Source organism: Mycobacterium sp. 1245111.1, assembly GCF_001673405.1.
In the GTDB taxonomy this organism is placed as follows: domain Bacteria; phylum Actinomycetota; class Actinomycetes; order Mycobacteriales; family Mycobacteriaceae; genus Mycobacterium.
Window position 1 is genome coordinate 1 of record NZ_LZLV01000110.1, and the last position, 56,915, is coordinate 56,915.

The window sequence follows — 56,915 nt, forward strand, 5'->3', positions numbered from 1 at the left end:
CTGCCGGCGGGCCGGAGAACAGCACCAGCACCGCGGCGTCGCGGCCCTTGTTGCCCGCCAGCGCCTTGGACGCGGTCACCATCGCCAGCACGTCGGCGGGCAGCCGCCGCTTGTACGCGTCGGGAATCTCGGCGACGTTGTCGACCAGCGGTCGCAGCCAGGGCGGGCCGAATTCGGGTGTCAGCAGATCCGTGCCCAGGCTCCTGCGCGTGCCGCCTCCGGTCACTGGCGCCCCCTTCGCGCATCCAGCCGCCCGACCGCGTCCATGATCTCGTCCGCAGTCGCGAAAGCGCGGGGCAGCGTCTTCGTCACGCTACCGTCCGGGTCCAGCACGACCGTCGCGGGCATCACGTTGGGCACCCGCAACGCCGCGGCGATCCGACGGCTGCCGTCCTGCAGCGTCGGCAGCCGGACGCCGAGATCGGCCAGCCGCAGCAGGGCGGCGGTCTCGTTCTCGTCCTGGTGAACGGTCACCACCATCACCTCAGTGCCGACCCGTCGCTGGTACTCCGCCATTGCCGGAAGTTCGGCCGCACACGGCGCGCACCAATAGGCCCAGAGGTTGAGCACGACGCGGCGGCCGGCCAGCGCCGGACCGACGTCGACGACCGAGCCGTCGCCCGCGCAGTCCACCGTCACCGCCCGCAGCGCCGCCGGTCCGGGTTGCCCGCTCGGCCGCGGACACGGCACGAGGTCGGCCCGCTGACGCGGCCCGGCCAGTGCGGCCGGGGTGTCGGCATCGCGGTGGTCGCGGGCCGGGGCGGTCCCGGGGGCGGACGAGGGATGCGAGGCATCGCGTAACGCCATCACCAGGGCGATCGCCAACGCGGCGACCACCACCAGGACCGCGACGGTCCAGCGGGCGTTTCGCGTGCTCAGCACGGGAGTTCTGGCAGCCCGGCCATCGCCAGGAGGTGCTGGGTCTCCGGGCCGGTCACCAGCGCGGCGGCGATCTCCGGCTCGGTGGGGCCGGTGCCGTACGACGGGCAGTCCTTGGCCAGCACGCACACCCCGCAGGCCGGTTTTCGGGCGTGGCACACCCGGCGGCCGTGAAAGATCACCCGGTGGCTGAGCAGCGTCCACTCCTTGCGCTCGATCAGCTCGCCGACCGCGTGCTCGACCTTGACCGGGTCTTCCTCCGTGGTCCAGCCCCACCGGCGAACCAACCGGCCGAAATGGGTGTCGACGGTAATCCCGGGCACGTCGAACGCATTGCCCAGGATCACGTTGGCGGTCTTGCGGCCCACCCCGGGCAGCCTTACCAGCTCTTGCATCGTGTTGGGCAGTTCGCCGTCGAAGCGCTCCATCAACGCTTGCCCGAGGCCAATCAACGACGTCGCCTTGTTGTGGAAAAAACCGGTCGGGCGAATAAGCGTTTCGAGTTCGTCGCGGTCGGCCTGCGCATAGTCCACCGCCGTGCGGTAACGGAGGAACAGCGCCGGGGTGGTCAGGTTTACCCGCTTGTCGGTGCTCTGCGCCGACAGGATGGTCGCCACCGCCAATTCGAGCGGTGTGGTGAAATCCAGCTCGCAGTGTGCGCCCGGAAACGCTTCTGCCAGTTTGCGATTCATCCGCCGGGCTCGACGCACCAAGCCGGTTCGGGTCTCGGAGGCGAAACGGCGGGCCACGGCGGCCGACGGGCCCGCTGACCCCTTGGCGGCGGCCCGAGAAACCTTGCCCATTGTCACCTCGACGACAGTACTGATTCGTGATCCCGCTGAGACCTTAGCCGTGTTTACTTGCTGCTTGTGTCCTGGTTGCTAGTTGCATTCACCCCGGGGTTGCTAATGCTGGCAACTTTCGGGCTTGAACGGCTTGAAGCGGGCTTGGAAAAAGACACAGTTACCGCAACTGATGTCGCTGAATTTCTCGAGCAGGCCGAGCCTATAGATGTGCGCACATTGGCCCGGGACGGAATGCCCGAGGCGCTGGACTGTTTGCACCGCCGGATGGCCCGCGCGACTGGTGAGGCGCCGTATCTACCCAGCCGCGACGACCCGACGACCGATCGGCTGCTGGTGGCTGCCACCGGCGCGACCACCAATCAAGCCGGTATATCCCGGCAACGGCAGCAGCATTCGCGGGCGAATCGGCAATTTGCGCCGCGTGAGCATGCCAATCGTGTGTAGCGTTGGCACGTCGAGTCCAAGGCTTACTTTTAGACTCGCCATGCACATCTGTGCTTACCGGAGTTCTTCTGAATAGCTAAAGGGGCAACGTGGACGAGATCCTGGCGAGGGCCGGAATCTTCCAGGGGGTGGAACCGAGCGCCGTCGCCGCGCTGACCAAGCAGCTGCAACCCGTCGACTTCCCGCGCGGACACACAGTTTTCGCGGAGGGCGAGCCGGGTGATCGGCTGTACATCATCATTTCGGGCAAGGTGAAGATCGGCCGTCGCTCGCCGGACGGCCGGGAAAACCTGCTGACCATCATGGGTCCGTCCGACATGTTCGGTGAGCTGTCGATCTTCGACCCCGGTCCGCGGACCTCGAGTGCCACCACGATCACCGAGGTTCGTGCGGTGTCGATGGATCGTGACGCGCTGCGCGCCTGGATCGCCGATCGGCCCGAGATTGCCGAGCAGCTGCTGCGGGTGCTGGCCCGCCGGCTGCGGCGCACCAACAACAACCTCGCCGACCTCATCTTCACCGACGTGCCAGGCCGGGTCGCCAAGCAGCTGCTGCAGCTCGCCCAGCGGTTCGGCACCCAGGAGGGTGGTGCGATGCGGGTGACCCACGACCTGACTCAGGAAGAGATCGCCCAACTGGTCGGCGCGTCCCGCGAAACCGTGAACAAGGCGCTGGCCGACTTCGCCCACCGCGGCTGGATTCGCCTGGAGGGCAAGAGCGTACTGATCTCGGATTCCGAGCGGCTGGCTCGGCGCGCGAGGTAAGAGCGCGCGCAGCGCGGTCGCGACCGAGCGAGCAGCCAACCCCGCGCGCGCTAGCGACGCAGGTAGTCCAGCTGGGCCTGAACCGACCATTCGGCGACATCCCAGAGCTCTTCGTCGACGTCGACATAGACGTGCTCGACGACCTGGCGGGTCGTCGCGTCATCGCCGAGTTCGCGCAAGGCCGCGCGGATCTGGTCGAGCCGTTGTCGGCGGTGGGCGAGGTACCCGTCGGCGACCGCTTCGATGTTGGGCAGGTCGGGTCCGTGGCCGGGCAGCACGGTTCGCCGACCGAGCGCGCGCAGCCGTTGCAGCGAATCCAGGTAGTCGGCCAGGCTGCCGTCTTCGTTGTCGATAACGGTCGTCCCCCGGCCCAGCACGGTGTCGGCGGTCAGCACCGCGTCGTCGAGAACGAACGACAGCGAGTCGGCGGTATGGCCTGGTGTCGCCCAGACCGTGATCCGCAGTCCCGCGGCGTCGATCACCTCGCCGTCGGTGAGCTCGCGGGACAGGCCGCGGAGAAATCCGCTGCCGGCCGAGCGTACGGCCGCGCCGGTCCGGTCGACCAGCTTGTCGATGGCGTCGGCGTGGTCGCCGTGGCGGTGGCTGATCAACACCAGCGCGATGCGGCCGACGCCCGCGACGGCGGCGATGTGTTCGTCGTCGTCGGGTCCGGGATCGACGATGACGACCTCGTCGCTGCCGGGCGCCCGCAGCACCCAGGTATTGGTGCCGTCCAGCGTCATCTTGCTCGGGTTGTTGGCCAGCAGCACCGACGCGGTGTCGGTGACCGGCCGCAGCCGGCCATACGCGGGATGCTGCAGGTCTTCGGTCATGCGCTACCCGACCTCGACCACCAGCTCAACTTCGACAGGGGCATCCAGCGGCAGTTCGGCCACGCCGACCGCCGAGCGGGCATGCACGCCGGCGTCGCCGAACACGTCGGCCAGCAGATCCGAGGCGCCGTTGACCACACCGGGCTGGGCGTTGAATCCGGCTGCGGATGCGACGAATCCGACCACCTTGACCACCTTGGTCACCGCGTCGATGCCCACCAGCGCGTCGATGGCCGCCAAGGCGTTCAGCGCACAAATCCGGGCGAGTTCACTGCCCTGTTCGGGCGTCACGTCGGCGCCGACCTTGCCCGATTGCAGCAGCGTGCCGTCGCGGACCGGCAGCTGGCCGGAGGTGTAGACCAGAGTGCCGCTTCGCGCCGCCGGGACGTAGGACCCCAGCGGCTTCACCACGACCGGCAACTGGATGCCGAGCTCTTTGAGCCGGGCCGACGCGCTCACTTCGGGCGTTTCAGATACGCGACGTGCTGTTCGCCGGTTGGGCCGGGAAGAACGGAGACCAGCTCCCAACCGTCGGCGCCCCACTGGTCGAGGATCTGCTTGGTGGCGTGGGTCAACAGTGGGACGGTTGCGTATTCCCAGGTTGTGGGTTGGCTCATATCCCGAGCTTATCGGCAGGCCAATCGGCCGCTCTGGTTAGCATGCAGGGGTGGGGACCACATCGAGCGCCGCCAGCACCGTCGGCTGGCCATCGCGATTGTCGAAGGCCCGTCTGCATTTCGTGACCGGCAAGGGTGGCACCGGCAAATCGACGGTTGCCGCCGCGCTGGCGCTGACGTTGGCGGCCGGCGGACGTAAAGTGTTGCTCGTCGAAGTCGAAGGGCGCCAAGGCATTGCGCAGCTTTTCGATGTGCCGCCGCTGCCCTACCAAGAGCTCAAGATCGCCAGCGCCGAACAAGGCGGTCAGGTGAACGCGTTGGCGATCGACATCGAGGCCGCGTTCTTGGAGTACCTCGACATGTTCTACAACCTGGGCCTCGCCGGTAAGGCGATGAGGCGGATCGGCGCGATCGAGTTCGCAACGACGATCGCGCCGGGCCTACGCGACGTCCTGCTCACCGGCAAGATCAAGGAAGCGGTAATCCGCACGGACAAGGGAGCCAAAGCACCGGTCTACGACGCGATCGTCGTCGACTCGCCACCCACCGGTCGGATCGTCCGCTTCCTCGATGTCACCCGCGCGGTGTCCGATCTCGCCAAGGGCGGCCCGGTGTACTCCCAAGCCGAGGGCGTGGTGAAGATCCTGCATTCCGACCAGACCGCGATTCACCTGGTCACCCTGCTGGAGGCATTGCCGATGCAGGAGACCAGGGAAGCGATCGACGAGCTCCAGGAGCTGGGTCTGCCGATCGGCTCGGTGATCGTCAACCGCAACATCCCGACCTACTTGCCGCCCGACGACCTCGCCAAGGCCGCCGACGGCGACGTCGACGCCGACGCGGTCCGGGCCGGTCTCGCCGCAGCCGGCATCAAGCTCGGCGACGAGGACTTCGCCGGCCTGTTGACCGAGACCATCCAGCACGCCACCCGGATCACCGCGCGAGCGTCGACCGCCGAGCAGCTCGACGAGCTCAACGTGCCGCGTCTGGAACTGCCCACCATCGCCGATGGCGTCGACCTCGGCAGCCTCTACGAGTTGTCGGAATCGCTTGCGCAGCAGGGAGTTCGATGAGCACCACGCCTCCGGCTCTCGACATTGCCGGCATTCTGTCCGACACCACCAACCGGGTCGTGGTGTGCTGCGGCGCGGGTGGCGTCGGGAAGACCACGACCGCCGCAGCTATGGCGCTGCGTGCAGCCGAATATGGCCGCACCGTAGTGGTTTTGACCATCGACCCCGCCAAGCGACTGGCTCAGGCGTTGGGAATCAGCGATCTCGGCAATACACCGCAACGTGTGCCGCTCGATGTCGAGGTGCCTGGCGAGCTGTACGCGATGATGCTGGACATGCGCCGCACGTTCGACGAGATGGTGATCCAGTATTCGGGATCCGATCGCGCACAAGCGATCCTAGACAACCAGTTCTACCAAACGGTCGCCACCTCACTGGCCGGAACGCAGGAGTACATGGCGATGGAAAAGCTCGGCCAGTTGCTGGCCGAGGACCGCTGGGACCTGGTGGTGGTGGACACCCCGCCGTCGCGCAACGCGCTGGACTTCCTGGATGCACCCAAGCGACTGGGCAGCTTCATGGACAGCCGGCTGTGGAAGCTGTTGCTGGGGCCCGGCCGCGGGATCGGGCGGCTGGTCACCGGCGCCGTCGGGTTGGCGATGAAGGCGCTGTCGACCGTCCTGGGTTCGCAGATGCTCTCGGACGCCGCGAGTTTCGTGCAATCGCTGGACGCGACCTTCGGTGGCTTCCGTGAAAAGGCCGACCGGACATACTCGTTGCTCAAGCGCCGTGGCACCCAGTTCGTCGTGGTCTCGGCCGCGGCGCCGGACGCGTTACGCGAGGCATCCTTCTTCGTGGACCGGCTATCGGAGGAGAAGATGCCGCTCGCCGGGCTGATCCTGAACCGGACGCACCCGATGCTGTGCTCGCTCCCCGTCGAACGCGCGATCGATGGCGCCGAGACGCTCGAGAGCGACGGCGCGAACACATTGACCAAGGCTGTCTTACAGATTCACGCCGATCGGGCCGCGACATCGAAACGAGAGATCCGGTTGCTGTCGCGATTTACCGGTGCGAACCCCCACGTCGCAATCGTGGGAGTCCCGTCGTTGCCGTTCGACGTCTCAGATCTTGAGGCGTTGCGCGCGATCGCCGATCAGATGACGGCGACCGCTTCGGTCGGTTGACAATGCCTAGCCGACGCTGCGGTGCTTGCGCTGGGTGCTGAAGAATTCAGCCCAGGACACCACCTCGGGGTGCTGCTTGAGTAGCGCACGCCGCTGACGCTCGGTCATCCCACCCCAGACCCCGAACTCCACGCGGTTGTCCAACGCATCGGCACCGCACTCGAGCATCACCGGACAGTGCCGGCAGATGACCGCGGCTTTGCGTTGTGCAGCCCCCCGCACAAAAAGCTCGTCAGGATCAGCGGCCCGGCACAGCGCCTTCGAAACCCAAGTGATTCTCGATTCCGCTTCCGCCCCGTACAGAACGGCGGTAGTCGGTGCTGCTGCGTTTGTCTTACGCGGCGCGGTCCTTATAGCTGACACCAGCGATTCCCCTTCGCTCTTGCCACCGGTAACCCGAATGCGACCTACGCCACACTGTCGTGCTCGCTGTTACCTGTATCTCATTGTGTGGATAAGCTACGTGGTCAGGTACCAATTACGCAACATTCTGGACTCGCCTTTTTTGGGACGACCGTGCAGTCCGATCATGAAAGAGCGCCGAAAACCGGCGAATCAGGCGACTAACAGCGGCCTGAGCTGCAACTGAGAGAAACCTGAGGCGTTCCGGTCGGAGAAAAAATTCTCGACAACCGCGCGCGCCGAGGTCTGCTGCAGCGCCGCTAGTGTAGTAGCCATGTCGGAGCGGCCCGCGACTGCGGTCACCATCGCCAAGCTGGCCGGATGCTGCCTACTCGCCAGTGTCATCGTTGCTGCATTGCTGTTTCCGTTAGCCGGTGGCATCGGCCTGGTCTCCAATCGCGCCTCCGAGGTCGTCGGCAACGCATCGGCGCAACTCGTCGAGGGCGACGTCCCGGCCGTGACGACGATGGTCGACGCCAAGGGCAACACCATCGCTTGGCTGTACTCTCAGCGCCGGTTCGAGGTGCCCAGCGACAAGATCGCCAACACCATGAAGCTCGCGATCGTCTCGATCGAGGACAAGCGGTTCGCCGAGCACAACGGGGTGGACTGGAAGGGAACGCTCACCGGTCTGGCCGGCTACGCCTCGGGCGACGCCGACACCCGCGGCGGCTCGACACTCGAGCAGCAGTATGTGAAGAACTACCAACTGCTGGTGATCGCACAGACCGACGCGGAGAAGCGGGCTGCCATCGAGACCACCCCGGCGCGCAAGCTGCGCGAGATCCGAATGGCGCTCACCCTGGACAAGACGTTCACCAAGCCGGAGATCCTGACCCGCTACCTCAACCTGGTGTCGTTCGGCAACAACGCATTCGGCGTGCAGGACGCGGCGCAGACATACTTCGGCATCAACGCCTCGGAGCTGAACTGGCAGCAGGCCGCCCTGCTGGCCGGAATGGTCCAGTCGACCAGCGCGCTCAACCCCTATACCAACCCGGACGGGGCGCTGGCTCGGCGAAATCTGGTGCTGGACACCATGATCCAGAACATCCCCAACGAGGCGGATGCGATCCGCGCTGCCAAGGCCGAGCCGCTCGGAATCCTGCCGCAGCCCAAGGAGTTGCCCCGGGGCTGCATTGCGGCCGGCGACCGCGCCTTTTTCTGCGACTACGTGCAGGCCTACTTGTCGCGCGCGGGCATCAACCCCGAGCAGCTGGCGCGCGGCGGCTACCTGATTCGCACCACCCTCGATCCCGACGTGCAGGAGCCCGTCAAGCACGCGATCGACGAATTCGCCAGCCCGACGCTCGAAGGCATCGCCAGCGTGATGAGCGTCATCCGCCCGGGCAAGAACGCGCACAAGGTCGTCGCGATGGCCAGCAACCGCACCTATGGTTTGAACACCGCGGCCGGCGAGACCATGCGCGCGCAACCGTTCTCGCTCGTCGGCGACGGCGCCGGGTCGATCTTCAAGATCTTCACCACGGCCGCGGCGATGCAGATGGGCATGGGCATCAACACCCAACTCGAAGTGCCGGGCAGATTCCAGACCAAGGGCATGGGCTACGGCGGCGCGAAGGGCTGCCCCAAGGAAACCTGGTGCGTGGTCAACGCCGGCAACTATCGGGGGTCGATGAGCGTCACCGACGCGCTGGCCACCTCGCCTAACACCGCGTTCGCCCGGCTGATCCAGCTGGTGGGCGTGCAGCGCGCCGTCGACATGGCGGTCAAGCTCGGGTTGCGGTCATATGCCGAGGCCGGCAGCGCGCGCGCCTACGACCAGGACAGCAACGAGAGCCTGGCCGACTTCATCAAACGGCAGAACCTCGGCTCGTTCACCCTGGGACCGTTTGCATTGAACGCGCTGGAGCTGTCGAATGTCGCGGCGACGCTGGCCTCCGGCGGCATGTGGTGCCCGCCCAACCCGATCGACAAGCTGATCGACCGCAACGGTAACCAGGTCTCCGTCACCACCGAGGCGTGCGAGCAGGTGGTGCCCGAAGGCCTGGCCAACACGCTGGCCAACGCGATGAGCAAGGACGCCCTGGGCGGTGGCACCGCCGCCGGGTCTGCCGGGGCGGCGGGCTGGAACCTGCCGGTCTCCGGGAAGACCGGGACCACGGAGGCGCACCGGTCGTCGGGATTCGTCGGCTTCACCAACCAGTATGCGGCGGCCAACTACATCTACGACGACTCCACGTCACCGTCGGACCTGTGCTCGTCGCCGCTGCGGCGCTGTGGTGACGGCAACCTGTACGGCGGTAACGAGCCGGCCCGCACGTGGTTCACCGCGATGAAGCCGATCGCCACCCTGTTCGGCGACGTGAAGATGCCACCCACCGACAGGGAATACGTCGACGGCGGCCCGGGCTCGCGGGTGCCGAGCGTCGCCGGCCTCGACATCGACGCCGCCCGTCAGCGGTTGAAAGAATCCGGATTCCAGGTCGCCGAGCAACCCGTATCGATCAACAGCAGCGCGAAGTACGGCGAGGTCGTCGGGACGACACCCAACGGCCAGACGATTCCGGGCGCGGTGGTCACCATCCAGACCAGCAACGGCATCCCGCCGGCTCCGCCCCCACCGCCCGAGGGCGGACCGCCGGCCCCGGTTGGCTCGCAGGTGATCGAGATTCCCGGCCTTCCGCCGATCACGATTCCGATCCTGGCGCCGCCGCCTCCCTAGCGGGGCTGCTGGTGTGTGACGCACCGCCACCGGGCGACCGGCAGTATTCTGGCCTGCATGCCATCGGCTATCACTGCTCTGAAAAACACCGGCACGGTCGCGCTGGGGTCGGCCGTCGCCGCGATCGGCTACGCGTCGCTGATCGAGCGCAACGCGTTCGTGCTGCGCGAGCTGACCCTCCCGGTGCTGGACCCGGGCTCGTCGCCGTTGCGGGTGCTACACATCAGCGACCTGCACATGCGCCCCGGCCAGCGCCGCAAGCAGGCGTGGCTGCGTGAGCTCGCCGGCCTGGAGCCCGACCTGGTGGTCAACACCGGCGACAACCTGGCGCACCCCCGGGCCGTGCCCGCCGTCGTCCAGAGCCTGGGCGACCTGCTTTCGGTGCCCGGCGTCTTCGTGTTCGGCAGCAACGACTACTTCGGCCCGCGGCCCAAGAACCCGCTGAACTACCTGACCAACCCGGGCCACCGGGTGCAGGGCCCGCCGCTGCCCTGGCAAGACCTACGGGCGGCGTTCACCGAGCGCGGCTGGCTCGATCTGACCCACAACCGCCGCGAGTTCGAGGTGGCCGGTCTGCATGTCGCCGCCGCCGGTGTCGACGACCCGCACATTGCCCGTGACCGCTACGACGCGATTGCGGGCCCGGCCAGCCCGGCCGCGAACCTACGTCTGGGGCTCACCCACTCACCCGAGCCGCGCGTGCTCGACCGATTCGCCGCCGACGGCTACCAGTTGGTGATGGCCGGTCACACCCACGGCGGCCAGTTGTGCCTGCCGTTCTACGGGGCGCTGGTGACCAATTCCGGGCTGGATCGGTCTCGGGCCAAAGGGCCGTCGCAGTGGGGAGCCGACATGCGGCTGCACGTGTCCGCGGGGATCGGCACGTCGCCGTATGCGCCGGTGCGCTTCTGCTGCCGGCCGGAAGCCAGCTTGCTGACATTGATTGCGGCGCCCACTGGCGGCCGTGACTCGCAATACGACCTGAGTAGGTCGCAGCCCACGTACTCGATGGGCTAAGGGATTTACCGCGCGCTGCTCAGAACTCCGCGAGCCGTGGCTGCGTCAACATGCTCGGCCCCCTGCGGGTCGTTCCACGCTTGATCGACCTCGCTGGCGGGAGCGGTCACCAGCAGCCACAGCACCCCGAGGGCCAGGAGTCCGCCGAACACCACGGCGCCTAACACCGTCATGATTTACCTGCTTCCGTTGCACGTCGTGCGCGATCAGTCTATTTAGCGGTGCCCACTGTCGGGTTATTCCACGCCGGGGTGTGGCGCAGATCGCTCACCACGGGCGACGGCGCAGTGTGCTTTAGGAGCTGCCGAGTCGGTGCGATACGCTGTCGAAGCTTCAATCGGGGTGTGGCGCAGCTTGGTAGCGCGCTTCGTTCGGGACGAAGAGGTCGTGGGTTCGAATCCCGCCACCCCGACTCATGTTTGGACAGCAAGGCAGCGGTGAGATTCACGTCAGGACTCGCCCGCTGCCTTGTGACATATTCTCAGCTTCCGATTCGAGCGAAAACGCTGTATCGCGGGCAGCGCGCGCCCATTATCTTCATCAGCACGTAGTTCATCGGGGATTGGGAGCGGGCCATGGGGGTTGCACGGGGACTGGCGGCCGGCGGCACCTTCGCCGCCGTTGCCGTCGGATTGGCATTTCACGCCGCGGGCGAACCGCCCATCGGGAGCTACACCGCGATGGCGATCGACAGCACGACAGGACTGGAAATACCCGGAAAAACATCGAACTTGACCTTCAAAGCGTGCGGTCCGGGCTGCGCTCATATGCTCACGCCCACCGGGGCATTCGATTTGCATTTACGGGATGGCGCGTGGACCGGCACAGCTCCGACGCGAGACGGCAAGTCGTGTACAGACACCGTGGATGCCAAACTCGTCTGGACGCAGTCCTGTTCGGGACAAGAGGTCCGCTCGCAGTTGAAAAAGAGCGGCTGAACACCGTCTGCTAGGGGACCACGTCGTGGCCCCGATCCTTCAGCGCCTCAACGACTTTCGATCCGAGCCTGCCGCCGGGCCAGGTCAGATGCCGGGCCACCATACATCGGGCGGCAACAGGTTGGACAGATGCTCGACGGTTGCCAGCTCCTTTGCCGTGTCAGCCAGCCCACTCCATATCAGGGTCGCGTCGGTGGACCCGGGTGCTTCAAACCAGAGAGCTGAGCCGACCCCTGGGTCATCCACGGAAAGGTAGGTGCCCGAGGCCGTCGTGAGGAGGTTGTCCACTTCCCCGTTGCCCAACACCGCGTGGATGTCATGGAGCGCGGCGGTGACATCGGCCGGCGGCCGCTGCTCGGTGGCCTCGTTGAAGCTCGGGAACAACGCGTAATCGGTTACGGTCGCACCGGCCAGGCCACCAGGGTCGGTCCCCCCACTGGTGGCCGAACCGAAGATGTAGACCGACTGATCACTCCACGGTGTTGCATAGTCGGTCTCGAACACGTTATAGGTACCGACGGTCGTACCGTCTATTACGACGTTGGTCGGCTGGTACTGCTGCCACTCGGTGAAAAGCGGCTGGAACCCCACATACCCGTCTGGGCCGAGTGTCGTATAGGGCACGTGTGGGCCAGCGGATGTCAAGGTAAGGCCGTCGTCACTAAACCCATCATCGGCGTATGCGAGTGCGGCCGGACTGACCGCGGCGCCGGCGGCAATGGCCAACAGCAGGCAACGAAGATTCAACATTGGAGCCCCCCTGTGGTTGCTGCATTTACCTGCAACAGATCCGAATCCGCAGAGCGTACATCGCGAGTGATCTTGAAGTATCCCGAATACAAAAAATTTGCCAGAGCACAATGTCCCCTTAATTAACGCCAGCCTGTACTGCGTGTGGTCCTACTTTGGCAGCCCAGCGAAGATAGCCACACATAAGCCGAATTACTGGGCGTAAATGGCCTTTTGACCACGTCAAATGGCCTTTCCAATGGCCGTGTGCAACAGTCGCACGTCCATTGCATGTGCCGCGGGAACACAGCATGATCACCGGGTGAGAATCATCGTGACGGGCGGCAACAGTGGCGTCGGCGCGGCAACCGCGGCCACCCTCGCGGCGAACGGACACAGCATCGTCATCGCCTGTCGCACCATCCCGAAAGCGGAGCGGGCCGCCGCCGCGATGCGCGGCGATGTGACGGTCGCACACCTCGACTTGGCCGAGCTGGCCAGCGTGCGGAAATTTGCCGACTCCGTAGACGGCGTCGATGTGCTGATCAACAACGCCGGGGTCCTCGGCCTGCCGCTGACGCGAACCGCGGATGGTTTCGAAGCCCATATGGGCACGAACTACCTCGGCCACTTCGCGTTGACCTGCCTGCTCGCCGACCGGATCTCCGACCGGATCATCTCCGTGGTCAGTTCCTCCTACGCCCTGTGCCGGCTGCACATCGACGACTTGAACTGGAACAACCGCAAGTACTCCACGTGGTCGGCCTACGGCGAATCCAAGCTGGCCGTGATGCTGTTCAATCACGAACTGGCGAGCCGCGGCGCCCGCACCTACATGACCGATCCCGGCGCGACGAATACCGACATCAGTCGTGACGCCACCGGCATCATCCCTTGGATACGCGACCACACCTTTCGCGGCTTCCCCGCGCACAGTGCCCAGGTCGGGGCGCGATCGACGATTCAGGCCGTCACCACCGACCTGCCCGGCGGAACCTATCTCGCGCCACGGTTCAGCCAGTGGGGCAAACCGAAAGTCACCAAGCCGCGCAGCAAGGCGCGTGACACCGCGATGGCCCGCCGACTCTGGGAGGTGTCCGTCGAATTGACCGGCTGCGACTGGCCCGTTTGACGGGTGCGGGCCCGCGGGTAAACACCCCCGTGACTCATGCGATCGCCGAACCGCCGTTGCCCACCGCCCAGGGGCCGCTGTCGACGGCTGTCCGGCGTTGCCTCAGCGGGCCTGCGCCGCACGACCAGCCTGCGCGCATCAGCGCGTCGGTCCCCGACTCGGACCCGTATGGCCTGGATCTCCAACTGGCGCTGTACATGTGCTACGAACTGCACTACCGCGGCTTCGCCGATGTCGACCCAGCGTGGGAGTGGGATCCCGGATTACTCTATCTGCGAGCACAATTGGAGCGCACATTTCTCGCCGGTGTGCGTCGTGATGTCGGACCGATCGATTCGGATCGCACGGCGCAAGCCGAGATGGACGACCTGTCGATCGAACCGTCCGACGGGACCGGACCGTCATACTGGCTGCGCGACAACGGAACCTGGCAACAGATGCGCGAGTACTTTGTGCACCGGTCGCTGTATCACCTCAAAGAGGGTGACCCGCACGCGTTTGCGATACCTCGTCTCATCGGACAGGCCAAGGCGTCGTTCGTCGCGGTCGAATTCGACGAGTACGGGGCGGGACGCGGCGCGAAGCTACACCAGCAACTGTTCGCCGACCTGTTGACCGCGGCCGAGCTTGACGCAACCTATCTGGCCTACTTAGACGCCGTTCCCGCCGAAGCACTCGCGGTGGTTAACCTGATGTCGCTGTTCGGTTTACACCGCCAGTACCGCGGCGCCGCCGTCGGTCATTTCGCCTCGACCGAGATCACCTCGTCGCCGGGCTCCCGCCGATTGGTCGAGGCGCTGCGGCGAATGGATGCGCCCGAGGAATGCGTCGCGTTCTACAGTGAGCACGTCGAAGCCGACGCGGTACACGAGCAGGTCGTGCGCCACGACGTGGTCGGTGCCCTGGTCGCCCGCGAGCCTCACTTGGATCGCGACGTGGTGTTCGGCATCCGCGCCCACGCCGCTGTCGAGGACCGGCTTGCCGATGTGATCATGACGTCGTGGAAGGCCGACGAGTCGTCGCTACGACGGCCGCGTGACTGAATTCGCCTGCGCCGACTGCCGACAACGCCGATGGCTGGTGTCGCACATCGGATAGCTCTTACTTCGTCGACACGTGCAGACCGCCACCATGAACCGGTCGGATTCGACGACGTCACCGCCCGGCGTCTCGAGGCGCACTGGACCCGGTATCAGCACCGGGCCGTTGGGTATCACCTGCACCCGGACGTGGCCGGTCACGGCTTGTCCGCCCGGATCACGACGAGCTCCTCGGTGCGGCATCCCCGCTTGATCTGGCCGGTGACTTCGAGCCAGCCAACCCGCGCAGACAGCACCGGACCGAACGGAATTCGCTGTGCAGCAATAACTTTGGCCTGTAGCCCGGTGGACCGCAGTGATTCCAGCGACTTGTCGACTCCTGCCAGCGCCGACTGCACCAGCAGCAGCGACCCACCGGCGTCCAGCAGCCCGGCGGCCGATTCGCACAGCGGGTCGAGCACCAACCGCCCGTCGACACCCGCATCCCAGGCCCGCGACGGGCCAGCGGTCAGCGGGATGACGTTGCTCTCGCCGGCCGGCGGGGTCGGCACATACGGGGGGTTCGACACGATCAGGTCGAACGGCGCGTAATCCAGTGCGCTGGACCATGATCCCTCACGCACATCGACGTCGACCCCGGCACCGACGGCATTTCCCCGGGAGACGCTCACCGCGCGCGGGCAGATGTCGAAAGCGACCACGCTGGCCGCACCACATTCAGATGCCGCGATAGCGACCACGCCGCTGCCTGTACAGACGTCCAATACCTTCCGCCCCCTGGCCAATCCGGTCTTGCGGAGGCTCTCGATGAGCAGCTGGGAATCCTGTTGCGGTGGGTATACACCGTCGACATCGAGCGATTTGGACGGCGCGTTGTAAGCAGTAGTCACGTTGGCCTTTCGAGACGGTGGTCGCCGTGCTGCTTACGGCTCGTGGTGACTGATGCCCAGAATTCACCGGCACGAAACCCGATTGACCAGCGAAGTATTCAGCTCCGCGCGGGGGCTTGCTCGAGCTGGGCGACAAGGCTCGCGCAAAATGCCGGAAGATCGGCGGGCGATCTACTGGTGATCACATTGCCGTCCACGACCACTTCCTCGTCGACGACCTTGCCGCCGGCATTGCGCAGGTCGGTGCGAATGCTCGGGTATGAAGTCACGGTGCGCCCCGCGACCACGCCCGCCTCCACCAGAGTCCACGGTCCGTGGCAGATGGCTGCAACGGGTTTGCCGGAATTCACGAAGTCACGCACGAATGCCACGGCCTCGCTGTCCGACCGCAGTTTGTCCGGATTGACCGTTCCGCCGGGCAACACCAGAGCATCGAATTCGTCAACGGATGCCTGCGCCACCGCCCGATCGACGCTGAACGTTCCGGCCGGCTCCAGGTCGTGGTTACGCGCTTGGATCTCATCGGTTTTCAGCGACAGCAATTCGACCTGCGCGCCGTGGGAGCTCAGCTCCTCTCGCGGCGTATCGAGCTCGACCTTCTCCACGCCGTCGGCGGCCAAGATCGCGACTCGCTTGCCTTGCAACGAGTTTGACATGGTTACCCTCCCTCGGACCGTAGCGCCGCCAGCAGCGGCTCGGCGGCCTCCTTCAAGAACTCCTCCTGCGCGTCGCCGCCGATCTGCAGCAGCGCGATGTCGGTGAACCCTGCCTCCCAGTACGGTCGGACGGCGTCGACGATCGCATCGAGGTCCGGACCGCAGGGAATGCTGTCGGCGACATCCTCCGGCCGGACGAACTGCGTCGCGCCGGCGAATCCGGCGGGAGTGGGCAAGTCGGCGTTGACCTTCCAGCCACCGCCGAACCAGCGGAACTGTTCATGTGCGCGTTTGACCGCCGCGTCCCGATCGGTGTCCCAGCAGATCGGGATCTGCCCGACGACTCGACCGCCGCCGGCCAGCCCGTTGGCCTGCCGCACGGAATGCCACTCGTGGACCAGGTCGCTATTGGGTTCCACCGCGATCAAGTGGTCGGCGAGCAGACCGAATTTTTCGACCGCCTTCTTTCCGCCCATGGCCACCCCGATGCCGACGGGGATATCGGGCAGGTCCCACAGCCGCGCCGAGTCGACCTGGTAGTAGTCGCCGCGCCAGTCCACCAGATCGCCACTGAACAGGCTGCGAATGATTTCGATGGCTTCGCGCAGCATGTCTTGGCGTTGGGTTACCGCTGGCCAACCCTTGCCGACCACATGCTCGTTGAGGTTTTCGCCGCTGCCCAGGCCCAGGGTGAATCGGCCGTCGGCGAGGATCTGCACCGTCGCCGCTTGCTGGGCGACGACTGCCGGGTGGTAGCGCATGGTCGGACACGTGACATAGGTGTAGAGGTCGACGCGGTCGGTGACCTGGGCTACCGCGCCGAGCACCGCCCACGCATTGGGCGCATGACCCTGCGATGTGAGCCATGGCGAGAAGTGGTCACTGGTGACCTCAAAGTCGAAACCTCTGTGTTCGGCCGAAATTGCGTACTGGACAAGGTCTTTCGGACCATTCTGTTCTGTCATCAAGGTATACCCGAACCGTGTCATACGGTTCGGGTACCCGCACGCCGCCGAGGCAAACGGCCCGGCGGCCGCTAGAGACGGTCTTTGACCGCCTTCGACAGCCGCGCCCCGTCGGCCTTGCCGGCCGCCAGCGCGGTGGCCGCCTTCATCACCTGGCCCATCTGCTTCATGCCGGGACGCTCGCCCAACTCCTCGGCCACCTGGGCAATCGCCGTGTCGGCGACATCGGCCAGCTCCGCATCATTGAGTGGAGTGGGTAGGTATTCGTCGATGACCCGCGCCTCGGCATGCTCGTTGGCCGCCAGCTCGCCGCGGCCGTTCTGGGTGTAGATCTCGGCCGCCTCGCCGCGCTTGCGGGACTCCTTGGCCAGCACTTTGAGCACCTCGTCGTCGGAGAGCTCGCGGGCTTCCTTGCCGGAAACCTCCTCCGTCTGGATGGCGGCCAGCAGCATCCGAAGCGTCGCGGTGCGCAGCTTGTCCTTGGTTTTCATCGCATCGGTGAGGTCGGCCCGCAATTGGGACTTGAGTTCGGCCATGACGCAGACGCTACGCGCCGGGCCGCGTCGCGTTGAGAAATAGCCGTGTGCTCGACAGTATGGAGCCATGACCGGCGGCGACGATGCAGAGTGCAGCGATGCTGAGGAGCGCCGCATACTGACCGGCGGCGACGATGGCGGCTCCACTTGGTGAATCCACCGCCGCCCGAGTATCCGGACTACCCCTACGGCGGATACCAGCCGGCCAACTACGGTCCTCCCGGGTATCCGCAGCACGGTTACCCCCCGCTGGGCTACCCGTCACCCGCCTACCCGCCACCGGCCTACGGGTGGCAGCCCCCTTACCCCCCGCCGCCGGCTTACCCTCCGCCACCTGGCTTCGGCGGTCCGCCGCGACCCGTCCGCGGACCGTGGGCGCCGGGAATCATCCCGCTACGTCCGCTGAGCCTCAGCGACATGTTCAACGGTGCGGCGCTCTACATCCGGGCTAACCCCCGCACCACACTGGGGCTGACGGCGATCATCGTGGTGCTCACCCAACTCATCTCGCTGGCCGCGTCGGTAGGACCATTGGCCGCCGCCGACCGGTTGCGCACCGCGCCGGCTGACGAGCTCACCGGTGGTGACGTCGCGACCTGGGTGGCTGCGGCCGGGCTCAGCGGGTTGGTCGGTTGGCTGGGCGGCATCCTGCTGACCGGCATGCTGACGGTCGTGGTGGGACGTGCGGTGTTCGGCGGCACCATCGGCATCGGCGAAGCCTGGTACCGGATTCGTGGGCGACTGCCCGCCCTGATCGGATTGGTCGCGCTCGAGGCCCTCGGGCTCATCCTGCTCGCCGGCGGGGTCGGCGTGATCATCGGCGCCACCGTCGCGGCGGGTAACGCGCCGGCCGCGGTTCTCCTGGGTTTTCCGCTGGTCCTGACGTCGGTGGCGGCGGTGGTGTATCTCTACGTGGCACTGTCGTTCGCGCCGGTGCTGATCGTGCTGGAGCGGCTTCCCGTGACGACCGCGATGAGGCGGTCGTTTGCATTGGTGCACAACAGCTTCTGGCGAGTACTCGGTATCCGGATGCTGACCTGGCTGGTGGTGAGCTTCATCGCGGGAGCCGTCGCGGTGCCGTTCGAGATCCTCGGCCAAGTGGTCGGCGGTTCCTCGGTGCTGGCCGCCGCGACAGTGGGAGCGGTCGGAGCGGTGATCGGCCGAATCATCACCACACCGTTCGACGCCGGAGTAGTGGTCCTGCTCTACACCGACCGCCGAATACGCAGTGAGGCATTCGATCTCGTGCTGCAGAGCGGCGCTCCCGCGCATCCCGCTTCGACCGACCACCTGTGGCTGACGCGGCCGGTCTAGGAACGCACCCGAGGATGCCCGCTATCGACATCGACCGCGATACCGCCCATGATGCGGCCCAGCGTGAACTGAACAAGCCGATCTACCCCAAAAGTTCGATCTCGCAACGGATCAACGAATGGATTCACGAGCTGCTGTTCCGCATCATCGAGAAGGGCTCGTCGATGCCGGGCGGATGGCTCACGATCACTGTGCTCGTCATCCTGGCGGTCGCCGCGGTAGCGATCGCGGTGCGCATCGCGCGCCACACGATCCGAACCCGCCGCGACGGTGACTACCAACTGTTCGACACCGGCCAGCTCACCGCTGCCCAACATCGGGCGATCGCGAAACGCTTTGCCGCCGAGGAGAATTGGACCGCGGCAATTCGGCATCGGCTGCGTGCGGTGGCCCGTGGGCTCGAGGAGAGCGGAATCCTGGATCCGGCACCGGGCCGTACCGCCAACGAGTTGGCCACCGCCGCCGCCGAACGCCTGCCCGCGCTGGCCGCCGAGTTATCGCAATCGGCAACCGCATTCAACGACGTCACCTACGGTGAACGACCCGGAACTCCGGCCGCCTACCAGCTGATTGTCGACCTCGACGATCACCTCCAATACCGCTCCACCACTGGCCACTTCGGCCCCGCCATGCCGCAGGCCGCCGACACATGGGCCCAGGTCCGGTGACGCCGCAGACGCTCGGACTTGCGCGGCGACGGCGGTGGTGGCTGCTACCCGCGCTGGTGGCGATCTGCGCGGTCGCCGCGCTGAGCGCCTACCTGACCGCGCCGCGTCCCGGTGGACGCATGGACCCCGAGGCGACCGGCCCCGACGGCGCGCACGCGCTGGTCACCCTGCTGCGTGACCACGGAGTCACGGTCGTCGTCGCCGACAACGTCGACGAGGCGGTGAACGCCGCGCGCGCAGGATCGCTGTTGTTGTTCGGCCAAACCCAGCGCGTCACCAGCGAGGCGCTACTCAAACGGATCGCCGCCACTCCCGGAGATCTGCTGCTGGTCGAGCCGACCGCGCACGCCCGCGCGGCGCTGTCCCCGGGTATCCGCACCGCGGGCAATAGCTCACCCAGCGATAATCCGGATTGCCCTCTGCGAGAAGCGAATCAGGCCGGTTCAGTGGATTTCGGCCTGTCAAACTCGTTCCGCGCTGTCGGCGACCAGACGGTAACCAGCTGCTACGGCGGCGCGTTGGTCCGCTACCGAGAAGGTGGGCGCACGGTCACGGCGGTCGGCAGCACCGAGTTCATGACCAACGGAGGGCTGTTGCGGGCCGGTAACGCCGCGTTGGCGATGAACCTGGCCGGTCAGCACTCCCGTCTGATCTGGTTTGCCCCTCAGCGCATCGAGGGCGGCTCGTCAGCCAAGGGAAAGATCTTCGACCTGATTCCGGACGGTGTGTACTGGATGGTCCTCCAGTTGTGGCTGGCCATCGGTCTCGCCGCGCTCTGGAAGGGCCGCCGGATCGGGCCCCTGGTCGCCGAGGACCTTCCGGTGGTCGTCCGCGCATCGGAGACGGTCGAAGGCCGCGGCCGGCTGTATCGGTCACGCCGGGCCCGCGCCCGAGCCGCCGCGGCGCTGCGCACCGCGGCGTTGCAGCGCCTGGTGCCCCGACTCGGTCTCGGCGTCGACGCCCCACCCGCGGCGGTAGTCCAGGCACTCGCATCACGCAGCGGATCCGACCCGGAGACGTTGGGGCACATCCTGTTTGGGCCTCCGCCCGCTACTGATGGCGACTTGGTACAGCTCAGTCGTGCACTCGATGACATCGAAAGGCAGGTCGCACATTCATGACCCAACCGCCCCATAGCTCCGCCCCGCCGTCGGCCGACCAGACCGCGCGACACGCACTGCTCGCGCTGCGCGGCGAGATCGGAAAGGCCGTCGTAGGGCAGGAGGCGGTGATCACCGGGCTGGTGATCGCACTGCTGTGCCGCGGGCACGTGTTGCTCGAAGGTGTTCCGGGCGTGGCGAAGACGCTGCTGGTCCGGTCTCTGGCTGCCGCGCTACACCTGGATTTCAAGCGCGTCCAGTTCACCCCCGACCTGATGCCCGGCGACATCACCGGGTCGCTGGTCTACGACAACCGGACCGCCGCATTCACTTTCCGCAGCGGGCCGGTGTTCACCAACCTGCTGCTGGCCGACGAGATCAACCGGACTCCCCCGAAGACGCAGGCCGCGCTGCTGGAGGCGATGGAGGAACGTCAGGTCAGCGTCGACGGTGAGGCCCGTCCACTGCCTGAGCCGTTTATCGTTGCGGCGACACAGAATCCGATCGAATACGAAGGCACCTACCAGCTGCCGGAGGCTCAGCTCGACAGGTTTCTGCTGAAGCTGGAGGTTCCGCTACCGCCACGCGACGCCGAGATCGCCATTCTCGGCCGACATTCACGCGGCTTCGATCCACGCGACCTGTCCGCCGTACGGCCGGTGGCCGGTCCCGCCGAGCTGGCCGCCGGGCGTAACGCCGTGCAACGCGTGCTGGTGGGCGACGAGGTGCTGGGCTACATCGTGGACATCGTCGGCGCGACGCGACATTCACCCGCGTTCCAACTCGGTGTATCACCGCGCGGCGCAACCGCATTGCTCGCAACGGCGAGGTCGTGGGCATGGCTGTCCGGACGCAACTACGTCACGCCGGACGACGTGAAGGCGATGGCCCGCCCGACGCTGAGGCATCGGGTGATGCTGCGTCCGGAAGCGGAGCTGGAGGGCGTCACCACCGATGGGGTGCTCGACGGCATCTTGGCGTCGGTTCCGGTACCCCGCTAGTGGTTCTGACCGGGCGCGCCGGGCTGATCGCGCTGCTGTGCGCAGTACCGATCGCGGTATCACCTTGGCCCGCGGCAACGTTCGCGACGCTGCTGGGGCTGCTCGCCGTCCTGATCATGACCGACGTTGCGTTGGCGGCCAACCCGTTTCAGTTGCAATACACCCGGCTGCCCAACGGCTCGGTGCGACTGGGCGAACGGATCACCCTTGGCCTGTTGATCCACAACGCCGGTCGTCGTCGCTTTCGTGGCCGCGTCCGTGATGCCTGGCCACCCAGTACACACGCGGAACCGGCAAGCCAGGCCATCGATCTGGTGGCCGGCTACACCCATCGGTTGGATATCGTGTTGCGGCCGATCCGTCGCGGCGACCAGCGGTCGGCGGCGATCACGGCGCGCTCGATCGGGCCGTTGGGGCTCGCCGGCCGGCAGACGTCGCGACCGGTGCCCGGCGAGGTGCGGGTGTTGCCGCCGTTCCTGTCCCGCAAGCACCTGCCGTCGCGGCTGGCCAGACTCCGCGAACTCGACGGTCTACTACCCACCTTGACGCGCGGTCAGGGCACCGAATTCGATTCGCTGCGTGAGTATGTGGTGGGCGACGACGTCCGCTCGATCGACTGGCGGGCAACCGCGCGCCGGGCCGACGTGGTGGTCCGCACCTGGCGCCCGGAACGGGACCGGCGGGTGGTCATCGTGCTCGACACCGGTCGCACCGCGGCCGGACGCGTCGGCGTCGACCCGACCGCCGGCGATCCCAGCGGCTGGCCACGGCTGGACTGGTCCATGGATGCCGCGTTGCTGCTCGCGGCGCTCGCGTCGCGGGCGGGTGACACCGTCGACTTCCTCGCTCACGACCGGGTCACCCGAGCCGGTGTCTTCGGCGCGACCCGAACCGAGTTGCTGGGCCGCGTGGTTGACGCGATGGCGCCGCTGAAGCCAGCCCTGCTCGAATCCGATTCCACGGCAATGGTTTCCGCAGTGGTACGCCGGACCAGGCGCCGCGCTCTGGTGGTGCTGATGACCGACCTCAACGCGAGCGCGCTCGACGAGGGGTTGCTACCGGTACTCCCCCTGCTGTCGACCAAGCATCAGGTGATCGTCGCGGCCGTTGCCGACCCGCGAGTCGACCAGCTGGCCGCCGGCCGCTCCGATGCGGCCGAGGTGTACGACGCGGCGGCCGCCGAACGCTCCCGCAGCGAGCGATCGGCGATCGCGACGCGCCTGCGCCACAGCGGAGTCGAGGTCGTCGACGCCGCGCCCGCCGATCTGGCGCCGGCGCTGGCCGATCGCTACCTGTCGATGAAAGCCGCCGGGCGGCTGTAGCGGCGCCGTCGAGGCCTTAACCCGTCGGCACCACGTCCGGCGCATCGGCGATGTCGCCGGTGTCCCCTGCGCGCGCCGCACGGCTGCCGAAATACCCGACGTAAGCCAAGAACGCCGCTTCGGCGAGCACCCCGATGCCGATGCGCAGCGGAGTCGGTAATGGCGACGGTGTGACGAACGCCTCGATCACGCCCGAAACCAACAGCACCACAACCAAACCCACAGCGACCGAGACCACCGCACGACCCTGCTCGGCGAGCACTTGCCCGCGCGGCCGATCGCCGGGCGCGATCACACACCAACCGAGCCGCATACCGACCGCGCCCGCGAGGAACACCGCCGTCAACTCCAGCAAGCTGTGTGGCAGCAGCAAACCGAACAACACGTCGGCTTTGCCGGCCTGCAGCATCAGCCCCGCCACCACACCGAGGTTGGCGGCGTTGGCGAACAGCACGAACGGGATCGGCACACCGAGCACGACGGAGAACGCGATGCACTTGGCCGCCACCCAGGAGTTGTTCACCCAGACGTGCAGGCCGAACGCCGCGGCCGCATGCTCGCTGTAATAGGAGGCGAAGTCGTGGTTCACCAATTCGTCTATCTCGCTTGGTGTTCCGATCGTCGACTGCACATCCGGGCTGCCGATCACCCACAGCGCGATCGCCGCGGTGACGGCAAAGAACACCACCGCCGACCCCAGCCACCATCGCCAGGCGCGGTAGGCCACCACCGGGAATGACACCGTCCAGAATCGGGCGAACTCACTCGACAGCGGAGCGTGCGCGCCGGTTACCGCGGCCCGGGCCCGCGCCACCAGACTCGAAAGCCTCCCGACGAGAGCCGAATCGGACGAACCCGAACGCAGCATCGACAGGTGTGTCGAGGTCCGCTGATAGAGCTCCACGAGTTCGTCGATCTCGGCGCCATCGAGCCTGTTGCGATTCCTGGCCAGTCGCTCGAGGCGATCCCAGCTGTCGCGGTGTGCGAGCACAAACGCGTCGACGTCCACCGGACCGAGACTAGCCGCCGCATATCGCCCCGGCGATCGCGAGCTCGGCGCAGCCGAGCGAAGCGGGTCGCCGCATATCGCCCCGGCGATCGCGAGCTCGGCGCAGCCGAGCGAAGCGGGTCGCCGCATATGGGAGGTAGCGTGCGAAGTATGTCGGAGGTGGTGACCGGGGACGCCGTGGTGCTCGACGTGCGGGTGGCGCAGCTGCCGGTACGCGCGGTCAGCGCGCTGATCGACATCGCCGTCATCGTCATCGGATACCTGATCTCACTGATGCTGTGGGCGGGCACGCTCGGCCGCTTCGACGACGCGGCGGCCGCGGCGATCATGGCCATCTTCACGGTGCTGGTATTAGTCGGCTATCCGCTGGTCCTCGAGACGGCGACGCGAGGACGCACGCTCGGCAAGATGGTGATGGGGCTGCGGGTCGTCTCGGACGACGGTGGTCCGGAACGCTTTCGGCAGGCCCTGTTCCGGGCGTTGGCGTCCATCGTCGAACTCTGGATGTTGCTGGGCAGCCCCGCGGTGATCTGCAGCATGCTTTCGCCGCGGGCCAAGCGGATCGGCGATATCTTCGCCGGCACCATCGTGATCAGCGAACGCGGGCCGAGACTGGGGCCGCCGCCGGCGATGCCGCCGCAGCTGGCGTGGTGGGCCTCGTCGCTACAGCTGTCCGGCCTCAGCGCAGAGCAGGCCGATGTCGCGCGCCAATTCCTGTCGCGGGCAATGCAACTCGACCCGCAGCTGCGCGATCAGATGGCATACCGGATCGCCGCCGACGTGCTGAGCCGGGTGGCTCCGCCACCCCCGCCCGGAACACCGCCACAACTGGCCCTGGCCGCCGTGCTCGCCGAACGACACCGCAGGGAACTGGCCCGGTTGCGGCCCTACCCCTACCGCTAGCGGTTACTGCGCGACCGTGACCGCGACGATCGCCATGTCGGCGATCAGCAGCGCGAGCGCCACGACCGGAACCACGAAGCCCCATCGTCGCCGGGCGGTGAAAAAGGACAGCACGACCGTGATCACGGCGACCGCCGGTGCGCCGTAGTACAGCGTGTCGAAGCTGATTCCATGCGGACCCAGGTTGGGGCACGCCTTGTCGCTGCACGCCGCCGTGCTCATGACCGCGCCCAACGCCACTGCCATGGCGGCGCCGGCCCCTATCACGGTGAGCACCGCGAGCGCCCAGTTCAACCACAGGCGCAGGCGGGAGTTGCTTGCGGGTTTGGCGGGCTGCGTTTCGCCGTCAAGGCCCGGGTGATCGTTCACATCAACCTTCTGGCTCATCTTTGGGTGCTACCCGGGGGCTGGGCGCGGCAAACCGTGCCGGACGATCACCCCTTGCCTAACGATAGTTTGCGATATATCGTCGTCGTATCGGCAGCGCACCCGGCGCTGCCTTTCCAGAAACGAGATCAACCAATGAACACCCCATTCTTTGAAGCACGCGGGCCCCAAGTAGGCGGGCCCTTCCCCGGTGGACCAGCGAACTTCGGTTTCGCGCCCCAGGGCCGCCGCGCCCTGCACGAGCAGCGCAAGCAGGCCCGTCGAGAGTTCCGCGAGTCGGTGCGCGCCCAGGCCGCCCACGACGGTCCGTTCGGCCGTGGTTTCGGGCGTGGATTCGGTCCCGGTGGCTTCGGCCCAGGCTTCGGATTCGGTCCCGGTGGCTTCGGTCCCGGTTTCGGGCCCGGTGGTCGCGGCGGCCGCCGCGGCGGGCGCGGTCGTCGCGGTGACGTCCGTGCGGCCATCCTGGTGCTGCTCGCCGAGCGACCGATGCACGGCTACGAGATCATCCAGGAGGTTGCCGAGCGCAGCCAGGACTTGTGGAAGCCCAGCCCGGGCTCTGTCTACCCGACCCTGCAGTTGCTGGTCGACGAGGGCCTGATCGTCAGCACCGAATCCGAGGGCAGCAAAAAGCTGTTCGCGTTGACCGACGCCGGCAAGGAAGCCGCCGAGAAGGTCGCCACCCCGCCGTGGGAGGAGATCGCCGACGGCGTGGACCCGGCCCACCTCAACCTGCGGGCCGCGATCGGCCAATTGTTCGGCGCCGTAGCGCAATCCGCGCACGCCGCCAACGAAGAGCAGCAGCAGCGCATCCTCGACATCGTCAACAACGCTCGTCGCGAGATCTACACGATCCTCGGCGAAGACGACTGACCGTCGGCCATACCCGGTGGGGGCCAGCGCACGCTGGTCCCCACCGCCGCGTCAAGAAACCTCGACCCAATCGAGCGTGCGCTGCACGGCTTTTCGCCATCCGGCATAGCCGGCCGAGCGCTCCTGCTCGCCCCACGCCGGCGTCCACCGCTTACCCTCGCGCCAGTTGGCCCGCAGCTCATCGGGACCCGCCCAGAAACCGACCGCCAACCCCGCCGCGTAAGCGGCACCCAGCGCCGTCGTCTCCGCGACCACCGGACGCACCACGTCGACATCGAGCACGTCCGCCTGGATCTGCATACACAAATCGTTCGCGGTGATCCCGCCGTCGACCTTCAAGACCTCAAGGCGCACACCGGAATCGGCCTGCATCGCGTCGACCACATCACGGCTCTGATAGCAGATCGACTCCAGTGTGGCGCGGGCCAAGTGGGCGTTGGTGTTGTAGCGCGACAGCCCCACGATCGCGCCACGCGCATCCGAACGCCAATACGGTGCGAACAAGCCCGAGAACGCCGGCACGAAGTAGACCCCGCCGTTGTCGTCGACCTGGCGGGCCAGCGCTTCGCTCTGCGCGGCCCCGCTGATGATGCCCAGCTGGTCACGTAGCCATTGCACGGCCGAGCCGGTGACGGCAATCGAACCCTCAAGAGCGTAAACGGGTTTGGCGTCGCCGAACTGGTAGCACACCGTGGTCAAGAGGCCGTTGCTGGATCGGACGATGTTCTCGCCGGTGTTGAGCAGCAGGAAATTGCCGGTACCGTAGGTGTTCTTGGCCTCACCGGGCTGCAGGCAGACCTGCCCGACCATCGCCGCGTGCTGGTCGCCGAGAATTCCGGTGATCGGCACCTCGCCGCCGAGCGGGCCGTTCGCCGACGTGATGCCGTAGGGCTCGAGCGGTGAGGATGCCGCGATGGACGGCAGCATGCCGCGCGGAATGTCGAAAAGCGACAGCAATTCGTCGTCCCAGTCCAACGTCTCGAGATTCATCAGCATGGTCCGGCTGGCGTTGGTGACGTCGGTGACGTGCACCCCGCCCCGCGGGCCGCCGGTCAGATTCCACAGCAGCCAGGTGTCGGTGGTGCCGAATATCGCGTCGCCGGCCTCGGCCGCCGCCCGCACACCCTCGACGTTCTCCAGGATCCATTGCAGCTTGCCGCCGGAGAAATAGGTGGCCGGCGGCAGGCCCGCCTTGTGCCGGATGACATCGCCGTGTCCGTCGCGATCCAACGCCGACGCGATACGGTCGGTGCGGGTGTCCTGCCAGACGATCGCGTTGTAGTACGGCCGGCCGGTGCGCCGGTTCCACACCAGGGTCGTCTCGCGCTGGTTCGTGATGCCAAGCGCCACAACGTCGTTCGATGACAGGTTGGTCGAGTTGAGCGCCGACATCAGCACCGAGGTGGTGCGCTCCCAGATCTCGATCGGGTTGTGTTCGACCCAGCCGGCGCGCGGCAGGATCTGCTCGTGCTCGAGCTGATGACGGCCCACTTCGGCGCCGTCGCGGCCGAAGATGATGCACCGAGTGCTGGTGGTGCCCTGGTCGATCGAAGCGACGAATTCGGCCAACTGCTTCCCTCCCGCGCGTGACGTCCATCATGGCCTACGCGGGCGGTGGCCGGTCAGATACCGCCGATGAAGCTCAGGCCAATGTCGGGGTTGAGGAAGTTGGCGTAGTCGATGGAGAAGATCGGGGTAATCACCCCGGCGAGATCGGTGAAGCCGCCCTGGAAGATCAACGGAATTGTCAACAGGAAGTCCGCGGAGTCCGATCCCGGGGCACCGGTGGCGAAGTCGAGGTCGAACGGCAGTCCGTTGGAGGTCCCGCTGAGGAAGTTGTCGATGGCAAAATTGGCAGGGTTGATGCTCAGCATGTCCTGGTAGCCCGCCAGGTCGATGGGACCGAACGTGACGACACCCAACGCGGGGTCGGGCGTACCGCCGAGGTCGATTAGGCCGATATCCGGGTTCACGAAATCGGCTGGATTGAACACCGACGGAAGCGGCGTGATCGTCCCGGCGACGTCGGTGAAGCCGCCCTGGAACAGGAACGGAATCGTAATTAGCGCCTCGCTGTTGCCGGCACCGGACGGATCGAAATAGACGTCGAGGTCGTACGGATAACCGTCGTAGGACCCGACCAGATAGTTGTCGAATCCGCCCGTCGCGGTGTCGTAGGTCAGCGCTTCGGTGTACCCGCCGATTGCGATCGGGCCGATGGACGACAAATCGTCGGCGCTCGCAACGGATGCTGTAAGCAGGGCCAGTGCCGGCGACGCGATCAGCGCACTTACGACGAACGCGGCCCTGCGGTTATTGCGACCCATCAGTTTCCCCCGACCCTTGCTGTGAATCACATGAGACAGCGCTGAGATTGTCGCAAGTATCCTACGCATGCGTCAATAGAGTGCGCGGCAAAATCGCGCAGCTGGCTCACACCGGCAATTCGCTGTCGCATCAGTTCATTTGGCCGATCTGTTGCGCGGCCCGAGGTAAAGCGGTTGCATCGGCGTCGTGGGCGAAGACGTCAAACGAACCACCTACGCGCGGGTCGACCGGCAGGAGTACCGGCGCAAGGTGCAAGTGTGTCTCGACGTTTTCGAGAGGATGCTCACGCAGTCCAGCTTCGAGTCCGACCATCCGCTCACCGGGATGGAGATCGAATGCAATCTGGTCGATGATGCCTACCAGCCCGCGATGACGAACTCCGACGTCCTGGCTGCCATCGCCGACCCCGCGTATCAGACCGAATTAGGCGCCTACAACATCGAATTCAACGTTCCACCGCGTCCGCTGAGCGGGGACGCCGGCGCGCAACTGGAAGACGAAGTGCGGACCAGCCTTAACGCGGCCGAGACCAAGGCCAGCGCCGGCGGCGCCCATATCGTGATGATCGGAATCCTGCCGACGCTGATGCCCGAACACCTCACCGGCGGATGGATGAGCGAGTCGACGCGCTACGCGGCGCTCAACGATTCGATCTTCAACGCGCGCGGCGAAGACATCCGGATCGACATCGACGGGCCCGAACCTCTGGCGCTGATGTCGCCGGACATCGCGCCCGAATCCGCTTGCACCAGCATGCAATTACACCTTCAGGTGGCGCCGGATCAGTTCGCCACCGCCTGGAACGCGGCACAGGTGCTGGCCGGCCCGCAGCTGGCACTCGGCGCCAACTCTCCGTTCTTCTTCGGCCACCAGCTGTGGTCGGAAACCCGCATCGAACTGTTCGCGCAGTCCACCGACACCCGGCCCGACGAGCTGAAAACCCAAGGGGTGCGGCCACGGGTGTGGTTCGGCGAACGCTGGATCACCTCGATCCTGGATCTTTTCGAGGAGAACGTCCGCTACTTCCCGTCGCTGCTACCGGAGGTGTCCGACGAGGATCCGGTCGCCGAGATCGCGGCCGGCCGGACCCCGCATCTGGCGGAGCTGCGACTGCACAACGGCACGGTCTACCGGTGGAATCGTCCGGTGTATGACGTGGTGAGGGGCAGGCCGCATCTGCGGGTGGAGAACCGGGTGCTGCCCGCCGGCCCGACCGTCATCGACATGCTGGCCAACGCGGCGTTCTACTACGGTGTCCTGCGGACACTGTCCGACGATCACCGCCCGATCTGGATGCAGTTGGATTTCGCTGCGGCGCAACGCAATTTCGTCGATGCGGCTCGTCACGGCATGCAGGCACGCCTGTATTGGCCGGGATTGAACACGGTCAGCACCGAGGAGTTGGTACTCGGCCAACTGTTGCCGATGGCCTACGACGGGCTGGACCGCTGGGGTGTTGCCGGCGACGTCCGCGATCGGCTGCTCGGTGTGATCGAAGGCCGGGCCCGCGCCGGCCAAAACGGCGCCGGCTGGCAGGTGTCCACCGTGCGGGCGTTGGAGAAACGCGGGCTGGACAGGCCCGCCGCGTTGGCGGAGATGTTGCGGTTGTACTGCGAGCACATGCACACCAACGAGCCGGTCCATACCTGGGCGGTGCCGGAAACGACTGCGTGAAACTGGGGGCACCTCCCGCTTGCGGGGAAAACCACCGTCGTTGTTCGAGACGAAACCGCAACCCCTACTTCTGTTTCATGGCGAGCTGGAGGCGCGGAGTAGGTTGGTAGACATGGCAAATGAAGTAATGGACTGGGACAGCGCATACCGCCAAGAGGCCGGCTTCGACGGGCCCCCGCCCTGGAACATCGGTGAGCCGCAGCCGGAGTTGGCCGCGCTGGCCGCCGCCGGGAAGTTCCGCAGCGATGTGCTCGACGCCGGATGCGGCTACGCGGAGTTGTCGCTGGCGCTGGCCGCCGACGGCTACACCGTGCACGGCGTCGACCTCACGCCCACCGCCATCGCCGCCGCCACCACGGCGGCGCAGGAGCGGGGGCTGAGCAGCGCCACCTTCGAGCAGGCCGACATCACCACGTTCAGCGGACACGATGGCCGGTTCAACACCGTCGTCGACAGCACGCTGTTCCACTCGCTGCCGGTCGAGGGCCGCGACGACTACTTGCGAGCGGTCCATCGGGCGGCGGCCGACGGCGCCGGCTACTTCGTGCTGGTGTTCGCCAAGGGCGCCTTCCCCGCCGAGTGGGAGCAGAAGCCCAACGAGGTCGATGAGAACGAGTTGCGCGATGCGGTCAGCAAGCACTGGCACATCGACGAGATCCGGCCCGCGTTCATCCACGCGAATATCCCACCGGCTCCGGCGGATTCGGACATTCCGATGCCCGAGCACGACCGCGACGAGAAGAACAGGATGAAGCTGCCCGCCTATCTGCTCTCCGCGCACAAGGGCTGAGCGCTAGACCGCTCTCGTCGCGTCCGCCAGCGCCGCGGCGAACGTGCTCAAATCGGCGACGGTCGCATCGACGTGAGGCGAGATTCGCAGCACTGGAGCGGTCAACTCCAATGGCGCGCGCGCGAGCACCACGGCCGTCGTCACGATCCGGTGTTCGGCGATCAGCCAGTCGCGGATCTTCTGCGGATCGGCGCTGTGGAGGGGTGCCAATGTCGTGATGGCACTGGGCTCGTCGTCGGCCTCGACCACCCGCCACCCGGGCAAGTCGGCGAGCACGGTCCTGCTGAGCCTGCCCACCCCGGCCAGTCGGGCCCGCACGGCGGCCGGGTCGGCCGCTACGTGCTCGCCGACCGCGACCGAAAACCCCACTCGGGCAGCTACATTGGCCTCGCCCAGTTCGAGCCGGTCGGCAATCGACAGCGACCCCGCCCACTCCTTCGGTGGCAATCGCGGTTGCAGCCGCTGCAGCAGCGCCGGGCGCAGGGCCAGCACGCCGACACCGCGCGGTCCGGCCAGCCATTTGCGCGACGATGCGTACACCGCGTCGGCGCCGGCAGCGCAGTCGATCTGCCCGAGCGCCTGGGCGGCGTCGACAATTAGCGGCACACCCAATTGTCGGCACAGTGTGGCCATCTCGGGCAGCGGCTGCACCACGCCGCGATGGCTGGCCACCGCGGTCAGGTGGACCAGGTCCGGCGGATCGGCGGCCAGGTCGGTCGCCGCTTCGTGCATCGCGACCCGTCCCTCGCCATCGGTCGGCAGCGTCGTGCGGTCGAAACCGTGCACCGCCATCAACGCCAGGTTGGGCCCGTATTCCCCGGGTAGGCAGGCCAGCGTCCGGCCGCCGGCCGGCCAATTACTCAGCAGCAGATCCAGCGCGTGCAGCGATCCGGTGGTGAACACGACCCGTGCGTCCGGCATACCGGTCAGGGCGGCGACGGCGGCTCGCCCGGCGTCGAGCACGGGCCGGGCCGCCTCGGCCGCGACGTATCCCCCGACCTCGGCCTCGTGTCGGGCGTGCCGGGCGGCCGCGTCGAGCGCCGCAAAGCTCTGCCGCGAACACGCGGCGTTGTCCAGATGCAGCCCGGCGACCGGCGGCCGGGCGGCCCCCCAGGCCGCGGCCAGGCTCGTGCTCACTTGACCGACAGCGACAACCCGAAATCACCGGCGGTGTCGGTCCACCACCGAGTGAGTCGCAGACCCGCCCGGCCCAGCTCGCCGGCCACGCCGTCGGGACGGAATTTGCACGACACCTCGGTGAGAACCTGCTCGCCGGCCTCGAATTCCACGGTCATACTCAGGGCCGCGATGCGCACCCGCTGCGCGCGCTCGGACCGCAGTCGCATTTCCATCCGCTCCTCGACCGGATTCCAAGTGGCGACGTGACGAAACGCCTCGACGTCGAAGTCCGCGTTGAGTTCTCGATTGATGACGGCCAGCACGTTGCGGTTGAACTGGGCGGTGACCCCGGCAGCGTCGTCGTAAGCCGCGACGAGTCGGCGAGGATCTTTCACTAGGTCCGTGCCCAGCAGCAAGCCGTCGCCGGGCTGTAACGCGGCGGCCAATCCGGCCAGAAACTCCGCGCGTGCGCCGGGTTCCAGGTTGCCGATCGTCGACCCCAGGAATACGAACAGCCGCCGGCCGCCATGTGGAATCTTGGCCAGGTGTTCTTCGAAATCGCCACAGACAGCGGCGATTTCAATGCCGGGGTATTCGGCCTGGATCGCCTTGGCGGCTGTTGACAGCATGCTGGCGTCGACATCGAACGGAACGAAGCGACGCAATGCCCCGCCGTTGCGCAGCGCGTCCAGTAGCAGCCGGGTCTTCTCCGATGTCCCGCTACCCAATTCGACCAGTGTGTCGGCGCCGGCGACCGATGCGATCTCCGCAGCGCGGGCTCGCAGGATCTCCGCCTCGGCCCGGGTCGGGTAATACTCCGGTAGCCGGGTGATCTGGTCGAATAGGTCGCTGCCGACCGAGTCGTAGAACCACTTGGGCGGCAAGGATTTCGGTGCGCTCTGCAGTCCCGCGCGCACATCACGGCAGAGCGCCTCGAAGGCCGAGTCCGCGGCCAGGTGGTTGGACAACGTCAGCGTCATCACTATCCCTTCGTTGGGTTCAGCGCGGTCATGGTCACCTGTTCCGCAGTGACCTCGATGAGGTGGCGATCGGGGACGTCTTCCCAGCCGGGGTGGTCGTCATAGGGCTCGCTGGCCAGTACCACGCCGTCGTCTCGACGCAGAATCGACAGGGTGTCACCCCAGGTGGTCGCCAAGAGCCGAGAACCGTCGGCCGCCAAGATGTTCAGTCGTGCGTTCGGGTCCGCGGCACCCACCTCGGCGATGGTCTGCCCCAATGCGTCGAGGCCGCGATCGAAGATCAATGCGGCGAGAACTGCACTGTCGCAGCTCGATTCGGCTGTCGCACTGGGCGGCAGCACATCACGGTCGATGACGCCGTTGTGCGACAACAGCCACCGCCCGTCGGTGAAGGGCGCCGTCGCGCTGGCTTCGATCGGCATCCCGACAGTAGCTGAACGAACCGCGGCAACCACGCAATGGCTGCGCAGCGCCGGTGCGATGGAAGCGAACGAAACGTCGCCCCAGAGCGGTGCCGCGCTACGCCAGCGCCGCGGCGTAGCGCCGTCGAAAAAGCCGACGCCCCAACCGTCGGCGTTCATCAGCCCGTGCTTTTGCCGGCGCGGCGCGTACGACTGCACGCGAAGCCCCTGCGGCGGGTCGAGCACCAGCGCGGAGACCGCGGTGTCGCGTCCCAGCCAGCCGAGGTGACGACACATCAGGCGCGGCTCCCCGGATCGGCGTCCTCGGACCACGCGAGCCGGACACCGCAGAAGATCTGCCGACGGTACGGGTGGTCCCAGTTGCGGAAGCTGGGCCGCACGATGCCCGGTTCCACCGCCCACGCGCCACCGCGCAGCACCCGGTAGTCGCCGCCGAAGAACGGCTCCGAATAGCGTTGGTAGATCATCGGTGTGAAGCCCGGCCAGGGCTCGAGTGCGGAGCTGGTCCACTCCCAGACGTCGCCGAGCATCTGCTCGACCCCATAGGCCGACGCGCCGCCGGGATACGCCCCGACCGGCGCCGGCCGCAATGCGTCACCGCCGAGGTTGGCGAGAGCCGGCGACGGCTCGTCGGCTCCCCATGGATAGCGCCGGCGCGCGCCCCGCCGTGGGTCCCAGGCGCATGCCTTCTCCCACTCGCGCTCGGTGGGCAGCCGGGCACCGGCCCAGGCCGCGTAGGCCTCGGCCTCGAAATAGCTGACGTGCTGGACGGGTTCGTCGGCCGGGATCTCCTCGACGACGCCGAACCGGGTGCGGGTCTGCCCGTCGGCGCTCCAGAACTGCGGGGCGGTCAACCCCGCGGTTTCGCGGTGCTGCCAACCGCGCGCCGACCACCACCGCGGTTGCGTATAGCCGCCGTCGTCGATGAACTGCCGCCACTCGCCGTTGGTGACCGGGGCCCGGCCGATGCGGAATGTCGGCACGTCGACGATGTGCGCCGGACGTTCGTTGTCCAGCGAGAAGGGCTCGTCGACACCGTCGACGCCGAGGACGAACGGGCCGCCCGGCACCTCGACCGACGTCCCGGCCACCCCGGCCCGCCCGGCCGGCAGCGTGCGGGCTTCCTGCAACAGCGGCGGTCCGACCCGCAGGTTCAGCGCCTGCAGGATGGTCTCGTCGTGCTGGTTTTCGTGGCTGACCACCAGGCCGTAGACGAAGTGCTGGTCGGGTTCGTCGGGAAGCCGGTCAAGGGCATCCAGCGACGCGGTTCGCACGGTTCGGCAATAGCTGCGGGCCTGGTCCGGGGACAGCAACGGCAAGTCTGCCCGGCTGGCCCGCGAGTGCACGAACGCGTCGTACAGGCTCTCCACCGCACCGGACAGGATTCCCGGCCGGTCCGGGTTACCGCCCCGCAGCAGCCACAGCTCTTCCTGCTGACCGATGTGGGCGAGGTCCCACACCAGCGGGCTCATCAGCGGGTCGTACTGGCGACGAAGCTCGGCATCGTCGAAATCGACCAGGCGCAACGTTCGCGTCCGTGCCCGCTCCATGTCGCGGACCAGCCCTTCTCGTAAGGTCACAGCGCGCGAGCTCACTGCTCCCCTACCGCCAGGGCGGTCACGGTGGCCGCGATGCCGCGTTCGACTACCCGGTCGGAGAAGTCGTCGGCCGGGCAGCGGCCTTGCGCCACCGCGTCGGCGAGGCGCCGCATCCCCTCGCTGAGCCCGGCGGGTGCACGCTCGGCCGCGATCGCCACGCATCGGTTGGCGGCGCTGAAGATCCGCTGGTCGCCCATGCCGATCCGAGCTGCGGTGTCCCACGCAGTGGCGACGGATTCGACCGCCTCGGCGGCCAGGCCGGCCGCAACCGGGTCGTCGAGCAGCGTCACCAGCGTGAACACCACCGCCGGCCAGATGTCGGCGGGAACGCTGTCCAGATAGCGGATCTCCAGCCATTGCCGTGGCCGCACCGGCGGAAACAGCGTGGTCAGGTGGTACTCGAGGTCGTAGCGGGTGGGCCGGCGTCCGCCGAGCAGCTCGCGGCCGTCGGCCCAGTCGGCGAACGGCAGGTAATGGGTCACCGGCACCGGCTCGGGACTGTGGACCAGCATCACCGGCGCCTTGAGCGCGTAGCGCGCCCAGTCGGTGCCGGGATCTTCGCCACTGGCGGTCAGGATGGGCCCGCAGCGCGCCGAGTCGAGCTGGCTCCACACCCGCTGCCGGGTCGAGCGCCAGCCGGAGAACTTGCCGCCGAGCAACGGGGAGTTTGCCGAGATCGCGACCATCACCGGCCCGAGCGCATGGGCCAACCGGACACGGTCCGCCCAGCCGGATTGCGGGCCGGCGTCGAGATTGACTTGAACGGACGCGGTGGAGGTCATCATCGCCGCGCCCGCTTCACCGGTGTGGCTGGCCGTGAAGAACTGCTCCATCGCGCGATAGCGCGCTCCCGGGTTGACCCGCTTGGCCGGCCGCAGCGGATCGGCGCCCAGCGAGACCAGGCCCAACCCGGCGGCATCGAAGGCCTTACTCAGGACCGCCTGGTCGCTGGCAAGCGCGTCGATCGCGCCCGTCACACCCAACGCCGGCGGGCCCGAGAGTTCCACCGCGCCACCGGGTTCGACGGTGACCACGCTTTCGCCGGGCATCGACGGCAGCGACTCGAGAACCTCGGTGATCTCATCCCAGGCCGGGCGGCGGTGCGGGTCGGTCGGGTCGTAACAGTGCGCCTCGACCTCCAGACCGACCCGGCCGACCGGACCGTCGGCCAGGCAGGTCCCGGCGACGAACTGCGCGGCGGCCGACGCACTGGCGAATTCCTCGTCAGCAAGGCATGCGGGATCAAGGCGAGGCGCGACGGCAAACGCCATGTTCCGATCCCTCCGGCCCTGGTTGCGCGCGGCTACCCAACGATAGTCACAAGACTCATCTTCCAGATGGCACCGACATATTCCCGAGGGCTTTACGGGACTATTGTCCGAGCGCGTTCTGGATGGCGCCGGCCAGTACGTTCACGGCCGGACCGCCGTTGCCGGACTGACAGACTTTGGCTTGCAGCACGACGTTTTCCCGCAGCCGGGTCTGGACGAAACATCGCCGGTCGGTGCCGGCCTCCTGCTTGCTCCACGCCGCGTCGGCGGCGCCGGCCGGACCACCGTCGAACGACCACACCTGCGTGGTGCCGTTGTCCAGGTGCATGGGCGTGGTCTGACCCGAACAACCAACCGTGCGGTCCACCACCCGGTGGAACGCCGCGTCGGCCGCGGCGCCGGTGGCGAACACCCCGACTGCCTGCTTGACGAAATGCGTCTGGTCGGTGGGCGACGTCTGCGTGCTGGCCCCGTTGAACGACGCCAGATCCGGGTCGTCGTAGACCTCCGGCAACCCGATGTCGGCCCAGTTGTTGCACGCCGGATTGTCGACGAAGTAACTCTGGAACGGCTGAGTGAACAGCGACTCCTCACGCATAGGACCGCCGACGATGTTGCCCACCGAACCCTTGCCCAAAACGGCGTAGCTCACCACGCCGGGATCCGACGGACGGGCGGCGGCGATCGGGGCGGCGATTACGGCTGCGGCGCAACCGAATACGACTGCGACCGAAGAGACCCGCCTGGTCATAGCCGCCGCTACGGCGTGTACGTCGGAGGTGGCGGCGGAGGCTCGTCGGGACCGCCGTGCCCACCGTGGCCGCCGTGGCCGCCGGGTGCGCCGGGCCCCATTCCCGGTCCCCACGGGCCCCACGGACCCGCACCCGGCGGGAACGGTCCGCCCGGGAAGACGACATAGGGCGGCGGGCCGTCGGGGCCACCCGGCACGTCCGGCGCGAACATCCCATGGTGGTGGCGATATTGCGGGCCGTGGCCGCTGACCTCGGCACCGGCGAAAAAGACGACCGCCAGCACGAAAACGGTGCCGGCCACGATCACCACCCACGCCGCGGCCTGATAGAGCCGGGCGTGCTTCGCTGCAAGCGGGGGCGCGACGATGTGCGGGCCCGCCGGCGGCTGGATCGGAGGTTCGGGTGCTTGGGTCATGTGTCGATCATGCCCAGCCACGGTCCGGCCATCAACCAGCAGCGCAGGCGAGTCGGGAGATCAACTCGATTGGCAGGTCGCCCGCCGCACTAATAACCGAGCACCCAGGCGAATTTCAGGAGCACGACGGCAATCAGCGTTACCCCGGCGATGATCGCCACCCACGCGGCGGCCTGATAGAGCCGCTCGGATTGCGGTGTCGGAGCCAATAAAGGCACCGGCGCGGCGGGCGACGGCGGGGCGGACGGCTCGGGACTCTCGCTCATACCCCGCATAATGCCTCAGGTCTGAGGCGTCCGCGACCAGTCCATTACCGGGGTGGGGTACCCAAAATGAGGGGCCCGGCGCCTCCTGAGGGACGCCGGGCTGGTGGAATCTGAGGCTACGGCTGCGCCGGCGCCAACGACGGAGCAACCGACTCCGGCGTCTGCGACGGACCCGGGCCGCCGATGCCGTGATGGAATCCGGCGCCCTGGCCGTGTTGCGGGCCACCCTGGTGGTTCATCATCGAGTGGTGACGCCAGCCGTGGTGGTGGCAGTGGTGATGGCCCAGGTGGGCGACCCTGAAGCCGGCGAAGAAGACGCTCAAGACGATGAACACGATGCCGGCGATGATTCCGACCCAGGCCGCGAATCGGTAGAGCCAATACGGTTTGACCGCCACTGCTGCCGGCTCTGTGGCAACCGTGGTCGGTGTTGTTGGGGTGTCAGGTGTTTCGCTCATACCTGGAATGATGCGGAGCCACGAATAGGTGTCGCTGGGCGCAACTTATGAAACAGCTATGAGTGCGCTGGCCTGACCCGAGCCATGATCCGTCGAGTTCGACGCGGGGCCGAATTCCTTGTGAAATCCTGTGAGGATGTCCGCGGGGCCCCCGCCAGCTGGTGTCGTGACGTTTCTGTTCACCGACGTCGAGGGTTCGACCCGTCGGTGGGAAGCCGACGCCGATGCGATGCGGGCGGCGTTGACGGCGCACGATGACACGCTGAGGACTGCGATCGACGCCCACGGCGGCGTGTTGTTCAAGCACACCGGTGATGGAGTCTGTGCCGCGTTTGCTTCGCCGAGGGCGGCAGTCGATGCCGCGGTGGCTGCGCAGCGCAAGTTGGAGTTGCCGGTGCGGATGGGGCTGGCGACCGGCGAGGCCGAACTGCGCGACGGGGATTACTTCGGTGCGGTGCTCAACCGGGCCGCACGGGTGATGGCCGCCGGGCACGGCGGTCAGATATTGGTCGACGCCGCCACCGTGGAGCTTCTGTCCGGTGTAAAGCTGGCCGATCTGGGGGTACGACGGCTTCGCGACATTTCCAGACCCGTCAACATTTTTCAGGTTGTGGCGGATGGACTTCGTACGGACTTTCCGGCGCTGCTGACGCTCGATTCGACACCGGGCAATCTACGGTCAGCTACCACCAGCTTTCTCGGGCGTGAGGCCGAAATCGCAGATCTGCTGGCAACGCTCAAGGCACACCGATTGGTAACGCTCACCGGCCCGGGTGGCGTTGGCAAGACTCGGCTCGCGGTGGAGGTTGCAGCGCGTCTGGCAGCTGAATTCGTGGACGGAGTTTGGGTGGTTGAGCTCGCTCCCGTCGGTGATCCCGCCGCTGTCGCCGAGGCGGTCGCGGCAACGCTCGGGCTCACTCAACAACCGGGCATGAACCTCGCCGACAGCGTGGCCGCCGCGCTCGAGGGGCGCTCCAGGCTGCTGGTGTTCGACAACTGCGAACACCTTCTCGACGCCGCCGCCGAGCTAGTTGACGCGATACTGCAGCACTCGGCAACGGTGAAGATCTTGGCCACCAGCAGGGAGGGCCTGCGGTTGGCCGACGAGCAATTGTGGCCAGTGCCATCGCTGGACACCCGTGATGGAGCGGACTCGACCGCAGCAGCATTGTTCGTCGAACGCGCGAAAGCCGTGTCGCCCACATTGGCGTTGAGCGACACCGATCAGGCGAACGCGGTGGCCGAAGTTTGTCGTCGCCTCGACGGCATCCCGCTGGCTATCGAATTGGCCGCGTCGCGAATGCAATCCATGACCGCCGCCGAATTGCACGAGCGCCTTGATGACCGATTTCGCCTGCTCACAGGATCCCGGCGCGGTCTCGAGCGCCACCAGACCCTCCGGCAGGCGGTTCAATGGTCCTACGATCTGCTCGACGATAACGAAAAGTCCCTTCTGGCAAGGTGTTCGGTGTTCGCCGGCGGATTCGACTTGGCCGCTGCGCGCGCGATCGCAGACTCCGGTGACGAGCTTGCAGTGCTGGACCTACTCGACGCATTGGTCCGCAAGTCGCTTCTGGTCGCCGGACAATCGTCTGGCCGGACGCGGTATTCGATGCTGGAGACCATCCGCCAGTTCGCCGAAGAGCAACTGGTCAGTAGCGGCGAGGCCGACCGCACCCGCGATGGGCACGCCCACTACTTCGCGGCACGCGAAGACGAGATGCTGGCACTGTGGGATAGCCCCCGTCAGCGCGAGAGCTATGAGTGGCTGGCGCGCGAACTGCCAAACTTGCGTGCCGCGTTCCGCTGGAGCGTCGATCGCGGCGACTTGGACAACGCCGCGACGATCGCCTTCTACGCCTCATTTCTCGGTGTGTGTTCTTACACCTTCGAGCCAGTGACCTGGGCGGAAGAGCTCATCGGGCCCGCGCAGGCCGCCGACCACCGGCGGCTTGTGCAGCTGTGCGCAATGGCCGCACAATGCTATGCCGCCGGCCGCGTCGATGAAGCGATCAGCTTTATCAAGGTCGGCCAGGCGGCCCTTCAGCGCGGCGGCTACGCCGACCTCCCGTTCGGTTTCGAGTCAACCCTCGGCACGGCGTACCACCTGAAGGGTGAGCCGGAGAAGACGGTGGCGATGATTCGCCAAACGATTGCGAGAACGTCCGGCGCGGACATAGTCCCGTGCACGCAGCTGGCGATGTCGCTGGCCAACGCCGGCGCCTTCGACGATGCCATGGAGGCCGCGGAGGGCCTACTGGCGGCGGCAGACGCCACCGACAATCCGTTTCTCAAAGCGTTTGCGCTGAACGGGCATGGCTGGACCCACCGCGGCGCCGACCCCGCGGCAGCCTACGACGTCAGTCGTCGTGCGATGCAGATTGCGCACGACAGTGGCAATCGGTTCATCGAGTCAACTATTTTCGTTGGGCTGTCGAGGATTGCCGCTAACCAGGGCGATCCCATCGAAGCCCTCGATTACATGGTTTCCGCCGCCCGCGGTTACCAGGAATCGGGCAGCTTTTTGCTGATAACCGGCCCGCTGGCGATGATCGCCATTCTTTTCGATCGACTTGGCCGGTATGAAGCGGCCGCAACCATCATGGGATACGGCGACGTGCCAGGATCTCGTCTGGTCTTTCCCGAGGTTGATTCGGTGATCGCTCATCTGCGTGAGGTTTTCGGCGACCCGGGCTACGAATCGCTGGCACGCAAGGGAAAGTCGATGACCATCGCCGCGATCGTGACGTACGCGTTCGACGAAATCGAGCAAGCCCGAACAGAATTGAAGGGTGGCTGAGCGTGTCCGCGACGTCTGCTCCTTCGGGGGTGGTGACGTTTCTGTTCACCGACGTCGAGGGTTCGACCCGTCGGTGGGAAGCCGACGCCGATGCGATGCGGGCGGCGTTGACGGCGCACGATGACACGCTGAGGACTGCGATCGACGCCCACGGCGGCGTGTTGTTCAAGCACACCGGTGATGGAGTCTGTGCCGCGTTTGCTTCGCCGAGGGCGGCAGTCGATGCCGCGGTGGCTGCGCAGCGCAAGTTGGAGTTGCCGGTGCGGATGGGGCTGGCGACCGGCGAGGCCGAACTGCGCGACGGGGATTACTTCGGTGCGGTGCTCAACCGGGCCGCACGAGTGATGGCCGCCGGGCACGGCGGTCAGATTCTCGTGGCTGACTCGACCGCGGGACTCGTCAGCGGCGTCGCGCTGGTCGATTTAGGCCCGCGACGATTGCGCGATGTCCCGATGCCGGTCAAGGTGTTCCAGGTGCAAGCCGAGGGCTTGCTTAGCGAGTTTCCGCCGCTGCGCGCGCTGGATACGAGTTCGGGGAATCTGCGGCGGGCGAGTTCGAGCTTGATCGGACGCGAGTCCGACGTTGCCGAGGTGCAAGCCGCAGTCAAGGCCCATCGGCTGGTGACACTGACCGGCGTGGGCGGAGTCGGCAAGACCCGCCTGGCGGTCGAGGTCGCTGACCGGCTCGCCGACGAGTTCCCGGACGGGGTTTGGCTGTTCGAATTGGCCACGGTCACTGATCCGACGGCGGTGCCCGACGCGGTGGCAGCGATATTGGGCATCAGCCAGCAACGCGGAAAGTCGGTAACCGAGTCGGTGACCGACGCGCTACAGGGCCGAATCCGCCTGCTGGTCATCGACAACTGTGAACATGTGCTCGACGCCGCGGCTGACCTGGTGGAGGCCATCCTGCTGCATTCGGCGAATGTGAAAGTTCTCGCTACCAGCCGCGAAGGATTAGGGGTTGCCGCCGAGCAGATTTGGCGTGTGCCGTCACTTGACGTCAGTGCCGGAATCAAATCAGCGGCTGTACAGCTTTTCGTCGAGCGTGCGCAAAGTGTCGCGTCGGACTTCTCCATGGCTCACCCCACCGAGGCGTCCGCAGTAGTCGACATTTGCCGCAGACTGGACGGGATTCCGCTGGCCGTCGAACTTGCAGGATCGCGAATGGCGTCGATGAGCGCCAGTGACGTGCGTAATCGGCTTGATCAACGGTTCCGGCTGCTGGTCGGGTCAAGACGCGGACTGGCGCGCCATCAAACTTTGCGTCATGCGGTCGCGTGGTCGTACGACCTCCTCGACGACGCGGAAAAGTCACTGCTGGAACGATGTTCGGTATTCGCCGGCGGCTTTGACATCGAAAGCGCTTGTGCGGTAAGCGGTTTTGTTGACGAAGACGACTACACCATTCTCGAGGTGCTCGACGCCTTAGTGCGCAAGTCGCTGCTTGCCGCCGAGCGATCTGCTGGTCAAACACGGTATTCAATGCTGGAGACGATCCGCCAATTCGCCGAGGAGCAACTCGTCGCCCACGAAGCGGCTACGGAGGCACGCGCCGCACATGCTCGCCACTTCGCCGCAAAAGAAGCCGACATCATGGCGCTGTGGGACAGCCCCCGACAACGTGATGCGTACGACTGGTTTGGAACGGAGTTGGCCAACTTGCGCACCGCGTTTCGCTGGGCGGCCGACGAAGATGACCTTGACGCCGCCGCTGCCATCGCAAGCCTGTCAGGTTGGCTCGCTGTCATGCTGGATAATCTGGAGCCGGTCACCTGGGCTGAAGAAATCGTCGAAGCGGTTCAGGCCGTAGACCATCCGCGTCTGGTGTCGGTGTGTTCGATCGCCTCGCTGTGCTACCTGCTCGGCCGAATCGACGACTCCTTGGCCTATAACAACGTTGGTCGGACGGCAATAGAGCGCGGTATCGGTGGTGCGCCACTCGGCCTGCACGATCTTTGGCTAGGAGCCGTCTACAGCGCCATCGGCGAACCGGAGCAATACGCCAATTTCTACCGTGAGCACTTAGCCCGCTGTCAGGATGTTTGTGGACTCACGCGGGCCTGCATCGTCGTATCACTGGCGAACGCAGGTCATGGTGACGAAGCGCGATCTGCCGCATCCGGAATGATCGAGGCCGCCGAAGCGACCCACAACCCTTATGTCATCTCATTCTCGTTGCTGTGCTACGCCATGGCGTGGAGTGCGGAAGACCCTCATGGGGCGCTCGACGCTTTGGGCAGGGGACAGGCGATCGCCGAAGAAAGCGGCAATCGGACCGTGCAGACCTATCTTGCGATGACACGGGCGATGACCCTGTCCCGAATGGAGGCCGGCCGGACCGATCCGCTGGTCGCCCTCGACAACATCGCGCAGGCAATCCGGACCTATTCGAGCGCGGACAACGTCGGTCAGATCCGAGCCGCGCTCGGACTGCTCGTGACGTTTCTCGCCCGGCATGAACACTACGAAACAGCTGCCGTTGTAGCCGGTTTCGCGCGCGTCGCTCCTACGGCCGCGGGGATGGTAGCAGAGTTCCGTACCGCGGCCGCGCACCTGCGCCATATGCTCGGCGACCAGACCTACGAATCACTCGCCCGCAGGGGCGAAACGATGACGACCGCCGAGATCGCTAACTATGCCTACGATCAAATCGACAGGGCCCGAACAGAACTAAGCCAACACCTAGCGCTATTCCACCTTCTGGCAGATGACAAGGGCCTCGACGTAGTCCCAGCGATAGCGGTCGGGGGCCTCCGCGACGCGCTCCTGGAGCTGTGCGAAAAACTCAGCGAGGAGACCTGCGGCGCGGGCCTCGCCCTCGCGCGCGAACGCACGGAGGAAGAGCGGCCCTCCCCATGCGACCACGCTCTGCACGTATTCCCGTGCGAACACCGCGGGATCGTCGTGCCAGTAGGGATTGTCGAGACGGAACAGCTCGCAGCTTTCGAGTTCGAGCCCGGCGAAGCGCCCGCCGCCCGCCTCGAACGGAGCCCGGAACTCGTCGAGAGTGCGCGCCCAGACCGGAACGACGGCCGCGGTGACGGCGGCGTCGCTAATCCGATCCGAGCGGCGCCACTCGGCCAGCAAGAGGTTCATGTCGCCGATGATCTCGTCGTAGAGCCCGGTCCTGCGCGGGCATGGGGCGGTGGAGGCCGGGACGGCGGCGATAAACCATCCGCCTGGCGCCAGCTCCACTGCGCGCATCCCAAGCAATCGCTCCCAATTTCGCGCTGCGGCGTTGCGCCAGGCGCGGCGCTCGTTCTCGTCCACTTGGTCGGGATGGCCGGGGAAGATCGAGCCGGTTACGGCAAGGTCGGCGGCGTCGGGCACCCAGTGCATGCACGTCCCGCTGACGGCGATATGCACCGTGCCCGGTGGCAGGCAGGGCGCCTGGTGGAGCGGGATTCCGGCCATGGAGACAACCGTCGCCGGCGGCGGAACGTGATCAAGCGCTCGTCGCCAGCCCGCGCCGTGGGCCTCCGGCACGGAGTAATGGGCGCCCATCCCGGTGTCGGCAACGCCGGGACCGGCCTCGTCCGGCGCAGGGATGAGAACGATCTCACCCTCGTGGGCAGCCGCGTCGAAGGCGTCTCGCAGGTGCCGCGCGGCGATGCCCCACGCGTTCGTCGGGAGATCGACGAGCGCGTAGAGCAGCGGCCGGCCGCCGCGCAGCGCCGCGAGACCACGGATCAGGCCGTGGGAATTCACCCCATCGGCCGCGCCCAAATCGGCCACGCGGAGCACCGGTTCGTTCGTGAGCTGCTCCGCGGCGGCCAGCACGGCAGGATGCGCCGCCTCGAAGGCCGCGCGCTGCGAAAGAGCATGCTGCGCATAGTCATCCGCCATGCTCGAGAGCTCAGGGCGACGTGATGGCGTGGCGCTTCCTTCCTCACGCGGCGCCGCCTTTCAGCGCGACCGGGTCCATCGTCCCACAAATGTGCGCCTCGAAATAATTTATCCGCCAACATATTCGGGATACTGTCGGTCATGGCTGGGCGAGTCGAAGGCAAGGTCGCATTCATCACTGGGGCGGCGCGCGGTCAGGGCCGAACGCATGCGATTCGATTGGCGCAAGAAGGTGCGGACATCATCGCCATCGACATCTGTCGGCCGATCGAGGGATTCTTAGACCCGTCGCCGACACCGGCGGACCTGGCCGAAACCGCGGATCTAGTGCGGGAACACAACCGCCGCATAATGACCGCCGAGGTCGACGTGCGCGACTACGAGTCCCTCAAGGCCGCAGTGGACAGCGGCGTGGACCAGCTGGGCCGGCTGGACGTGATCGTCGCCAATGCAGGGATCAGCAACGCCGGCAACGACGACGGCGGCAGACTCGACAAAGTCGGCGAACAAGATTGGCAGGACATGATCGACGTGAACCTGTCGGGCGTGTGGAAGACCGTGAAAGCCGGTGTGCCCCATATGTTGGCAGGCGGCCGCGGGGGTTCGATCGTGCTGACAAGTTCGGTCAACGGGTTCAAGGCCTACAACAATCTGCTTCTCGGTCATTACGTGGCGTCCAAACACGGTGTCGTTGGTTTGATGCGGGCGTTCGCGGTCGAATTGGGACAGCACATGATCCGCGTCAACTCGGTGCATCCCACTTTCGTGGACACGCCGATGCTGCTGAACGAGGGGCTCTACAGATTTGTCCGGCCCGACCTCGAGAATCCCGGGCCTGACGATTTGGCTCCGTTCTGCCAGGCATTCCACACGCTGCCGATTCCGTGGGTGGAGGCGCAGGACATCAGCAACGCGGTGCTGTTCCTCGCCTCCGACGAATCCCGCTACATCACCGGTGTCACACTGCCGATCGATGCCGGCCAATGCCTGAAATAGCACCGTTTCTGTTTCGGCGATGTCGACGGCGTGTGTGCCGCGTTCACGTTTTAGATGGCGGGATCGGCGGCCGAAACGTGTCGGACCCTGGTGTGACGATGGGGTTATGTCGTTGACCGCATTGGCTCCTGAGGTGGTGAGCCGTGCTGCGCGTCTTGAGGTGTTGTTTGAGGAGTTGGCGGAGTTAGCGGGTCAGCGCAACGCGATTGACGGGCGGATTGTGGAGATCGTCGCGGAGATGGATCGCGACGAGCTGTGCGGGGCGACGGGTGCGCGGTCGGTGGCGGCGTTGGTGGCCTGGAAGCTGGGTGCGTCGTCGGGACATGCCCACACGATCACCACGGTGGCGCGCCGGCTCGAGGAGTTTCCCCGCTGCGCGGCGGGGATGCGGCAGGGCCGGCTGTCGCTGGATCAGCTCGGGGTGATCGCCGCACGCGCGGGTGCGGGCTCTGATGCCCATTACGCGCAGCTGGCCGCGGTCGCGACGGTCAACCAGTTGCGCACCGCGGTCAACCTGGAGCCCCGACCCGAACCCGATGCTGGCCCACAACCGGGGCCCTCGATCACCAAGACCACCGACGAGCAGTTCAGCTGGTGGCGGATCAAACTGGGGCACCTGGATGCGGCGACGTTCGACGCCGCACTGGGGGCTCATCGTGATGCGCTGGTCACCGAGTGGAAACGCGATCACGACGACAGCGAGGGCGCAACGGATGTCGCGCCGCCGATGCCGGGCACCCTCGAGGCGTTCCTGCGCCTGGTCGCCTCGGGCTGGGACGCCGAAGCCACCCGCCGGCCCCACGGGCAGCACACCACCGTGGTGGTGCACCTCGACGTGGAGAAGCGTGCTGGCGCCCTGCATCTGGGTCCGCTGCTGTCTGATGCCGAGCGCGCAGAGCTGACCTGTGATGCCACCTGCGAAGTCTGGTTTCACCGCCACGGCGAGCCGATCGGGGCCGGGCGGGCGACGCGGCTGATCAACCGGCGGCTGCGCCGTGCGCTCGAGCACCGCGACCGCACGTGCGCGGTTCCCGGGTGCGGGGCCACCCGCGGTCTGCACGCCCACCACATCCGGCACTGGGAAGACGGCGGTGAGACCGAGCTGGCCAACCTGGTGCTGGTCTGCCCGTATCACCACCGCTTGCACCACCGCGGCGACATCACCATCACCGGACCCGCCGACCAGCTCGTCATCACCGACAGCTCCGGTACCGAGTTGCACCCAGGATCAATCGCACGCCCACCCAAACAACCCCCACCAGCGGTCGCACCCTGGACCGGGCCCCTCGGCGAACGCGCCGACTGGTGGTGGTACACACCCTTCCAACCACAACCCCCACCAACCAACAACTGACGTACCTAAGGAACGGTCGCTCAGTTACGGCTGCGACCAGGGCTTGAACGGATTGACGGCGAACTGGATCACCCGGTACGGCGAGCGGGCGCGCGCATCGCTGTTGTGCCATTGGCTGACAAACACGCGCACCTCGTCCAGCGTCGAGCCGGGCGAGATGTAGCCGCCGTACGGCTGAGCCAGCCGGTTGTCGTGCGGATCGGGCAGGCTTTCGGCGGGCTCGGGCCAGTCGTCGTGCTGGACCACCGTGGTGACCGGGGCGCTGCTCAACGAGGTCGGATCGTCGGCCACTCGCACTTCCATGTTTCCGGTGCTTGCGTTGAAATACGACAACACCGACTTGCCGTCGATCTGCGTCATGCTGATCTCGCCAATCTGGTCGCCCCACAACGGGATTGGGGATTTCCCCCAGCCGCCGTCGGGACCTGGCGCCCAGCCCTGCCAACGGGATCGGTCGCCGAAATTCTCCGGCGCGACGCGGTAGAGCACCATCGGCTGACTGCGGTCGAAGCTGTCGGCGACGAGGTAGACCCAGCCGGTCTGCGACTCCGGGGTCGGTATCGGGTCGTAGTAGCCGCTGATCTGCGACTGCTGCCCGCCAGCATAGTCGGCGTCGCGGACTGAACCGGCCACTGTCTGCCAAAGCCCTTGTATCGGCTCGGCTTTCACCAACCGTGAGTTCTGCGGAACCAGGTCTTTGGTGGTGGTGATCAACACGTAGTTCTGCCGGTTGATCCGCACGGTCCCAGCCGGCAGCTGGGATGCGCCGGCCGGAGTGGGGTCGGCCAGCAACGGCTCGTTGATTCCGGTGACCCCGGTGTATTTCACGCCATCCGGATCATCGACCGACGAGGTGTCCACCCGCAACGCGATCGGCGAAAACCAGCCGCCGAAGCCGACCCCTTGACCGGCAAAGCTGTCGCCGCAGACTTGCACGACATCGGTGGGAAATTCCAGGAACACGCACAGATCGGTCGCACCTATCCCGTAGTCGCGGGTCGGCGTGCCGGTACCCGCGGCGGGGCCGATGCGGATCACCTCGCCGGGCGCCAACGGCTGCAACACCGGCTGCGGCATCGGTGCCGGCGGATCGGCATAGGCGGGCGAAAACCCTTGGCAGGCAAGCAAACCTGCGAACATGAGTGAGCGGCGGGCGAGGGTCACCCGCAAATCACAGCTCGGCGGCGAGTAACTCGGCGATTTGAATAGTGTTCAGTGCCGCGCCTTTACGCAGATTGTCCCCGGAAACGAACAGGGCCAGTCCGCGGCCGTCGGGTGCGCCGGGGTCGCGCCGGATCCGGCCGACCAGCGACTCGTCGACACCGGCGGCGGCCAGCGGCGTCGGCACGTCGACCACCTTCACCCCGGGGGCGGTGCCAAGGATTTCGCGAGCGCGTTGCGGCGAAAGCGGTTGCGCGAATTCGGCATTGATCGACAGCGAGTGACCTGTGAACACTGGCACCCGGACGCAGGTGCCGCTGACCAGTAGGTCCGGAATGCCCAGGATCTTGCGGCTCTCGTTGCGCAGCTTCTGGTCTTCGTCGGTTTCGCCGGAGTCGTCGTCGACCAGCTTGCCGGCCAGCGGAACGACATTGAAGGCGATCGGCGCGACGTACGTCTTCGGAGCCGGGAACGGCAACGCGTTGCCGTCGTGCACCAACTGCTCGGCACCGTCGATGACGGCGCGGGCCTGCTCGGCCAGCTCGGACACCCCGGCCAGCCCGCTGCCGGACACGGCCTGGTAGCTCGACACCACCAGCCGGACCAGCTGGGCCTCGTCGTGCAACACCTTGAGCACCGGCATCGCGGCCATCGTCGTGCAGTTGGGGTTGGCGATGATCCCCTTCGGCCGGTGCTTCGCGTCGGCAAAGTTGACCTCGGACACCACCAGCGGCACGTCGTCGTCCTTGCGGAACGCCGACGAGTTGTCGATCACGGTCACACCGGCCGCCGCGAACCGCGGCGCCTGGACCCGCGACATCGTCGCACCCGCGGAGAACAAGGCGATGTCCAGACCGGTCGGGTCAGCCGTTTCGGCGTCCTCGACCTCGATCTCCTGACCGCGGAACGGCAGCTTGCGGCCCTGCGACCGGGCCGAGGCGAAGAACCGCACATCGGTCGCCGGGAAATCACGCTCGTCGAGCAACCTGCGCATCACCTGGCCCACCTGGCCGGTGGCGCCCACTACCCCAATGGCAACCATCTATCGTCCTGTCCCCGCATACACCGTGGCCTCCTCGGCACCGCCGAGGCCGAATGCTTCGTGTAACGCGACGACGGCCTTGTCTAGTTCGGTGTCGCGGCAGAGCACGGAAATCCGGATCTCCGACGTGGAGATCAGGTCGATGTTGACGCCGACCTGGGCGAGCGCCTCACAGAACGTGGCGGTGACCCCGGGATGGCTGCGCATACCGGCGCCGATCAACGAGACCTTGCCGATGTGATCGTCGTAAAGCACTTGGCTGAACCCGATCTCGTCCTTCATCGCGTCCAGCTTGGCCACCGCGGCCGGACCGGCGTCGCGGGGGCAGGTGAAGGTGATGTCGGTCTTGCCGTTCTCGATCTTGGAGACGTTCTGCAGCACCATGTCGATGTTGACGTCGGCGTCGGCGACGGCGCGGAAGATCTTCGCGGCATAGCCCGGGTAGTCCGGGATGCCGACGACGGTCACCTTGGCCTCGCTGCGGTCGTGTGCGACGCCGGTCAGGATGGGTTCTTCCATGGGTATGTCCTCGATCGATCCGGTGACGATGGTGCCGGGCTTGTCCGAATACGACGAGCGGACGTGCACCGGGATGTTGTAGCGGCGGGCGTATTCCACGCAGCGAAGCATCAGGACCTTCGCCCCGCAGGCGGCCATTTCGAGCATCTCCTCGAAGGTGACCGTGTCCAGCCGGCGGGCGTTGGGGACGATCCGCGGGTCGGCGCTGAAGATGCCGTCCACGTCGGTGTAGATCTCGCAGACGTCGGCGTGCAGCGCCGCGGCCAGCGCGACCGCGGTGGTGTCCGAGCCGCCGCGGCCCAGCGTGGTGACGTCCCGGGTGTCCTGGCTGACCCCCTGGAACCCCGCGACCAGCACGATCCGGCCCTCGTCGAGGGCGGCCTGCAGCCGGGTCGGGGTGACGTCGATGATCTTGGCCTTGCCGTGGGCACCGGTGGTGATGACGCCGGCCTGCGACCCGGTGAACGACCGGGCCTGCGCACCCAGCGACTCGATGGCCATCGCGACCAGCGCGTTCGAGATCCGCTCGCCGGCGGTCAGCAGCATGTCCAGCTCACGCGCCGGCGGGGCCGGGCACACCTGCTGGGCCAGATCGAGCAGGTTGTCGGTGGTGTCGCCCATCGCGGAAACCACCACCACGACGTCGTTGCCCTGCTTTTTGGTCTCGACGATGCGTTCGGCGACACGACGGATCCGGTCGGCGTCGGCCACCGACGATCCGCCGTATTTCTGCACGACGAGCGCCACTGTTGCTCTCTCAGGTCTTCAGTACTGGCAAGTAATAGGTCGAAGACAGAATACGTGTGACGGCGCCGGGGTTTTACCGCCGACCGACAGGGGCTCAGCTGCCGCGGCCCCGCCGGACCACCAGCGCCAGACCTTCCCGGTCGGTGACGTCCAGCTTGATGCAGGCCCGGTAGATGTGGCCCTCCACGGTGCGGGTCGACACCACCAGCCGGTCGGCGATGTCGCGGTTGCTCAGGCCTTGGGCGACGAAGCTGGCGATCTCGCGTTCGCGTGGGCTCAGCGGCAGCGGCTGCGACGCCACCTCCAACGCGGGTGTCTGCACGCCACCGCAGGCTGTCGCCAACCGGTCGGCGGCCGCCGCCGCATCCTGGGACTGCCGCCGGTCCTCGGCCGCCCTGAACAACGCCGCGGCTTGAGCCATCGCGTCCGCCGCCGACAGCAACACCCCGAGTCGCTCGAATTGCTCTGCGGCGGACTGTAATTCAATCGCATCCGACTCCAACAGCGCCGCAGCATGCTTGGCGTAGACCGTGGCGAGTGGGCCGCCGATGCTCTGCGCGACGTCGACGAGCCGTTGCAGCGAGGTGAGGTCGCCGAACCGGGCGGCATCGTGCAGGGCGAACATCTCCACGGCTCGTTGTCCGGAGTCCCTGGCCAGGTCGGCCGCTTCGAGCGCGCGCCCGATGGCCGCGCTGACGTGGCCTTCCGCGGCGGCCAGCCAGGCTTCGACCAGGCGGAACTGCGGCTCGAACACGGCCACATGTCGGCCGACCTTGCTGCGCAGCTCGCCGACGATCTTGGCGCCCGCCTCGACATTGCCGAGCACGCAATGGGATTGCGCCAGCAGCATCCCGGCCGGAAAGCTCCACGAGGCGGCGGATTCCGCGGCCAGCGCGGCGACGGTTTCCTCCATCCGGGGCGCGGCGGAACCGAACTGCCCGCGGGCCACTTCGATTGTGCCGAACAAGACGTTGGCCATCCCCCAGGCCAGATACTGGCCGGGCGACGAGATCTGGCCGATGGCCCCCGATCGGGCTTCGGCCTCGTCGAAGTCGGCGACCAGGGTCAGCGCGCGAATCTCGCCAAGCGCGGTGGGATAGCGCAGCAGGCCGTCGACCTTGTTCTCGATCTGGCGTCCGCGTTGCACGATGGCCGCCGCGTCGTCGACGCGCCCGCTGAGCGCCGCGGCCAGCGTGCCGCCGAACACCGCCCACTCGACCGCCGGCGGTGACGCCGTCGCGTCGTCGAGCACCCGCTGTGACGCGACGGCAGCCTCGTCGAGCAGGTTCTCAAACGCCCGAGTCGTCGACGCGACCCCCTCGACGACCAGCCGCAGCGCGGGGTGCGTCACCCGGCTTTGCAGCAGCTGGAGGACCTCGTCGGCCCGGGCGGCGTCGCCCATCGCCCAGTGCAGGTTCGCGATTCGCGCCATGCCCCACCGCACCAGGTCCAACTCGTCCATCTGGTCGGGATCGAACGCCGTCAGAATCTCTTCGGCCTCGGCGGGCTTGCCTTGCCACAGCAGCGAACGCGCGAGCAACTCGCTGGCGACCAGGTCGCCGCCGCGATCCACCGCGGCGCGCGCCAAGCGTTCGCCCAACGTGATGTTGGTGAGCGAGATCGCGTCCTGGGCGGCGGCGGCGAACAGTTCGGTGTCGGCGGTCGCGTCGCTGTCGAGTGCCAGTTCCGCAAGCCGAATGCGTTGCGCGGGTGCATGAATCGGCTGATGCTGCATCGTGGCGAACAACTCGCCTTTGAGCCGGCGGGTGGCGGCCCGCCCCAGTCCGCGCCGGATCACTTCGCCATAGAGCGGATGGCTGAACCGGACGTTCAGGGCGGGGCCGTCCTCGACGACGCGGATCAACCCACGGCGCTCGACGGCCTCGACGGTTTCGGCTCCGACCATCGCCGACAGGGTGTCTAGCGAGAGCGGCTCGGCGAACGACAGCAGCTGCAGGGTGTGCGCGTCGTCTTCAGGAAGCTGCTCGATCCGCGCGTCGAGCAGCGACGCGAGCTCCGAGGTCACCGCGGTACGGCCGCGCAGCTGCCACACCCCCCGCACCTGCCGCAGCGTGCCGGCTTCGAGTGCACCCTCGACGAGATGCCGGATGTAGAGCGCGTTGCCGCACGACGCCGCCCACATCAGATCGCCGGACATGCCTTCCAGTCGTCCGCCGAGGGCTTCCTCCACCAATCCCAGGCACTGCTTCTTGCTGAACGGCGTCAACTTCAGCCGTTTGAGGTAGCCGTCCTTCCACAACGAGGTGATCGCGTCGGGCACCGCTTCGCCATCGCGGACGGCCGCGACGATGCGCACCGATCCGTCCAGCGCCAGCTGATGAACCAGCGTCGCCGACAGGTGGTCGAGCAGGTGCGCGTCGTCGACGCCGATGATCGAGTGCTCGGCGGCGCGGATCGTTTCGCGAGCGGCAGCCAGCCCGGCGATCGGATCACGGGACGCGGCCGGGCCGACCAGATGCGCGAAGACACCCAACGGGATTGACCGCGCCGACTCGGTTCCGGCCACCCAGTGCACCGGCGTCGGCAACGATTGCGTCACCGCCCGGGCCAGAGTTGTCTTGCCCACACCGGCGTCGCCGAAGAGCACAATTCCGGCAAAATCTTTCCCCCCGGCCAACGCCGAGCGGATAGCGCCGAATTCGTCCTCCCGACGCACGATCGGCCAGGACCGAGTGTCCACGAGCAGGGATAATACCGCTAATCCGGACGGCGGATCCGGACTAGCGGTATTAGTCACTAGATTTCGCCTCTTGTTCTCGGCTATGACGAAACCGCCTGAATCGCCCAGAAGTCGCTCGCCAGGTGTGCGTGGCTGACCAGCGAGGTGTCAGAGCTGACTTTGGATCCGGTCAGGTACTGGTAGGGCATGTAGAAGTAGCCCTGGTCGCCCCACGACGCTCCCCACGAATTGCGAACGATGACATGGCTTTTGGCGTCCGAGTAGCCCACCGCCAGCACGGCGTGGCCACCGACGACGGATTCACCCTTCTTGGGCAACGGCATCACCCCGGTCTGCGCGACCGCCTGCGATTCGAAGCTCTCGTAGACGGTGAACCCGAACACGACCGCGAAATTCGATGCGATGGCGTCTTTGAGCTCGCCGAGAGTCTGGATCGACTCGTACTGGACGGCCTTGTCCTTGGTCGCGGCGACGTAGCAGCGCTGCGGCGGCTTCACCGTGAACATCCCGATGTCGTAGGGCCACAGTGTCTCCGGGCACACACCTTGGGTGTTGACCACTTTGATGCCATCCCTGATGACTGCGCCGGAGTCGCTGGATACCGTGCCCTCCAGCGCTCGTTCGTTGTAGTAGACGAACAGTCGCGAGGGGATGAAATCGGGCAGCCCCTGACGATCCCGCTCGTACTCCATCGCTCCGGCGATCGCATTGCCGGTGCACGACCCGAGCTGCCCCTGGTCGTAAACCGGTGGCATCGACGGCCGCAAGTCGGCTGCCGGCGGGAGGTTCCCCAGCCGCCGCGCGTACATCCTGTCCCGGGCGTCCGGCAGCTGCGGCCGCCAGCCATAGCCGCGGACATGGCTCCAATCCTGCTGGATTTCAGCGGTTTTGGCTGGACGCCTTTCGTGTAGAACGGTCATTTCATCCTCCTGGTGGTGTGGTGGTTCGTCGACCGTAGGAACGGGCACCGCGATCTGGCATGCGTACCGGGCTACCCGACTTCTCGCGGGGCGGGTGCAGCGCGGTAGGTAACGCGGGCCCGGCGGCGACACACGTCGGGCCGGCGGGTAACCGCACATTCGCGGCCGAAGAACGAGTAGCGCGCTACGCGTGCCGCCCTCGGGTGAGAGCGGCAACGCTTGGCCCCGAGCCACAAGCACCCACCGAAAGGCAGACGGCCGTGTTGAGCACACAGATTGACGACAAAAAACTGGACGACATCTCGTCGGGCCGAACGTTCCCGATCAACGACTACGCCCTCGAGCGGATCATCTATCGCGCGCCGCATGCGCCGCTGGCGTCGATCCCGTGGCCGGACGGGCTCATTCCGCGCGCCACGGCGTACGACCGGCCGGCCGATCAACCCCTGCCGCGCGCCGACGTCGTCGTCGTGACGTGGACGGTGGCCGAGGGGCAGGCGCTGGCGGACGTGCTGACACCCGGCCTGCCGAGCATGACGTGGAAGCCGTACGCGCACCGGTGGGAGACCTACGTCCCCCAGCTGACCACCCGTTCACCGGCCCGCCAGGCCGGCTGCCTGGGGTACGTCGCGCGGACCAAGATCGGCGGGGTCAACGTGCTGCTGATCAAGTCGGAATTGCACCTGGCCACCGACGCGATCTCGGCTCCGATCGTCGCGCTCTGGCAGCAGATCGTCGACGAGGCGCGACCAAGCCTGGTCATCACCACCGGGACCGCCGGAGGCATCGGGGCCAAGACGCAGCTGGGCGACGTCTTCGTCGTCACCAACGCGAAGTTCAACTGCACCAAGGACTTCAAGAGCAAGCCGTGGGCTCAGCGACTCTTCACCGGTGCCGCGATTCACGCCGAGAGCTACGCGCCGATGTTCGGTGCCCTGACGGCTCCGAACGCAGAGCACCTGTCGCCGGTCGCGTTTCGGCCGCCGACGTTGACGTTCGGCGCCGCAGCGGGCGGTGTGGAAACGGTCGACTATTTCGGTTTCGCCAATACCACCGACTCTTTCGGCATCGTCCGCGACTATCCCGACGCCCGAACCGAGGAGATGGACGACGCCACGTTGCCGCTGGCGCTGACGGACGTGCCCCGCCCGCCGCTGTGGTGCTCGATCCGCAACGCCAGCGACCCGCAGGTCTCGTCAGACATCGGTGACCTCGACGCTCAACGGCGCTGGGCCAATCAGATCTACAAGCGATACGGCTACTGGACGACAATTGGGTCGGCCATCGCCACCTGGGCCGTGATCGCCAACCTGAGCTGAAGGGGAGCACCCGATGCCCACGACCGGAAAACGTTCCACCGCAACCACATCGACCCGCGCCCGTCGGCCCCGCGTGAAACGCGCGGCCGCTGTGATCGTGCCGTCGGCGGGCTACCTCGGCGACATCACCGGGCCGGGCATCACCGACGGGTGGGGCGTGACCTCCACCGATCTGGGTGTGTGCGCGGTGGCGCCCAACGGGAAGCTGGTCAGCGTGTTCGGCGACACGTTCTCCGGAAACAGCGTCGGCCAGGGCGACTGGCGGTCCCCGGTCGCCCTGATCGGGACCGGGGACGCGAAAACCCGTATCCAGTACCAGGCCGCGGCCGGCGCAGACCCCCACTACGCCGAGCAGCTGTGGCCCTACGTGCACGACAGCGCACCGTGGAACCGCGGCGGCATCAGCACCGTGATTCCCTCCGACCTACTCGTGATCGACCAGACGATGTATCTGCACGCAATCGTCAACCGCGGCTTCGGCAATGTCATCTGGACCGGCATCTGGAGCTCGACCGACAACGGCGTCACCTGGCAGGAAATGGGCCCGCAGGCCACCTTCCCGGCCTCGATGGACAACGGCTACGCGCAACTGTGGTCGTGGGATTACAACCCCGACGACGGCTGGGTTTACGTGGTGTCCACCGGATTTCAGCGCGACAAGGGCATCATCCTGCGGCGCGTGCGCCCGGACGACGTCGGCGACGGGAGCAAGTACTCGGGCTGGGGTTGGGACGGCAACCAGTGGGCCTGGGACAACCCGCCCACACCGATCACGCCGCCTGCCGAGACCTGGGGCGAGCTGACGCTCCGCCGACTGGACAGCGGCACGTGGATCCTGGGCGGTTTCCTGTCGTCGGGGTACGCCCTGGGCTACCGCGCGATCGACTCCCCCACCGCCAACCTCTATGAGGCCCCGATCCAGACGCCGGTGGTCGGATCGACGTGGGATGGCCAGGACCTGGCCAACAACCAGGTCGCGCAGCTCTACGGTGGCTACGTCCTGCCGGGCTCGACGCTGGACAGGGCCGGCGGGGTGGGCCTGGTGGTGTCGCAGTGGGACACCGCGACCGGTTGGCCGTATCGCGCGATGCAGTTCAAGGTGACGCTCACCGACACCACCAAAGCGAAAGCGACAGCGCCGGCGCCCAGCGCCCGACGACGCCCGCCGCGTCGTCGCGTCTGATATGCAGGGGGCCGACACTACGACGAGAGGTGGCGGCCATGGCCAGCGGTTCCGCGGTGCTGTGGGGGGACGAGCCCGACGAGCACGACTACCCGGCAGCGGCCGACTACCTCGCGCTGCTGGCGTCGTCCGAGCAGATCGCCG

Annotated in this window: 55 protein-coding genes, 1 tRNA gene and 2 pseudogenes (1 of these 58 running past the window's edge); 26 read left to right on the forward strand and 32 right to left on the reverse strand. The window is 66.8% G+C overall.

The window, feature by feature from the left end; all coding sequences use genetic code 11:
- From A5658_RS16075 to nth, 3 genes and pseudogenes are all read right to left on the reverse strand, one after another.
- Nucleotides 1-226 (reverse strand): annotated as a pseudogene (locus A5658_RS16075) (CoA pyrophosphatase); the annotation flags it as partial.
- Nucleotides 223-882 carry a TlpA family protein disulfide reductase gene (locus A5658_RS16080; RefSeq protein WP_369830534.1) on the reverse strand — a complete coding sequence of 220 codons (660 nt, stop codon included), beginning with the start codon at nt 880-882 and terminating at the stop codon, nt 223-225. The pseudogene A5658_RS16075 and the gene A5658_RS16080, both read right to left, overlap by 4 nt.
- Nucleotides 876-1,571 (reverse strand): endonuclease III, encoded by a 696-nt coding sequence (nth, locus tag A5658_RS16085; RefSeq protein ID WP_369830536.1) that lies wholly within the window; start codon nt 1,569-1,571, stop codon nt 876-878. The genes A5658_RS16080 and nth overlap by 7 nt, the downstream gene beginning before the upstream one ends.
- Before the next feature lie 216 nt (nt 1,572-1,787).
- On the opposite strand from nth, the gene A5658_RS16090 reads away from it, so the two are divergent.
- Nucleotides 1,788-2,129, forward strand: a complete 342-nt coding sequence (locus A5658_RS16090) for a hypothetical protein (RefSeq protein WP_082993206.1) — start codon at nt 1,788-1,790, stop codon at nt 2,127-2,129.
- 89 nt (nt 2,130-2,218) lie between these two features.
- The gene (gene crp / locus A5658_RS16095) at nt 2,219-2,893 is read left to right on the forward strand and encodes a cAMP-activated global transcriptional regulator CRP (protein ID WP_023368605.1); all 675 of its coding nucleotides are present in this window, start codon (nt 2,219-2,221) and stop codon (nt 2,891-2,893) included.
- Nucleotides 2,894-2,943: 50 nt separating this feature from the next.
- Here crp and A5658_RS16100 read toward each other — a convergent pair whose 3' ends face one another.
- The 3 genes from A5658_RS16100 to A5658_RS28150 are packed head-to-tail and all read right to left on the reverse strand — an operon-like array spanning nt 2,944 to nt 4,343.
- The gene (locus A5658_RS16100) at nt 2,944-3,726 is read right to left on the reverse strand and encodes an MBL fold metallo-hydrolase (RefSeq protein WP_067337050.1); all 783 of its coding nucleotides are present in this window, start codon (nt 3,724-3,726) and stop codon (nt 2,944-2,946) included.
- Nucleotides 3,727-3,729: 3 nt separating this feature from the next.
- Complete coding sequence (locus A5658_RS16105; protein WP_067337054.1) at nt 3,730-4,185, reverse strand: RidA family protein; 456 nt, start codon at nt 4,183-4,185, stop codon at nt 3,730-3,732.
- Entirely contained in the window at nt 4,182-4,343 is a 162-nt protein-coding gene (locus A5658_RS28150; protein ID WP_156751501.1) for a DUF4177 domain-containing protein, read from the reverse strand. Before A5658_RS28150 ends, A5658_RS16105 begins: the two co-directional genes overlap by 4 nt.
- 50 nt (nt 4,344-4,393) lie before the next feature.
- Between A5658_RS28150 and A5658_RS16110 the strand changes: the two genes are divergently transcribed.
- Both A5658_RS16110 and A5658_RS16115 read left to right on the forward strand, forming a co-directional pair.
- Complete coding sequence (locus tag A5658_RS16110) at nt 4,394-5,416, forward strand: ArsA family ATPase (RefSeq protein WP_067337057.1); 1,023 nt, start codon at nt 4,394-4,396, stop codon at nt 5,414-5,416.
- Nucleotides 5,413-6,543, forward strand: coding sequence for an ArsA family ATPase (locus A5658_RS16115; protein ID WP_067337060.1), 1,131 nt, complete (start codon nt 5,413-5,415; stop codon nt 6,541-6,543). The genes A5658_RS16110 and A5658_RS16115 overlap by 4 nt, the downstream gene beginning before the upstream one ends.
- 6 nt (nt 6,544-6,549) lie before the next feature.
- On the opposite strand, the gene A5658_RS16120 is transcribed toward A5658_RS16115, so the two are convergent.
- The gene (locus tag A5658_RS16120) at nt 6,550-6,906 is read right to left on the reverse strand and encodes a WhiB family transcriptional regulator (RefSeq protein ID WP_067337063.1); all 357 of its coding nucleotides are present in this window, start codon (nt 6,904-6,906) and stop codon (nt 6,550-6,552) included.
- A 313-nt stretch (nt 6,907-7,219) separates the two neighbouring features.
- Between A5658_RS16120 and ponA2 the strand changes: the two genes are divergently transcribed.
- Complete coding sequence (ponA2, locus tag A5658_RS16125) at nt 7,220-9,631, forward strand: transglycosylase/D,D-transpeptidase PonA2 (protein ID WP_067337067.1); 2,412 nt, start codon at nt 7,220-7,222, stop codon at nt 9,629-9,631.
- Nucleotides 9,632-9,688: 57 nt separating this feature from the next.
- Complete coding sequence (locus A5658_RS16130) at nt 9,689-10,648, forward strand: metallophosphoesterase (RefSeq protein WP_067337071.1); 960 nt, start codon at nt 9,689-9,691, stop codon at nt 10,646-10,648.
- Between the two features lie 5 nt (nt 10,649-10,653).
- Here the strand turns inward: A5658_RS16130 and A5658_RS28155 are convergent, their stop codons facing one another.
- Nucleotides 10,654-10,821, reverse strand: coding sequence for a hypothetical protein (locus A5658_RS28155; RefSeq protein WP_156751502.1), 168 nt, complete (start codon nt 10,819-10,821; stop codon nt 10,654-10,656).
- Nucleotides 10,822-10,986: 165 nt separating this feature from the next.
- Here A5658_RS28155 and A5658_RS16135 point away from each other — a divergent pair.
- A tRNA-Pro gene (locus A5658_RS16135) sits at nt 10,987-11,060 on the forward strand.
- A 163-nt stretch (nt 11,061-11,223) separates the two neighbouring features.
- Nucleotides 11,224-11,586, forward strand: a complete 363-nt coding sequence (locus tag A5658_RS16140; protein ID WP_067337075.1) for a hypothetical protein — start codon at nt 11,224-11,226, stop codon at nt 11,584-11,586.
- Nucleotides 11,587-11,670: 84 nt separating this feature from the next.
- Here the strand turns inward: A5658_RS16140 and A5658_RS16145 are convergent, their stop codons facing one another.
- Entirely contained in the window at nt 11,671-12,336 is a 666-nt protein-coding gene (locus tag A5658_RS16145) for a hypothetical protein (protein ID WP_156751503.1), read from the reverse strand.
- Nucleotides 12,337-12,637: 301 nt separating this feature from the next.
- Between A5658_RS16145 and A5658_RS16150 the strand changes: the two genes are divergently transcribed.
- Together A5658_RS16150 and A5658_RS16155 are read left to right on the forward strand one after the other, a co-directional pair.
- Complete coding sequence (locus tag A5658_RS16150) at nt 12,638-13,447, forward strand: SDR family NAD(P)-dependent oxidoreductase (RefSeq protein ID WP_067337220.1); 810 nt, start codon at nt 12,638-12,640, stop codon at nt 13,445-13,447.
- Between the two features lie 41 nt (nt 13,448-13,488).
- Nucleotides 13,489-14,490, forward strand: coding sequence for an iron-containing redox enzyme family protein (locus A5658_RS16155; RefSeq protein ID WP_197503140.1), 1,002 nt, complete (start codon nt 13,489-13,491; stop codon nt 14,488-14,490).
- Here A5658_RS16155 and A5658_RS16160 read toward each other — a convergent pair.
- The 5 genes from A5658_RS16160 to A5658_RS16180 form a co-directional block, all read right to left on the reverse strand.
- Nucleotides 14,470-14,730, reverse strand: a complete 261-nt coding sequence (locus A5658_RS16160; protein WP_067337085.1) for a CDGSH iron-sulfur domain-containing protein — start codon at nt 14,728-14,730, stop codon at nt 14,470-14,472. The two genes, A5658_RS16155 and A5658_RS16160, sit on opposite strands and share 21 nt — an antisense overlap.
- Nucleotides 14,685-15,377 carry a HemK2/MTQ2 family protein methyltransferase gene (locus A5658_RS16165; RefSeq protein ID WP_067337089.1) on the reverse strand — a complete coding sequence of 231 codons (693 nt, stop codon included), beginning with the start codon at nt 15,375-15,377 and terminating at the stop codon, nt 14,685-14,687. The genes A5658_RS16160 and A5658_RS16165 overlap by 46 nt, the downstream gene beginning before the upstream one ends.
- Nucleotides 15,378-15,475: 98 nt before the next feature.
- Complete coding sequence (locus tag A5658_RS16170; protein ID WP_067337093.1) at nt 15,476-16,033, reverse strand: type 1 glutamine amidotransferase domain-containing protein; 558 nt, start codon at nt 16,031-16,033, stop codon at nt 15,476-15,478.
- Between the two features lie 2 nt (nt 16,034-16,035).
- Nucleotides 16,036-17,022, reverse strand: coding sequence for an LLM class F420-dependent oxidoreductase (locus A5658_RS16175; protein WP_067337097.1), 987 nt, complete (start codon nt 17,020-17,022; stop codon nt 16,036-16,038).
- A 47-nt stretch (nt 17,023-17,069) separates the two neighbouring features.
- Nucleotides 17,070-17,534 (reverse strand): GatB/YqeY domain-containing protein, encoded by a 465-nt coding sequence (locus tag A5658_RS16180; RefSeq protein ID WP_067337100.1) that lies wholly within the window; start codon nt 17,532-17,534, stop codon nt 17,070-17,072.
- 147 nt (nt 17,535-17,681) lie between these two features.
- On the opposite strand from A5658_RS16180, the gene A5658_RS16185 reads away from it, so the two are divergent.
- Genes A5658_RS16185 through A5658_RS16205 form a run of 5 tightly spaced genes read left to right on the forward strand, consistent with a single transcriptional unit; the run spans nt 17,682 to nt 22,939 of the window.
- A complete protein-coding gene (locus tag A5658_RS16185; RefSeq protein ID WP_369830535.1) occupies nt 17,682-18,848 on the forward strand; it encodes a hypothetical protein in 1,167 nt (388 codons plus the stop codon).
- Nucleotides 18,849-18,862: 14 nt separating this feature from the next.
- Nucleotides 18,863-19,516: a DUF4129 domain-containing protein gene (locus A5658_RS16190; protein WP_067337223.1), complete on the forward strand. Its 654-nt coding sequence runs from the start codon at nt 18,863-18,865 to the stop codon at nt 19,514-19,516.
- Nucleotides 19,498-20,637, forward strand: a complete 1,140-nt coding sequence (locus tag A5658_RS16195; RefSeq protein ID WP_067337106.1) for a DUF4350 domain-containing protein — start codon at nt 19,498-19,500, stop codon at nt 20,635-20,637. The genes A5658_RS16190 and A5658_RS16195 overlap by 19 nt, the downstream gene beginning before the upstream one ends.
- Nucleotides 20,634-21,617: a MoxR family ATPase gene (locus A5658_RS16200; RefSeq protein ID WP_067337109.1), complete on the forward strand. Its 984-nt coding sequence runs from the start codon at nt 20,634-20,636 to the stop codon at nt 21,615-21,617. Before A5658_RS16195 ends, A5658_RS16200 begins: the two co-directional genes overlap by 4 nt.
- Nucleotides 21,617-22,939 carry a DUF58 domain-containing protein gene (locus A5658_RS16205; protein ID WP_067337112.1) on the forward strand — a complete coding sequence of 441 codons (1,323 nt, stop codon included), beginning with the start codon at nt 21,617-21,619 and terminating at the stop codon, nt 22,937-22,939. Before A5658_RS16200 ends, A5658_RS16205 begins: the two co-directional genes overlap by 1 nt.
- Before the next feature lie 16 nt (nt 22,940-22,955).
- On the opposite strand, the gene A5658_RS16210 is transcribed toward A5658_RS16205, so the two are convergent.
- A complete protein-coding gene (locus A5658_RS16210; RefSeq protein ID WP_067337115.1) occupies nt 22,956-23,948 on the reverse strand; it encodes a stage II sporulation protein M in 993 nt (330 codons plus the stop codon).
- Between the two features lie 150 nt (nt 23,949-24,098).
- Here A5658_RS16210 and A5658_RS16215 point away from each other — a divergent pair.
- Nucleotides 24,099-24,836, forward strand: a pseudogene (locus A5658_RS16215) (RDD family protein); the annotation flags it as partial.
- Between the two features lie 18 nt (nt 24,837-24,854).
- Here the strand turns inward: A5658_RS16215 and A5658_RS16220 are convergent.
- On the reverse strand, nt 24,855-25,238 hold the full coding sequence (locus A5658_RS16220) for a hypothetical protein (protein WP_067337119.1): 384 nt from the start codon (nt 25,236-25,238) through the stop codon (nt 24,855-24,857).
- A gap of 135 nt (nt 25,239-25,373) precedes the next feature.
- Between A5658_RS16220 and A5658_RS16225 the strand changes: the two genes are divergently transcribed.
- Nucleotides 25,374-26,108 (forward strand): PadR family transcriptional regulator, encoded by a 735-nt coding sequence (locus A5658_RS16225; protein WP_067337122.1) that lies wholly within the window; start codon nt 25,374-25,376, stop codon nt 26,106-26,108.
- A 51-nt stretch (nt 26,109-26,159) separates the two neighbouring features.
- Here A5658_RS16225 and glpK read toward each other — a convergent pair whose 3' ends face one another.
- Nucleotides 26,160-27,677, reverse strand: coding sequence for a glycerol kinase GlpK (glpK, locus tag A5658_RS16230; RefSeq protein ID WP_067337125.1), 1,518 nt, complete (start codon nt 27,675-27,677; stop codon nt 26,160-26,162).
- A 53-nt stretch (nt 27,678-27,730) separates the two neighbouring features.
- Nucleotides 27,731-28,435, reverse strand: a complete 705-nt coding sequence (locus A5658_RS16235) for a hypothetical protein (RefSeq protein WP_156751504.1) — start codon at nt 28,433-28,435, stop codon at nt 27,731-27,733.
- A 187-nt stretch (nt 28,436-28,622) separates the two neighbouring features.
- Here A5658_RS16235 and A5658_RS16240 point away from each other — a divergent pair, with 187 nt between their 5' ends.
- On the forward strand, nt 28,623-30,110 hold the full coding sequence (locus A5658_RS16240; protein WP_067337131.1) for a glutamate--cysteine ligase: 1,488 nt from the start codon (nt 28,623-28,625) through the stop codon (nt 30,108-30,110).
- A gap of 112 nt (nt 30,111-30,222) precedes the next feature.
- Complete coding sequence (locus A5658_RS16245; RefSeq protein WP_067337134.1) at nt 30,223-30,900, forward strand: cyclopropane-fatty-acyl-phospholipid synthase family protein; 678 nt, start codon at nt 30,223-30,225, stop codon at nt 30,898-30,900.
- 3 nt (nt 30,901-30,903) lie between these two features.
- Here A5658_RS16245 and egtE read toward each other — a convergent pair whose 3' ends face one another.
- The 9 genes from egtE to A5658_RS16285 form a co-directional block, all read right to left on the reverse strand.
- Nucleotides 30,904-32,037: an ergothioneine biosynthesis PLP-dependent enzyme EgtE gene (egtE, locus tag A5658_RS16250; protein ID WP_067337136.1), complete on the reverse strand. Its 1,134-nt coding sequence runs from the start codon at nt 32,035-32,037 to the stop codon at nt 30,904-30,906.
- Nucleotides 32,034-32,999, reverse strand: coding sequence for an L-histidine N(alpha)-methyltransferase (gene egtD / locus A5658_RS16255; protein ID WP_067337138.1), 966 nt, complete (start codon nt 32,997-32,999; stop codon nt 32,034-32,036). Before egtD ends, egtE begins: the two co-directional genes overlap by 4 nt.
- Nucleotides 33,000-33,001: 2 nt before the next feature.
- Nucleotides 33,002-33,697, reverse strand: a complete 696-nt coding sequence (gene egtC / locus A5658_RS16260) for an ergothioneine biosynthesis protein EgtC (protein WP_067337141.1) — start codon at nt 33,695-33,697, stop codon at nt 33,002-33,004.
- Entirely contained in the window at nt 33,697-34,971 is a 1,275-nt protein-coding gene (egtB, locus tag A5658_RS16265) for an ergothioneine biosynthesis protein EgtB (protein WP_156751508.1), read from the reverse strand. Before egtB ends, egtC begins: the two co-directional genes overlap by 1 nt.
- 41 nt (nt 34,972-35,012) lie before the next feature.
- Nucleotides 35,013-36,290: an ergothioneine biosynthesis glutamate--cysteine ligase EgtA gene (gene egtA / locus A5658_RS16270; RefSeq protein WP_067337144.1), complete on the reverse strand. Its 1,278-nt coding sequence runs from the start codon at nt 36,288-36,290 to the stop codon at nt 35,013-35,015.
- A gap of 100 nt (nt 36,291-36,390) precedes the next feature.
- Entirely contained in the window at nt 36,391-37,041 is a 651-nt protein-coding gene (locus A5658_RS16275; protein WP_067337147.1) for a sensor domain-containing protein, read from the reverse strand.
- A gap of 8 nt (nt 37,042-37,049) precedes the next feature.
- Nucleotides 37,050-37,457, reverse strand: coding sequence for a hypothetical protein (locus A5658_RS28160; RefSeq protein ID WP_067337149.1), 408 nt, complete (start codon nt 37,455-37,457; stop codon nt 37,050-37,052).
- A gap of 89 nt (nt 37,458-37,546) precedes the next feature.
- Entirely contained in the window at nt 37,547-37,723 is a 177-nt protein-coding gene (locus tag A5658_RS28165; protein WP_156751505.1) for a hypothetical protein, read from the reverse strand.
- A 116-nt stretch (nt 37,724-37,839) separates the two neighbouring features.
- Complete coding sequence (locus A5658_RS16285) at nt 37,840-38,181, reverse strand: hypothetical protein (RefSeq protein WP_082993209.1); 342 nt, start codon at nt 38,179-38,181, stop codon at nt 37,840-37,842.
- A gap of 136 nt (nt 38,182-38,317) precedes the next feature.
- Between A5658_RS16285 and A5658_RS16290 the strand changes: the two genes are divergently transcribed.
- The 4 genes from A5658_RS16290 to A5658_RS16305 all read left to right on the forward strand — a co-directional run bounded on the left by A5658_RS16290 (nt 38,318) and on the right by A5658_RS16305 (nt 47,179).
- The gene (locus tag A5658_RS16290) at nt 38,318-40,981 is read left to right on the forward strand and encodes an adenylate/guanylate cyclase domain-containing protein (RefSeq protein ID WP_067337155.1); all 2,664 of its coding nucleotides are present in this window, start codon (nt 38,318-38,320) and stop codon (nt 40,979-40,981) included.
- Nucleotides 40,982-41,013: 32 nt separating this feature from the next.
- Nucleotides 41,014-44,853, forward strand: a complete 3,840-nt coding sequence (locus tag A5658_RS16295; RefSeq protein WP_082993213.1) for an AAA family ATPase — start codon at nt 41,014-41,016, stop codon at nt 44,851-44,853.
- A 117-nt stretch (nt 44,854-44,970) separates the two neighbouring features.
- The gene (locus A5658_RS16300) at nt 44,971-45,825 is read left to right on the forward strand and encodes a mycofactocin-coupled SDR family oxidoreductase (protein WP_067337161.1); all 855 of its coding nucleotides are present in this window, start codon (nt 44,971-44,973) and stop codon (nt 45,823-45,825) included.
- Between the two features lie 106 nt (nt 45,826-45,931).
- Nucleotides 45,932-47,179 (forward strand): HNH endonuclease signature motif containing protein, encoded by a 1,248-nt coding sequence (locus tag A5658_RS16305; protein WP_067337164.1) that lies wholly within the window; start codon nt 45,932-45,934, stop codon nt 47,177-47,179.
- 24 nt (nt 47,180-47,203) lie between these two features.
- On the opposite strand, the gene A5658_RS16310 is transcribed toward A5658_RS16305, so the two are convergent.
- From A5658_RS16310 to A5658_RS16330, 5 genes are all read right to left on the reverse strand, one after another.
- Entirely contained in the window at nt 47,204-48,319 is a 1,116-nt protein-coding gene (locus tag A5658_RS16310) for a DUF4185 domain-containing protein (RefSeq protein WP_067337229.1), read from the reverse strand.
- A gap of 31 nt (nt 48,320-48,350) precedes the next feature.
- Entirely contained in the window at nt 48,351-49,382 is a 1,032-nt protein-coding gene (locus tag A5658_RS16315) for an aspartate-semialdehyde dehydrogenase (RefSeq protein ID WP_067337167.1), read from the reverse strand.
- On the reverse strand, nt 49,383-50,648 hold the full coding sequence (locus tag A5658_RS16320; RefSeq protein WP_067337170.1) for an aspartate kinase: 1,266 nt from the start codon (nt 50,646-50,648) through the stop codon (nt 49,383-49,385).
- A gap of 94 nt (nt 50,649-50,742) precedes the next feature.
- The gene (locus A5658_RS16325; protein WP_231997341.1) at nt 50,743-53,349 is read right to left on the reverse strand and encodes a LuxR family transcriptional regulator; all 2,607 of its coding nucleotides are present in this window, start codon (nt 53,347-53,349) and stop codon (nt 50,743-50,745) included.
- 80 nt (nt 53,350-53,429) lie between these two features.
- The gene (locus A5658_RS16330) at nt 53,430-54,269 is read right to left on the reverse strand and encodes a C1 family peptidase (RefSeq protein ID WP_082993210.1); all 840 of its coding nucleotides are present in this window, start codon (nt 54,267-54,269) and stop codon (nt 53,430-53,432) included.
- A gap of 263 nt (nt 54,270-54,532) precedes the next feature.
- Between A5658_RS16330 and A5658_RS16335 the strand changes: the two genes are divergently transcribed.
- The 3 genes in view from A5658_RS16335 to A5658_RS16345 are tightly spaced (at most 38 nt apart) and all read left to right on the forward strand, a layout consistent with a single transcriptional unit that may run on beyond the window.
- Nucleotides 54,533-55,588 (forward strand): hypothetical protein, encoded by a 1,056-nt coding sequence (locus A5658_RS16335; RefSeq protein ID WP_156751506.1) that lies wholly within the window; start codon nt 54,533-54,535, stop codon nt 55,586-55,588.
- Nucleotides 55,589-55,601: 13 nt separating this feature from the next.
- Entirely contained in the window at nt 55,602-56,771 is a 1,170-nt protein-coding gene (locus tag A5658_RS16340) for a DUF4185 domain-containing protein (RefSeq protein ID WP_082993211.1), read from the forward strand.
- Nucleotides 56,772-56,809: 38 nt separating this feature from the next.
- Nucleotides 56,810-56,915: the start of a ParB N-terminal domain-containing protein gene (locus A5658_RS16345; RefSeq protein WP_067337175.1), read on the forward strand. 284 nt of this gene lie beyond the right edge of the window; only the first 106 of its 390 coding nucleotides appear in the window; the start codon lies at nt 56,810-56,812; its stop codon lies off the right edge, out of view.

Excerpts from the sequence above, each read along its gene's own strand:
- A5658_RS28165 (WP_156751505.1), bottom strand. The coding sequence starts at position 37,723 with ATGAGCGAGAGTCCCGAGCCGTCCGCCCCGCCGTCGCCCGCCGCGCCG.
- A5658_RS16190 (WP_067337223.1), top strand. The coding sequence starts at position 18,863 with ATGCCCGCTATCGACATCGACCGCGATACCGCCCATGATGCGGCCCAG.
- A5658_RS16315 (WP_067337167.1), bottom strand. The coding sequence starts at position 49,382 with ATGGTTGCCATTGGGGTAGTGGGCGCCACCGGCCAGGTGGGCCAGGTG.
- A5658_RS16285 (WP_082993209.1), bottom strand. The coding sequence starts at position 38,181 with ATGAGCGAAACACCTGACACCCCAACAACACCGACCACGGTTGCCACA.
- A5658_RS16180 (WP_067337100.1), bottom strand. The coding sequence starts at position 17,534 with ATGGCCGAACTCAAGTCCCAATTGCGGGCCGACCTCACCGATGCGATG.
- A5658_RS16170 (WP_067337093.1), bottom strand. The coding sequence starts at position 16,033 with ATGTCAAACTCGTTGCAAGGCAAGCGAGTCGCGATCTTGGCCGCCGAC.
- egtA (WP_067337144.1), bottom strand. The coding sequence starts at position 36,290 with ATGGCGTTTGCCGTCGCGCCTCGCCTTGATCCCGCATGCCTTGCTGAC.
- egtC (WP_067337141.1), bottom strand. The coding sequence starts at position 33,697 with ATGTGTCGTCACCTCGGCTGGCTGGGACGCGACACCGCGGTCTCCGCG.
- A5658_RS16220 (WP_067337119.1), bottom strand. The coding sequence starts at position 25,238 with ATGAGCCAGAAGGTTGATGTGAACGATCACCCGGGCCTTGACGGCGAA.
- A5658_RS16130 (WP_067337071.1), top strand. The coding sequence starts at position 9,689 with ATGCCATCGGCTATCACTGCTCTGAAAAACACCGGCACGGTCGCGCTG.
- A5658_RS16175 (WP_067337097.1), bottom strand. The coding sequence starts at position 17,022 with ATGACACGGTTCGGGTATACCTTGATGACAGAACAGAATGGTCCGAAA.
- A5658_RS16140 (WP_067337075.1), top strand. The coding sequence starts at position 11,224 with ATGGGGGTTGCACGGGGACTGGCGGCCGGCGGCACCTTCGCCGCCGTT.
- A5658_RS16245 (WP_067337134.1), top strand. The coding sequence starts at position 30,223 with ATGGCAAATGAAGTAATGGACTGGGACAGCGCATACCGCCAAGAGGCC.
- A5658_RS16115 (WP_067337060.1), top strand. The coding sequence starts at position 5,413 with ATGAGCACCACGCCTCCGGCTCTCGACATTGCCGGCATTCTGTCCGAC.
- A5658_RS16340 (WP_082993211.1), top strand. The coding sequence starts at position 55,602 with ATGCCCACGACCGGAAAACGTTCCACCGCAACCACATCGACCCGCGCC.
- A5658_RS16305 (WP_067337164.1), top strand. The coding sequence starts at position 45,932 with ATGTCGTTGACCGCATTGGCTCCTGAGGTGGTGAGCCGTGCTGCGCGT.
- nth (WP_369830536.1), bottom strand. The coding sequence starts at position 1,571 with ATGAATCGCAAACTGGCAGAAGCGTTTCCGGGCGCACACTGCGAGCTG.
- egtD (WP_067337138.1), bottom strand. The coding sequence starts at position 32,999 with ATGACGCTGACGTTGTCCAACCACCTGGCCGCGGACTCGGCCTTCGAG.
- A5658_RS28155 (WP_156751502.1), bottom strand. The coding sequence starts at position 10,821 with ATGACGGTGTTAGGCGCCGTGGTGTTCGGCGGACTCCTGGCCCTCGGG.
- A5658_RS16200 (WP_067337109.1), top strand. The coding sequence starts at position 20,634 with ATGACCCAACCGCCCCATAGCTCCGCCCCGCCGTCGGCCGACCAGACC.
- A5658_RS16090 (WP_082993206.1), top strand. The coding sequence starts at position 1,788 with ATGCTGGCAACTTTCGGGCTTGAACGGCTTGAAGCGGGCTTGGAAAAA.
- A5658_RS16300 (WP_067337161.1), top strand. The coding sequence starts at position 44,971 with ATGGCTGGGCGAGTCGAAGGCAAGGTCGCATTCATCACTGGGGCGGCG.
- A5658_RS16330 (WP_082993210.1), bottom strand. The coding sequence starts at position 54,269 with ATGACCGTTCTACACGAAAGGCGTCCAGCCAAAACCGCTGAAATCCAG.
- A5658_RS16310 (WP_067337229.1), bottom strand. The coding sequence starts at position 48,319 with ATGTTCGCAGGTTTGCTTGCCTGCCAAGGGTTTTCGCCCGCCTATGCC.
- A5658_RS16100 (WP_067337050.1), bottom strand. The coding sequence starts at position 3,726 with ATGACCGAAGACCTGCAGCATCCCGCGTATGGCCGGCTGCGGCCGGTC.
- A5658_RS16160 (WP_067337085.1), bottom strand. The coding sequence starts at position 14,730 with ATGCCGCACCGAGGAGCTCGTCGTGATCCGGGCGGACAAGCCGTGACC.
- egtB (WP_156751508.1), bottom strand. The coding sequence starts at position 34,971 with ATGGAGCGGGCACGGACGCGAACGTTGCGCCTGGTCGATTTCGACGAT.
- A5658_RS16195 (WP_067337106.1), top strand. The coding sequence starts at position 19,498 with ATGGGCCCAGGTCCGGTGACGCCGCAGACGCTCGGACTTGCGCGGCGA.
- ponA2 (WP_067337067.1), top strand. The coding sequence starts at position 7,220 with ATGTCGGAGCGGCCCGCGACTGCGGTCACCATCGCCAAGCTGGCCGGA.
- A5658_RS28150 (WP_156751501.1), bottom strand. The coding sequence starts at position 4,343 with ATGAGCCAACCCACAACCTGGGAATACGCAACCGTCCCACTGTTGACC.
- A5658_RS16145 (WP_156751503.1), bottom strand. The coding sequence starts at position 12,336 with ATGTTGAATCTTCGTTGCCTGCTGTTGGCCATTGCCGCCGGCGCCGCG.
- A5658_RS16225 (WP_067337122.1), top strand. The coding sequence starts at position 25,374 with ATGAACACCCCATTCTTTGAAGCACGCGGGCCCCAAGTAGGCGGGCCC.
- A5658_RS16290 (WP_067337155.1), top strand. The coding sequence starts at position 38,318 with ATGTCCGCGGGGCCCCCGCCAGCTGGTGTCGTGACGTTTCTGTTCACC.
- A5658_RS28160 (WP_067337149.1), bottom strand. The coding sequence starts at position 37,457 with ATGACCCAAGCACCCGAACCTCCGATCCAGCCGCCGGCGGGCCCGCAC.
- A5658_RS16235 (WP_156751504.1), bottom strand. The coding sequence starts at position 28,435 with ATGGGTCGCAATAACCGCAGGGCCGCGTTCGTCGTAAGTGCGCTGATC.
- A5658_RS16275 (WP_067337147.1), bottom strand. The coding sequence starts at position 37,041 with ATGACCAGGCGGGTCTCTTCGGTCGCAGTCGTATTCGGTTGCGCCGCA.